Source organism: Peptostreptococcus anaerobius VPI 4330 = DSM 2949, assembly GCF_000381525.1.
GTDB classification, from domain to species: Bacteria; Bacillota; Clostridia; order Peptostreptococcales; family Peptostreptococcaceae; genus Peptostreptococcus; species Peptostreptococcus anaerobius.
This window is the reverse complement of record NZ_KB906618.1, coordinates 1-45,595: the sequence shown is the minus strand read 5'-3', so window position 1 is coordinate 45,595 and position 45,595 is coordinate 1. Positions and strand designations below refer to the sequence as shown.

The following is a 45,595-nucleotide window of genomic DNA, read 5'->3' as shown; positions in this document are numbered from 1 at the left end:
GATTAGCCATAGAAGGCTAATTAACAGAAAAAATTACACACACTCAATTATTTTAATTTTTCCTCAACGGCATCTACAGCACCTTCAACAGCTTCTTTTGCATCGTCTGCAAGTTCTTTGCCTTTAGCAATTGTTTTTTCAACAAATCCTTTTGCTTCTAGCTCTTTATCACCTGTCAACTTACCAGTACCTTCTTTTAGGACACCAGATGCTTGCTCAATTTTTGATTTTAGTTTTTCTTCTGACATGATTAGAATCCTCCTTTTTTTTATTATTATAACATGGATACCATTTCTTTGCAAGAGAAACCCGCTATTATCCATCTTTTATAATTACACGCTACATAGAATGACTTCAAAATCGCCGTAATTTGTTTTGACAAATCAGTTCTTTAACAATGAGGTCTTCTTGTGTTAAGGGTTTGTTTGTTGAAGCTTATTGATATAATAAGTTAGCAATTCATCATTTTTATTATAAAATTGGACACCTTCTGGTTGGAAAATGAGATACTTAGGATCGGTACTAGCTTTTTGTGCTAATTGGTTGATATGATCTTATAGGGTTGCTCTATCTATACCATAGTCTGGTAAACGGAACGACATGGAATAGAGGATATTGAGTAACCTAATTTGATCATGGCGTAAATTCCTCCTCTTTCATAGTTAAAATTAAGTTGATTCATTGTGGTCCTCCTGTAAAAGAATATTTTAAATAAAAAATACCGAAGATGGTTTACTCTCCATCTTCAGTATTTTACGCTATATCACTGGTATTCAATATAAAAATTCATAACTCCAATTTAATATAGAACTCTCTTATTCTCTACCCTCTTAGTAATCTTTTCCTTGTCGAAGTTTTCAAGTATAAGCATGGATATCTTTCTACTTGACCCCATCATATCCCTAAAGTCTGCTATTGCCATAGGTCCTGACTTGCCTATAAAATTCTTAACCCTATCTATAGCCTTCTTATAAAGTTCCATAGACATAAGGTATTCTTCACCCAATAGTACAAGATCTGTGCCTATCATGGAATCTATGACTTGTTTTCTTCTCTTGTCACCTTCTGCAAGTTCCTCGATAGTCAATATATCTGAGAAACCCATCTTTAGAAGCTTGCTATTAATGTTCTTTTGTATGGCAATATCATCTGAATTTTTCTCAACCTTAAAGTCCTTTAGCGAGACTAGGTTGGATACCATCTTTACAGAACCCCTAGCAACAAGACAGTCTAAAAATGCATCTATATCCTTGGCCTTAAATGTAGACTCTACCTTACTACCTGCTTCTTGCTTTGGCATACCCTCTCTTAGGGAGTTTTCCTTATGATAGACTTCTAATATCCTTATAAGTTTATTCTCCAAAAGTTCTAGATACTCAACATGAACCTTCTTTCCGTTGATGTCCACTATCTTTTTTTCTTCCTCTAAGTCTTTGATCAAGTCTTCTATAATAGACTTGTTGACTCCTACATAAGACATCATGTCCTCTATTTTAGGAAATTTGAAAGAGTTTAACCTTAAATATATATCAAGTATATCCTTAGGATTACCAGATTCTTTGATTTTTAACTCTTCTATAACCTTTGGTGTGTGCTTATTTATACCATGCTTGACATTGGCAACATCTACAATGATACCACCACCTATAGTATCCATAGGTGAGTATGTCCTTATTACAAATGGGTCTAGCTTTTTGCAGACTATCTTTTCTTCGAGTCTTAGCTGGACATAGCCCTCTTCTCCAGGCTTCATGCTTTCCTTTTCTAGAGGTACAGCTCTACACAATATCTCTCTTGTACCGTGGTATAGTTTTAACCTATCCCAATTTTCCAGTTTACAGTTATCATGTTTCAAGAGCTTGATTTTTACATCTAGCATCATAGAATCAAGCATTGAATCAGGAGCTGCTATTATATAACCCCTATCTATGTCTGTAACCTTTATATTTGACAGGTTGATAGCTGTTCTCTGACCTGCATATGCAGTATCAACATTAGATCCATGTACCTGTATAGACCTAACTGTCGCTTTTTTATTGCTAGGATATATTTGCAGGTCATCATTTACAGATATCTTACCCTCTATGATAGTTCCTGTGACAACAGTCCCAAACCCCTTTACAGAAAATACCCTATCTACATTCAACCTAGCAGGTAGACTTGTATTCTTTTCTTCTACCTCTTCAGTCATTATATCAAGTTCTTTAATAAGGTCATCTATGCCTCTTTTAGATAAGGAATCTACCTTTATGACCTTGGATCCTTCAAGGAAAGTACCAACAAGACCTTCCTTTATATCCTCCTCTGCCAGTTCCAGCATTTCATCATCTACCATATCGCACTTGGTCATTACAACCAAACCATTTTTTATATTTAAATAGGAAAGTATATCTATATGCTCTATAGTCTGTGGCATCATACCCTCATCAGCGGCAACAACCAAGACAACCATATCAAGACCAGATGCACCAGCAAGCATATTCTTTATAAATTTTTCGTGACCTGGTACGTCTACTATACCAACAGACTTACCTGATGGTAGGTCAAAATATGTAAATCCAAGATTTATGGATATGCCCCTCTTCTTCTCTTCGTCTAGGGTATCAGTTTCTCTACCAGTCAAGGCTTTTATAAGGCTAGTCTTACCATGGTCTATATGGCCTGCAGTTCCAACCACTATATGCTTCATACTAGTTACCTCCCATCAGACTCAATAATTCATCGGCAATATTTTCAAATTGGTCTTCAAATATAGTCCTAACATCTAGTATATACTTGTCATCGTATACCCTAGCTATAATATGGGACTTAGAAAGCCTTAGCCCTTCTTCAATCCTTGCCACTCCCATATTTTTTGACCTGATAGCTACCGAATAAGAATCAAGTTCTTCTGTAGGCATAGAACCTCCACCTACTTGACCCTTGCATGGTTCAACCCATAGGTCTAGACCAGAAACTCCAACCAATCTATTTTTTATCGTTTCACAAAGCCTCTCAGCATTTTCTTTTAGTTCATCAGATGTATAAGATAGCATCCTAAGAGTAGGTATCTCTCTTATAGCCCTCTCTTCGTCAAGGTACAACCTAAGACTTGCTTCAAGAGTTGCAATAGTCATCTTATCTACCCTAAGAGCCCTTGTCAGCTGGTTCTTTTTCATCTTTTCTATATACTTCTTTTTACCTACTATTATACCTGCCTGAGGTCCACCTAGCATCTTGTCTCCACTGAAGCTGACAACATCAACCCCCTTGTTGATAGAATCTAGGATAGTTGGTTCGTAAGATATTCCAAACTTTGTAAGATCGACAAATACTCCACTTCCAAGGTCTTCAACCACTGGAATATCGTACTCGTCACCTAGTTTTCTCATGTCTTCTAAAGATACCGACTCAGTAAAGCCCATAATCCTGTAGTTACTAGTATGGACCTTCATAAGGACCTTAGTGTTTTCTGTGATAGCACCCTTGTAGTCATCTAGGTGGGTCTTGTTAGTTGAACCCACCTCTACTAGGTCAGCACCAGATAGGGCCATGATTGAAGGAATCCTAAAGGAACCTCCAACCTCTACTAGCTCCCCTCTGGAAACTATAGCCTCTCCACCCTTTGCCATGGTAGAAAGCACCAACATTACAGCAGCTGCATTGTTGTTTACTACCAAGACATCTTCAGCACCAGTCAACCTTTTAATCATATTGGTAAGGTGGTCATATCTTGAACCTCTTTTACCCTTTTCGATATCATACTCCAAGTTAGAGTACCTAGATGCAACTGACCATAGTTCATCTCTTACCGCCTCACTAAGAAGAGACCTACCCAAGTTGGTATGGACTACGATACCTGTAGCATTTATAACCCCCTTGATAGATAGCTCATAAGACTTATTCGCCAAATTGATACTATCGATAATTATCATCTCTTGGCTCAATTCAAAACCGTCTAATTTATCTTCATCTAATTTGATAATCTGAGACCTATATTTATCCACACTAGACCTTATAGAATCTAGGACAATAGACCTCGGTAATATACCACATAATTCTATTATTCTTTCATCATTCAATACCTCATCAATTGATGGAAGTATCGCAAATAAATCTTTCTTTTTCTTCATACTAATATACTCCAACCCTTTTACTATTTTATATCTATTATTATATCAAAAAGCATACATAGAAAAATGTGTATATTGAAATAATTTTCTAATAAACTTCAAGATATTTTTCTTGTTTTTCTATAACTTCTCCTACTATCTCAGCAGTAAATGAGCCATTGGCCAACATATCAGCAGCAACTTCCTCAGCTATGTCTGCTGGTACAGATACCAAAAGCCCTCCTGATGTCTGTGGATCATGAAGAACGTCTGATATAGCCTCTGGTACGCTTGGGTCTATATATGAGTCATCCTGGGCATAACCCATATTCTTGTAGGCTCCCTCTGGTATTATCCCCATCTTTGCAAACTCAACAACTCCCTTTAACATAGGTATCTTCTTTGAATCCAACTTGATAGTAACTCCAGATGCCTTGGCAACCTCTATACTGTGGCCCATCATTCCAAAACCTGTAATATCTGTTGCTGCATTTATCTTGTACTTCTTGAATGACCTAGCAGCATACATATTCAAGTGGGTCATGCAGTCTACAACATAGTCAGATGATTCCTTGTCAACTAGGCCTACCTTCATAGCAGTGTTCATAATACCTGCACCTATAGGCTTTGTAAGTATCAGCTTGTCTCCAACCTTAGCAGTTGAATTGGCAAGCACCTTGTCTGGGTGGACTGTGCCTGACACAGATAGGCCATATTTAGGTTCTTGGTCGTCAACTGTGTGACCACCTACCAAAAGACAGCCCGATTCTTTTACCTTGTCAAAACCACCTCTTAATATCTCACCCAATACATTCATATCGTGGCAAGAAGGGAAACATACTATATTCATAGCTACTGTAGGTTCACCACCCATAGCGTATACATCTGATAGGGCATTGGCTGCTGCTATCTGTCCAAATGTATACGGATCATCCACCATAGGAGTGAAAAAGTCCAGTGTCTGTATCAAGGCTATATCGTCTGTTAGTTTGTATATAGCCGCATCATCTGATGTATCAAGTCCCACCAATAAATTATCCAATTTATCACTATCGTTTTTTGGAAGCTTTGCAAGTACTATAGCCAGATCCTCTGGTCCAATCTTAGCTGCTCAGCCTCCAGCCTTTGTCATTTCTGTTAATTTCTTATATTCTTTTGCCATTTTATTACCTTACCATTCATATCCTACCTTGTTTTCAAGAGCCTTGTCATATATCATCTTACCAGTTGTAATATCCTGAGTACTGATACCAACAGACTTGAAAACAATTATCTCTTCGTCATTTTCTCTACCAACTATATCTCCATTGATCAAGTCTCCTAAATCACCAGTGAAATCTTCCTCTGTGATAGTTCCCTTTTCAAGTGGTGTTATAATACAACCTGCCTCAGAAAGGACAGCATCCTTTGAGTCAAAGTATATCTTGCTCGCCCTCACTAGGGTTTCTTCATCTATTTCATGCATATTAGGCATGTATGATCCAACACCTGAAACCAAGGCACCCTTTTTTAGGAGCTTGCCATCAATAATGGCCTCTTTGGAAGTGGTAGCTAGGGCTATAATGTCTGCATCGTCTATTGCCTCCTCAGGACTAGTTGATGCCATAACCCTTACTTTTCCCTTATACTTTTCAGCCATCTTAGCTGCAAATTTTTCTCTATTTTCTCTCGTTCTTGAATATACCCTTACTTCCTCTACTGTCTCACAGGCCGTTACAATAGCGTCAAACTGAGATTCAGCCTGACCACCACTTCCTATAAGGGCTGCCTTTTTAGACCCCTTCCTAGCAAGTAAGCTTACGGCTGCACCTGTTGCTGCACCTGTCCTTATTTCAGTAACATAAGTTCCATCCAATACACAAGATACCATACCTGTCTTGTCGTCTACCAATAAAATTGTTCCAGGAGTAGATGCTAGACCAATCTTTGGATTGTCCGGAAATACAGATACTATCTTTAAACCTGATACCCCTATTTTGTCTATATAACCCGGCATATATAGTATATTTCCTTTTGCACCCTTTGATTCTATGTTAGTCCTAAGAGGTGATATAGATCCACCTTTAGAAAATATTGAAAATGCTAATTTATCTGCTTCAATTGCGTCCTTCATAGTAAATATTTTCTTTATTTCTTCTTTATTTATAAGTAACATAGTAATACCTCCGTTTACATATATTTATTTGAACTTCAACAAGGTGTAACCAAGCATTCACTTAGACTACACCCTATAATTATATCATATATATTTACTAATAACCACAAACAACCTATCTGTGTTTTCTATCATAACTATTTTTATTTAATATCTATAGAATCCTTCATATTCTCAAACTTCTTGTCCCCTATGCCTGTTACGTTTTTGATATCCTCTATACTTTTAAAGCCACCACTGGTCTGTCTGTAGTCGATAATTTTCTTGGCAGTAGCTGGTCCTACACCCGGTATCTCTTCAAGCTTGGTCTGATCAGCTGTATTTATATTTATTTTTCCTGAAGAACTAGGATTAGGGGACTGAGACTGATTATTTGGGGACATACCAGCTTGCCCTTGATTTGTTTGATTGGCTTGATTAATACCAGCACTATCGTCTTGACCAATATAGGGTATCATATAGTGCTGTGAATCCTCTAGGTTCATAGCCAAGTTTATCCTATTTAAATCTGCCTTTTCAAGTAGGCCTCCTGCCATACGTATAGCATCGTCCAACCTCTTATCCGAATCAAGACATATAACTCCCGGACTTGCCACAGCTCCTGTTATGTAGACCTTTATCTTTTTAGGCTTTGATTCCTCCTTATCAAGGGAAAATCCACCTTGATTTGCTTGGTTGCTAACTTGACTTTCCTTGTCGATAAATTCCGATTCCTGATTTGTATTTGATGATTCTAGTTCGTATTTTTGACCCAATATTCCCATACCACCTGCAAAAACCAATCTATAAATAATAGCTAAAAGTACAGCCCCTGTTATAAATAGTTTTTTCTTGTCTGCATGACTTAAAATAGATTTTATCTTTTCTGATAACATTCCTACCTCCCATTAAGTATGTCTACATCTTAATACTCTTTCTTGCTAGATTAAGTCCTTTTTAAGGACCTATCCAATCCTCTATTTTACTAGTTCACCTATCTTCCCAACTCATAATATATTAGGCAAGTATCATAAATTTTTAAACTAGAAATTAATTATCTTCTTTATTTAGCAATAATATGCTATACTAAAAGGTATGAGAATAGTAAATGACTAAAAAGGAGGAAGGATGTATTATAAAATACATCACTGCAGAATATGAAGATTAAAAAAATTAATTCAATTTTCGCTGCTCTTGTACTGTCGACGGGAATACTTACATATTTTACGTCAGGTGTACTAGCTGAAGGTAAAGAAGATTTCAACTCACTCAAGTCTAAATACATGGTACTTATGGACTATGAATCCGGGAAGATAATATATAAAAAGAATGCAGACCAAAAAATATATCCAGCTTCAACAACAAAGATATGGACTGCCTACTGCGTTCTACAAAAGTGTCAGGACCTAAACGAAAAAATTAAAATAGGTACTATGCCTGAGATAGAAGGTTCTTCTATGTACCTAGAAGAAGGAGAAGTCTTTACAACAAGACAATTATTAGAGTCTCTTTTAATACATTCATCAAATGATGTAGCGTATGTACTAGCAAGGCATTATGGTGGTGGTGATGAGAGGAAGTTCATAGACTTTATGAATTCTGAGGCCAAAAAATTTGGATTCAATCACACTCACTTCAACAATCCTCATGGTCTACCAGATACAGACCACTACACAACTGCTGAAGAAATGACAAATATGGCAAGAATAGCATATGGAAATGATATTATTAAGTCTATCGTTGCAAAAAAATCTGTAACTTTCAAAAAATCAAATGAAATAAAATTGGATAGGGAACTCTACAATAGCAACAAGTTCCTAAATTCAAATATGCAGATGAACTACAATGGCAAGGATATACCTATGAAATATGATGTTGTAGATGGTATAAAGACTGGATATACTGATGATGCTGGAAACTGTCTAGTAGCTACAGGAACAAAGAACAAAATTAGGATGATTTCTGGAGTTTTCTTTGCTCCAAGTGGCAGTCTCTACCACGATTCAAGGTTCCTGCTTGACTATGGATTTGAAAACTTCAAGAGCATAATTATCTACAAGAAATCAGATATAAGGGGCCAAAAGAAAGTAAGGTTTGCAAAACCAGGAACTATCAAGTACTCTCTAGCTAATGACTATGTTGTTACTACAAGCCAAGGCAAGAATATATCAAAGGATAATTTTACGGTTAAATACAACTTCGACTCACTTAAATTGCCTGTAAAAAAAGGTGATCTGATAGGTAGAATGAATATTTACGAAAAAGGTACTATGGTTTCAAGCATTGGCCTAGTATCTGAAACTGATGCTGTTGGATATTTTGACTTTATTTTATCTAAAATTCCTTTCCTAAAGGACAAATCTAGTCTGAATTCATCAGCCAAGGTTGAAAAGATAAAAAATGATACTAAGAACAGTATAGATGATGCCAAAAAATCTGCAAACGAAAAAATTAACTCTACTAAAAAAGAGGCCCAGAAAAAATCAAGTGGAATCATAAAATCCGTTCAAGATTTCTTTGGTGGTATATCAGATAAATTCAGATCAATTGGCAAGTTCTTCAGTGATATGGGCAAAAATATAGGAATGGCCTTTGAAGACATAAAAAAAGTTTTCTCTGATTTAGGAAAACAAGGCGGTATAAAAGGAATACAAAAGCTTGATTTCTACAAATTTCTAGAAAATGAAATAAAACAAAAGACTGATAGGGTACCACCAGCAATAATAATATTCGGTGTACCTATCCTGATAATATTAGTAGTATTGTTACTTTTGATCAACTTGATTGTAGACTCTATTAGATCTGCTTTTTCTAAAGATGAATCTGATGATGGCCAAGAATAAAAACATATAAAAATACATAAAAGAGACCCATCGACAAAAAATCGTGGGTCCTTTTTTATTACTTACAAGTACAGTTGCCTCCACATGAGCAACCACCACCTGCAAAGGCAAGGGGCATAAATTTATTAGAAGTTTTATGATATTCCTTTACCTTTAGAACATCGTACTTTTCGGCATTAAAATAAGTCTCAAGAGCAGCCTTAGACTTGTCAATCATAATAGAGTCTTGACCTACGCCATTGTATTTCAAAATCTTTATTATACTCTTCAAGAAGTCCTTGCTACCAACTATATAGAATATAGAATTGTGGTAGTCTACTATATTTCTATTGCCTAGTATATCCTTTATGTCACTTCTAGACTTGGCTACTATTGTTTCAAGATTGTTTTCTATATCGCATGAAATCTCAGACCTGTATAGGTAGTCGCCAGTCCTATCAACACATATATTCTGTATGCCATCTACCCCCCTAGTATCACCCAGGTAGGTCTTAATTATAGGCCTCATGGTTGCCATACCTACACCCATAGATATAAGTACTAGCTTCTTATTTTCCCTTCTAATTGGCATATGTGATTCACATCCATATAAGATACATTCATCACCAACGCACATATTTGACAACTTCTTCTTATAGTCAGAATCACTACTATCAAGTCTTGTAGAAAGAGCTATCTTTCCTTCATCTATTGTTGTAGCTATAGAAAACTTACGCACAAGAGTTTTATCAAACTTGCCATCTACCAAGGCTTCCTTAAGTGCTAGAGAGATATGACTTCCCTCCACCCACTTCATTTCTTCTGGTATATCGAATATATAAGTAGATCTATTTTTACCTTCATTGATTATTTCTTTAATTTTAACAAAATAAGTATCCTTCAAGTCATTTCCTCCTCCTAAAATTATATGATAATAATACCCAAAAGATATATCCTATTAAACATATATCAAGTAAATTAATCTAGAATAAGAAAAGAAATAAATCTCAAAATTAAAGATGCCCCATAAAGGAACATCTTTAAAATTATTATATAAGTATTGTTCTTGCTTTCACATCAATCATAATATCTATGTAAGCAAGAGGGTTGTCTCAATTTAATTTAGTTGAGTATAGATAATTAGTTAGCCATACCCTTACACTTACCAAGCTTTCTGCAATCTTGACAATTACCCAGACATAGGTCTACCTGTGATAGACATTCATTAAAAGCTACCTTGCTAGAATTTTTATGCCTTATAATAGGTATATCCATCTTCTTAGCCTGAGACTCAACTATCCTAGTCAGTTTATGAGATACAGTTGAAGTCAATATTACTATTGCATCAGGACTTCCTATAGAATTCTTGACCTGACTAGACATTGTTGTATATACCTTAGTCTTATATCCTCTACTCTTTGCCAACTTATAATAGTCTTTTTCCATTCTTTCATGACCACCAATTACTAATAAACTCATCTTATCCCCCCATAATATATTTATACTCTATCAATTTCCTTGTCCTTGATGATAATCGTTATCATCTTATGTGAATATAATATAACATTTGGGTAGACTTGTCAATACCTAATTGATAATTTTTATTAATTGTTTATTTATTTCATCAAATCTTCATATATAATTCATAATTGTGCTTTTGTGTGTATTTTATATAGATAGTTTATATATCTAGTCTATTTTCTGCTCTCAATTTTTTTACCTTAGAGTAACTTATAGCCTTTGCTATTTCCATAAATAGGACTGATATCAAGGCTATAAGGAATGATACTGCTAGGTTAGTCATTGAATATTCAGCTGGTATAGCAAATATTCCCCTCACTGGTGGTAACAATACCAGACCCAATAATGATAGACATATAAGTACTGCACCTACTACATATTTGTTTGAGAAGAAACCTATGGCAAATGCACTTCTAAAATCTGACCTACATGCAAATGTCTGTAGGGTCCTAGCAAGCAATAGGGTTGTAAATGCCATGGCTACACCCATATTAGGAGAGTGCTTCATACCTATATACTGGGCTACAATAGCCGCTATACCTACAAATACCCCCCTTGATAGGATAGCCTGAAGTGTTCCGCCACCTAGTAGACCTTCATTTTTTTTCCTAGGAGCCATACTCATGACACCTTCTTCTGGTTTTTCCATACCAAGAGCAATCGCTGGTATAGAGTCATTTACCATATTTATAAATATCAACTGAAGGGCTGTATAAGGATTTGTCCATCCTGCAAACACTGCAAATAAGATAGATATTATGGCACCTAAATTACCTGAAAATAGATATGTTATAGACTTTTTAATATTTGAATATACAGTCCTACCTACTTCAACTGCAGCTATAATACTTGCAAAGTTGTCGTCTACCAATACCATGGAAGCAGCTTCTTTGGCAACTTCTGTTCCAGACCCCATAGCTATACCTATGTCAGCATTTTTAAGGGCTGGAGCATCATTTACTCCATCACCTGTCATAGCAGTGACCTTGTTCTTTTTCTGCCATGCTCCTACGATTCTTATCTTGTTTTCAGGAGAAACTCTGGCATATACACTTATCTTTTCTAGCTGCTTGTCCAATTCTTCATCAGTCAGATTGTCAAGTTCTAGTCCTGTATATGATATATCACCTTCATTAAATAGGCCTATGTTTTTACCTATAGCTACTGCTGTGGTCTTGTGGTCTCCAGTGATCATTATAGGCTTGATACCTGCTGACTTTGCCTTTGCTACTGCTTCTATAACTTCATTTCTAGGCGGGTCAATCATGGCAACTAGACCTATAAAGATAAAGTTATCCTCGTCTTCGATTCCAATTTTCTTGCCCTCGTCCATTTGTCTATATCCAAAGGCCAATACCCTAAGAGCCTTATTTGAATATTTTTCATTCTGGTCTCTTACTTCATTTTTTATGTCCTCAGTCATTTCAATGACTTGACTTCCAACCAATACCTTGCTAGACCTAGATATAATAATATCTGGAGCTCCCTTGGTTATCATGATACCCTTAGAATTGATCTTGTGGTAGGTACTCATCAGCTTTCTATCTGAATCGAAAGGCAGCTCCTGGAGTCTTGGGTAAATATCCCTTACCCTGTCACTTATATAGCCCTTCTTGTCAGCAAGTACTGTAAGTGCAACCTCTGTAGGGTCTCCTATCTCCTTGCCATCTTCCTTTATAACTGAGTCATTACAGAGGGCAGCAGCTATATTTAACATATCTTCTGAATTGAAGTTTTCCAAATCTACTGAATCTTTTTTAGGTTCTTCTACAACCTCTATTGATTCTGCATCCTTTGAATACTTGTAGTACTCTACTGCTGTCATCTTGTTCATTGTAAGAGTACCTGTCTTATCTGTACATATTATAGATGTTGATCCAAGAGTTTCAACAGCGGGTAACTTTCTTATTATAGAATTCTTCTTTGACATAGTCTTAGTACCGATTGAAAGGACTATTGTAACTATAGAAGAAAGGGCTTCTGGTATAGCTGCTACAGCTATTGCAACTGCAAACATAAATGAGTTAAGTATTACTGTCTTCATCTCAACTCCAGTAGGATGTGTGTATGCTCTAAATACCTGAATACCAAATATAAGTATGCATATAAGGACTATTGCAACACCAAGCTTCTTAGAAAATACCTCTATATTTGACTGCAGTGGTGTCTGCTTAGCATCTGTATTTTCTAGTAGGTCTGCTATTTTACCTATTTCTGTATCCATACCAGTCCTTGTACAGACGTATGTTGCCCTACCATTTACTACCATTGATGTTGAGTAGACCATATTTACCCTATCACCAACTGATGACTCTTCAATCAATCTCCCTGTGCTCTTTTGTGCTGGTTCGGACTCACCTGTCAGCATACCCTCAACAATCTTCAAAGACTCTGCCTCTATTAGCCTACCATCTGCTGGCACATAGTCTCCAGCTTCTAATAGAACTATATCTCCAGGCACTACTTCTGTAGAATATACTGTGTGTTTTTGTCCATCCCTAATAACCTTGGCAGATGGAACTGACATCTGCTTTAAACTGTTTATTGATGACTCCGCCTTTTTTGTCTGGACTGTACCTAGTACAGCATTTAAAATCAAGACGACAAATATGATCAAAGACTCCATCACAGATCCTGTTACTATCTGAAGTATTGCAGCCCCAATCAATATGATAACCATAGGATCTTTAAAGGACTCCAAAAATATCTTCCAAGTAGGGTCACTTTCTTTTTCCCTAAGTTCATTTTTACCAAAGTCATTTAACCTCTTTTGAGCCTCTACCTCACTCAAACCATTTTTTGATGAATCTAGCTTTGCTATTGCATCATCAGCTTCAAGCAGGTAGTACTTTTCCTTTGTATTTCTCTCCATAAGATACCTCCAATATATAATTTATTGTAAAAAAAAACCTCAATAACAAAACTTTCAAAATAAGTACAATCTGCCCTTATTCTGAAGGTCTTGCTATCAAGGTAAACTTGTCTGTTAACCGAGTATAAAATACTGGCCTGACGACTAACAGATGTAGACCACCGGTATACTCAACCAGAGGCAACAGTGCTACTCCCCTTCTAATAGGATTATAACTGAATGGCTACTATATGTCAACCTATAAAGAAAAAATCCGTAGACCCCAGCTAAAATGCTAGGAATCTACAGATATAAATTTTATTAAATTACATATTTTTATCTGAGTTTATTATGCACTCTTGTTTATATGCTTGCTGTATAGCTTGTCTACAAATACTGCTATAGCGTTGTCACCTGATACGTTAGCTGCTGTACCGAAAGAGTCCTGAGTTAAGTATAGAGTGATCATTAGCTGCTGCATTACCTGTGATGTAATACCAACCATTGGCAAGAATGGAAGAGCTGACATTATAGCACCACCTGGAGCACCTGGAGCTGCAACCATTGCAACACCTAGCATAGCTATAAATCCAAATACAGTTGCAAAGCTAAATGGAAGACCGTTCATAAGTAAAACGGCTACAGAACAAGATGTTATAGTTATCATTGATCCTGCAAGATGTATTGTAGCGCATAGTGGTACAACGAAGTTTCTGATATCTTCTGATACACCATTTTTCTTAGCACATTCTATATTTACTGGTATAGTAGCTGCTGAAGACTGAGTACCTATAGCTGTTACATAACCATTCACCTGGTTTCTTATTAATCTTAATGGGTTCTTGCCTGCATATGTACCAGATACTATAAACATAGCACTTACATATAATAAGTGAAGGATAATTACTGTTACGAATACCTTCCAGAATATTGAAAGTACACTTGCTACAGATCCTGTATAAGCCATGTTTGCAAAGTTACCACATATGAACATTGGAAGTAATGGTATTATAACCTTGCTTAACACTCTAGATATAATTGCTTCAAAGTCATCGAATACTTCATATAATACCTTACCTCTACCCTTTGACTTTAACCAAGAGATACTTAGACCCATTATAAATGCAAATACAACTGCACTAGTTACATCTAACATAGGCTTTAAATTAATCTTAAAATAAGTCTCAAGTGCTGGCACCGTACCCTTTACCTTTTCGATTAAGTCTGGTGTTATAAATGTTGGGAAAAAGTTACTTGCTACAAAAAATGCTATTGTTCCTGCCACAAGTGTTGAACAGTATGCAGTTATGGCTGTTATACCCAATAATTTACCTGCACCATCTGATAATTCCGCAATACCCTTTACCACAAAACCTATAATCATTAGTGGTATTATGAAACTTAAAAATTCACCGAACAAGCTAGCACAAGTAATCAATACTCTTAGTAGACCTGCTGGTATGAACTTAAAACTACCCAATGCAATACCTATTGCGATTGCAATGATAAGCTTAGAAACTAAACCTAATTTAAATTTCTTGTCTTTCATTTTCTTCCTCCTATAATATTTTTATTTTCCCGTATTGCAAATCCCCCGCAACACAAATAATATATTAACACATTAAGAAAACATTATCAACATATAAATAACTTATTTTTAATTAGGTAAAACTTTCAAAACTGTGAATTTTCAGTTTATTGAATGGTTTTCTAAACTCACAATAATCTAAAACACCTTATTAATAAATATTATAATTATTTTGCTGTAAGTTTACTTAAGATAAGTATGCTCAATTTATTTTTTTATAAAAATAAAAAGGCTTAGTAGAATTTTATAATTCATTACTAAGCCCTTTATAAGTATTGTCTTATCTATATACTAATGACTCTTTTTTATTTTTTTAACAGGGAAATCAATCTGAGCTAGTAAAATTGCCACTACCAATATAAAACATCCTGAAAATTCTCTACTAGTCAAACTCTCACCCAATAGTACAATTCCTGCAAGTAAAGATACAACTGATTCAGAACTCATAAGAAGTGATGCTATTGTGGGCTGTAAATTTTTTTGAGCAACTATCTGTAAAGTAAATCCAATACCACTTGACATCAAACCTGTATATAAGATAGCTGTAGATGCAAGCATAACTGATTCCATTGTTACTGTCTCAAGAACGAGCATAGCAACAAGAGATAATATGCCCGCAGTTATAAATTCGACTAAAGATAACTTGATTGAGTCCACACCTGGTGCAAATATATCTATTACTACTATCTGTAGAGAATAAAAAATAGCGGACACAAATACAAAGAAATCCCCCCTGCTGATAGTAAAACCACTCTTGATAGACAATAGATATAGGCCTACAGCAGCTAGTGCAACACATACAATAATCTTAGGAGATACCTTTCTTCCATAGAAGACACCTAAAAGTGGAACTATAACTATATACATTGTAGTTATAAAACCTGCCTTTGAAGCAGTTGTACTCACCATACCTACCTGCTGTGAACTCATAGCCAAAAATAGTACCACACCAGCGAGTATACCCCCCTTAAATATAGCCTTGTCTTTAAATCCACCAACTTTTATATTCTTTCTCTTAAATCTCATATCCGATATATAAGATACCAACATCAAGAATATAACACACACAAGGCATCTGAAAAAATTAAATGCGTAGGGACCTATATGTTCCATACCAGTCCTCTGGAATATAAATGCAACACCCCAAACAAGTGCTGTTACTCCTAACATAAGACCACTGATTGCTTCTTTTCTCTTTTGTGCTTCCATACAAATCTCCTCTCTCTTTGTTTTTAAACTTTCGCCAAAATAAATAATACCTTAAAATTAAACAATAAAAAGGGCACTGCACTCAAGCAATAACCCTTTATAATCATATTAACATATTCTTTTCACAGCTATATATTATCATATAGTCTGTGGTTTGACAACACCTAAAAAATAAATAATTCTATTAATCGTAATTATTTAGCTACGATGTTGACAAGCTTACCAGGCACTGCAATTACTTTTACAACATTCTTGCCTTCAATAGCTTCAACAATCTTTTCATCCTTTAGGGCTATTTCTTGCATCTCCTCTCTACTTGTCTTGGCATCTATCATTATCTTTGACTTTAGCTTGCCATTTATCTGAACTACAACCTCTATCTCATCAGACTTTATAGCTTCAGCATCGTACTGAGGCCATCTTATATCGAATATGCTACCCAGCTTGCCTATCATTGACCATAACTCTTCACCTAGGTGAGGGGCAAATGGTGCTAGTATAACTACTACAGCTTCAATAGCTTCCTTGATAACAGCATCGTTTCTAGTGTCTAATTCCTTGTACTTGTATAGGTCGTTTATAAGTTCCATCAAGGCTGCTATAGCAGTATTAAATCCAAACTTGTCGCTTAGGTCCTCTGATACCTTCTTAAGTGTACTGTTAGTCTTGGCCCTCATAGCCTTGTCTTCCTTAGTCAGTTCACCGAATTCATGGTTGACCTTAGCAATATCTGCTAGTTCATCAACAACTCTGAATACCCTATTTAGGAACTTGAAGCATCCTTCAACTCCCTGTTCTGACCACTCAAGGTCTCTTTCTGGTGGCGCTGCAAATAAGATAAATAATCTAGCAGTGTCGGCACCGTATTTTTCAACCATCTCAACTGGAGATACTATATTCCCCTTAGACTTAGACATCTTTGAGCCATCCATAAGTACCATACCCTGAGTAAGTAGGTTCTTGAATGGTTCAACATGCTTTGTCATTCCCATCTTATTAAAGGCCTTTGTAAACCATCTTGCATACAATAAGTGAAGTATAGCGTGCTCTACACCACCTATATATTGGTCAACTGGCAGCCACTTGTCAATAACTTCTGAGTCAAATATATCTTCTGTGTTCTGGTTGTCTGCATATCTCATATAGTACCAAGATGAGTCTACAAATGTATCCATTGTATCTACTTCTCTTTTAGCCTTCTTGCCACACTTAGGACAAACGCAGTCGTTGAATGTTTCAGAAGTTGTAAGTGGAGATTCTCCCTTTCCAGTAAATTCTACATCTGTTGGAAGTAAAACTGGTAGGTCCTTTTCTGGGACTGGCACTATACCACAATCATCACAGTATACTACAGGTATTGGGCATCCCCAGTATCTCTGTCTAGATATCAACCAATCTCTTAGTCTATAGTTAGTTGTAGACTTACCAAGACCGTCCTTTTCTAGCTTTTCTATAATTGCCTTGAAGGCTTCATCCTTGTCCATTCCTGTAAATTCACCAGAATTTATCATCTTTCCATCTTCATCTATTACAGGCACGATTTCCATATCAAAAGTCTTAGCGAAATCTTCATCTCTATCGTCATGAGCTGGTACACCCATTACAGCACCAGTACCGTAGTCAGCTAGGACATAGTTGGCTATCCATATAGGCATTTCCTTGTTTGTTATAGGGTTGATTACATACCTACCTATAAACCTACCGTCCTTCTTTAGGTCCGCCGCTTCTCTTTCTATCTGTGTCATAGTGTGCATCTTTGTAAGGAATTCGTCCAAGTCCTTTTCGTATTCAGTACCAGCAACAAGGTCTCTTGCAAGCTGGGCCTCAGGAGCTACAACCATAAATGTTGTACCGAATATTGTATCTGGTCTAGTAGTGTAGACTGTGATAGTCTTGTCCATGTCCTTAACCTTAAAGTCAACATGGGCACCGTGACTCTTACCGATCCAGTTCTTCTGCATCAATCTTACCTTTTCTGGCCATCCGTCTAGTGTATCAAGGTCAGCTAGTAGCTCTTCTGAGAATTCAGTGGTCTTAAAGTACCACTGCTCTAGCTCCTTCTTTTCAACTAGTGTATCACATCTTTCACAGTGACCATCTACTACCTGTTCATTGGCTAGTACTGTCTCACATGATGGACACCAGTTTACAAACGACTTCTTCTTGTAGGCTAGGTCATTTTCTAAGAACTTTAAGAATATCTTCTGTGTCCACTTGTAGTACTCTGGAGTTGAAGTAGCTACTTCCTTGTCCCAGTCATAGCTTAGGCCTAGCATTGATAGCTGGTCCTTCATCTCCTCTATATTAGCCATTGTCCACTTGTGTGGGTGAACTCCATGCTTGATCGCTGCATTTTCAGCTGGTAGACCAAATGAGTCCCATCCCATTGGATGTAGGACATTGTAGCCTTCCATCTTCTTAAACCTAGCTACCACGTCACCTATTGAGTAGTTTCTAACATGCCCCATATGGATCTTACCTGATGGGTAAGGGAACATTTCTAGACAATAGTACTTAGGCTTTGAATCATCCCTTGTATCCATCTTGTACTGGTTATTGTCTTTCCAGACTTTTTGCCATTTCTTTTCGATTTTTGAAAAATCATAAACGCTCATAAAATTACCTCCTAATAATTGCTCTTTGACCTCTTAGGCCTTATATTTATTATCGTTTGAAATTCTTAGTTTAGGAGCGGTTGTAAATAGCTTAAAAATTTACAATCTCTTTGAGTATATTCCATATACCAGCCTGTAGATGCTAGCTGGCATTTTCATAATCATATTAGCCAATATCCTATCCTTCTTATTTACGGATGGATGGTCTAAGCCCTTGCTATACTTCTTAATAGTATCCTTGTAGATATTTTCAATATAATCGTCTTTTACACCTGCCTTGATCATCCTAGAATAATGGCTGACTGTCACCTGGCACATGACCCTTGCCATCTCTTTTTGAACATCTGCATCACCCTTATAGAGGGCAGCTATCATCTCTAGGGCCTCTAACTGCGTAAACAACTTCTTAGAGTATTTGCCACTTGTAATACCATTTACATTATCAAAATAATAATACAGGTCTTGGTCATAAAATGCAACCTTACCGGCCTTTTTCATCAAGACACTGCAAAAATAGAGGTCCTCACACATATGTAGCTTCTTTTCAAAGCCTACCTTCAAGCCACTTGAATCCTTTACAAGGCTGGTCTTGAATATCTTGTTCCATGTGTAGCCTGAATACTTAGCGTCTTTTAGCATGGCTATAAGGGCTTCCTTGTCGCTCTTTATACTTGTCTTGGCTAATAGGTCACATGGCTTGTTGTCTACTATCTCAGACTTGTCCTTGAATACCTTATAAGTAGAAACACCTATATCAAGTCCTGATTCAACCACCTTTTCATGATGAACCCTGACCATATCACAATGGAGTATATCGTCTGAATCTGCAAAACACAAATACTGGCCCGTAGCCTTTTTTAGACCTGTATTTCTAGCCACTGATACACCTGAATTTTCCTGCAATATGTAGATAAACCTACTGTCGCTTGATGCATACCTCCTAGCTATACCAGCAGACCCATCCTTGGAACCATCATCTACCATTATAACCTCTATATTCTTGTATGTCTGGTTTTTGATTGATTCTAGGCAGTCTTTTAAATATTTTTCTGCATTATAGATAGGCACTATTATGGATACTAGTGGCCCATATTCATTTGTATATTTTTTAATATCCTTAGTCATGTCCACTCCTATTATAATCCTTTAAGCTAGTTCGTCTCTTTCTACGTATGGTGCATCCTTCCATAGCTTTTCTAGGTTGTAGAAACCTCTGTTTTCTTCGTCAAATATATGTACCATGATATCGCCGTAGTCAAGTAGGACCCAAGACTGGCTTGTAATCCCTTCCTTACCCCTTGGCTCTATATCAATCTTTGTCATTTCATCCTCTACGCTATCTGCTATAGCCTTTACCTGCCTTGAAGAAGATCCTGTTGCAATTACAAAATAATCACATAGGCTTGATACCTTACCGATGTTTAAGATAACTATATCCTGACCTATCTTGTCATCTATTGCATCATAAATCTTTGCTAATATACTTTCAACTGTTTCCATAAATCCCCTTTCTTTTTTAAAGGTCATAGCCTATACAGACTATAACCTCCTATACTCTCTTATTATTAAACTGCTAATCTACCAATTATACTATTTTGTAGATATATTGTCCATTATTTTTTTTAATTTTTCTTTTTCCTTTACCAAACTAAGGTAGTAGTTTCTAGCCTCTACTGTCCTAAGATGCATAGGTGCCTTCTTTTTTAGGACTACTCCTATTGTATTGTCCATAGACCTTAGTACAGCTTCATCAACTTTGCCTGAATAAGCCAGTTCTCTAAGTTCATCAACCATCGGATAATTTCTTCCAACCTCTATCAAATCTGCAAGGTAGACAGATTTTTCAAGATCTGTCATGCCTGGTCTTCCGGTGGTATGGTACCTAATTGCACTAAGTATCTCCTCATCCTCTATGCCAAACTCATGTCTAGCTATATATGAACCAACAACACTATGGGATAGGGCTGTTGATTTTTGTTCCATATCATCTAAAACTATCGAATACTTTGCGCAATATTTAGGAACGTCTTCGTACTTTACATACTTAGCTGTATCATGCAGGATACCTGCTATCTCAGCTTTTTTCTCATCACACCCCAAGATTTTAGCCAGTCTAACCGCAGACTTGGACACGTTTATAGAATGGATCTTTCTCTTTTCTGGTAGATATTCATCTAATTTATCTATCATATTTGCTATATCCATCTAGTCTATTGCACCTCCGTATATTCCTCTATCATAAATGTATTCTTCAACCCTAGTAGGCATCAGGTACTTGATTGTATGGTTACTCTTTAACCTAGACCTGATGTAGGTTGAAGAAATCTCAAGGGCGGGCACATATAACATATCTATACTGGCTCCATATTCCCTTCTATATCTTCCTATGTTTTCCTGTGTTTCTAAAAGATTAATCCCAGGTCTTGCAGCAGCTATAAACTTGGCAAGAGCGAAGTTTTCTCTAAAATCCTTCCAAGTCTCTATCTGGTTTATAGTGTCAGACCCTGTAATAAAATATAAGTCTTCAAAATCATATATAGACCTCAAATACTTGAGAGTATCCACCGTATATGACATATGGCCCTGTCTCATCTCATAGTCCAAAACGAAAAAATCATCATTCTTCCTAGTTGCAAGTACTACCATATCAAACCTGTGCTTCTTGTCGACTATATGATTCTTATGTGGTGGATTACCTGTAGGAATAAATATAATCTTATCCAAACAATACTTGTCCCTTATAAATTCAGCTATAACCAAGTGGGCATTGTGAATGGGATTGAACGTTCCCCCCATTATACCTACCTTGTAGCCTCCCTTGGAGGACAAAAAATCTTTAATTTTACTTTCGTTTTTATCTATCGCATATTCCAATAGTTCATCTAATTCTTTCATCGTCTTTTCCCTTCAACCATGATAATTATATTTTATCACAGCGAGGATTATAAGTCCAATCTAATAATTGTTTCTATCATTTAAGTAGAGTCTTATTATATTTATCACACCTACTAACAAACTTAAAATAACCAATACTAAATTCTTCATTCTAAAAAATCATCCTCTTCATCTAATACTCTCCTAAGAGCAGAATTAATCGTATTATAATCAAATCCCTTATAGGCCAGATGTTGATATATTTTTGATCTTTTTTTCCTAGGCTCTTCATTCTTCAACTTTGACATCCTCTTTTTAGCTAGGATAATTGCATTTTCTAGCTCTACGTCCCTATCTACATTAGATATTGCCCTGTCTATATCAGAGCTTGATATACCCTTTGAGTAGAGGTTTTGTTTAATCCTATTCTTACCCAATTTCTTGAAATTCAGATCATTGTTGACAATCCTGTCAGCATACCTCTCATCATCTATAAAGGAATATTTTTTCATAAATTCAACTACTTTATCTATGATTTCAGGTGCAAACTCTCCAGCTAGTTTTTCCCTTAGTCTTTTTTCGGATTTTTCTGCCTTGGAAATAGAATTGAGGGCCTTGTTTTTAGCCTTCTCAAAATCATCGTTTTTGATGACCTCTGTTAGGTCCTCTATATTTATATCCTGCCCCTTTTCAAGCTTAAACTTATAGATTAACTCAGCATACAAAGACATAAAGTACTGCCCATCAAGATATAAGTTAACCCTATCCTTATTCTTCTTTTGAAATTCAATAGCTGTTATCTTAGCCAAGTAAATCGCCTCCAATAAAATATAGTGGGTAAGCCGACCTGAGTCAAGCCTGCCCACTATATTTCATTTTAACTCATTGTTATAGTTTTTTCTAGTAACAAATAGTTTCGTTGTATAATTTAGTATTGAGGGTTATATATTACTCTTACTCTTAGGCAAATATCTCATTTTTCAAGCTAATATTCATCATAAAAGTCATCCTCTACCATAGTCAACCTAGGTGATAGGGCCATATCCCACATCTCGTGGTCAGTGTGTAGGAGTTTGTGGGCAAGTTTGGAGTTTGGTACTCCAAGATAGTCATCATAGACCTTTATTATGGACGGATTTTCATGTGAATACCTAAGAGCCATCTTCTTATCTATGTCATATAGCTTTTTGGCTCTTTTTTCAGCAAGTTCCTGACCATCCTTTATAGGTTGGCCACCACCACCCGAACATCCTCCTGGACAGGCCATTATCTCTACAAAATCATAGGATACTTCCTTTCTAAGCAGCGCCTCTATAAGCCTTCTAGCGTTCTTTAAACCACTTGCCACAGCCACTCTTACAGTATTACCTTCTATATCAAAGGTAGACTCTCTCCAGCCCTTTTGGCCCCTTACAGACTTGAAAGCATCCGGTTCTGGATCCTTGCCTGTCACAAAGTAGTAGGCGGATCTTAGGGCAGCTTCCATCACTCCACCAGTAGCACCAAATATAGCTCCTGCTCCACTTCCTATACCAAGGGGCATATCAAAGGCTTCTTCTTCTAGCATATCAAATTTAATATTTTCTGACCTTATCATCTTTTCAAGCCCCCTTGTGGTTATGACTACATCTACATCCTTAGGTGCCTCTGAGTCGTTTATACTAGGTATATCAGCTTCGTGCTTTTTGGCAGTACAAGGCATTATAGATACGCAAAATATTTTTTTTGGATTAATATTTAATAGTTTTGCATAATAAGTCTTGGCTATTGTACCGAACATCTGCTGTGGAGATTTAGCTGTAGACAAGTACTTAACTAGGTCAGGGTACTGAGACTTTATAAACCTAACCCAACCCGGACAACATGAAGTAAACATAGGAAATTCCATAGGTCCAGCTGTAAACTTATTTAAAAACTCTGTAGCTTCTTCCATTATAGTGAGGTCAGCTGAAAAATTAGTATCGAATACATAGTCAAAGCCAATCTTCTTAAGGGCTGCCACCATCAGATTTGTGCTGGCATCTTTTTCGTCTATATTAAGTCTTTCTGCCCAGGCTGTCCTAACCGCTGGAGCAACCTGAACTACTGTTACTATACTAGGGTCTTCCATAGCCCTATAGACCTTGTCTATATCATTTCTAACGGTAAGTGCCCCCACTGGACAATGGGTTATACACTGGCCACACAATGAGCAATCCGTCTGTTCTATAGTCCTATTCCACGAAACATCTACACTTGTCCTGTAGCCCGAATTTACTACATCCCATATACCCAAACTCTGGACCTTGTTGCAGACCTGGATACACCTCATACACTTTATACATTTCTCAAAAGACTTTTGAAGTGGGAAGTCCTTGTTCCATGCCTTTTTTTCATACTTTACTTCAAAAGGCATATTGAAAATACTCATACTGTTGGCCATATCTTGCAAAGAGCAATTTCCACTTCTTACGCAAGTAGCACACTTAAAATCATGGTTTGCTAGGATAAACTCTATATTTGTCCTTCTTGCCTTCCTAACCCTAGGGCTGTTGGTCCTGATGACCATGCCATCTTCCACCTTGTTGTTACAAGATGTTATCAGCTTGTTGGTGCCTTCTAGCTCCACTATACATATTCTGCAGGCACCTATTTCGTTAAGGTCTTTTAAAAAGCATAGCCTAGGTATATCAACTCCAGCAAACTTGGCTGCATCCATAATAGATGTGCCTTCTTTTACTTCTACTTCAACATTATCTATTATTAAATTTACCATTTTAAAGTCCTACCCCCTCTAAAGTTACCCCAACCAAAATGGTCGCACCTAAGGCATCTTGAAACCTCTTGCTCTGTCTCTTCCCTAGTAAGCCCCAACTCAATTTCTTCAAAATTATTCTTTCTTATTTCAATAGGGACTTCCCTCATGTTTGACCTTGCACAGGCTTTTTTGTCCTTGAAATCCACTTTTGGTATCTCTACATCAACACTAATCATGTGGTTAAATCCTAAGTATTCATCTATATTTGCAGCAGCTACCTTGCCAGCTCCTATAGCCTTTATAACTGTAGCCGGTCCTGTAACACAGTCACCACCAGCAAATACACCCGGTATATTTTTTACTTCACTTGAATTAAGAGCCTCAATTATTCCCTTTTTAACAGGCATACCGAACTCCTTAAAGTAGTTGGATCCTATATTTTGTCCTATTGCCACTATTATCTGGTCACACTCTATCCTCTCCTCTTTCTTAGAAGAATTAATCGGCTTGGCACGACCGTTTGTTATTGTAGATATCATCTGTGGTTGAACCCATATAGCTTTTGTATTGTTGTCCTTGTCAGCCTCTATCCTTATTGGAGCCATAAGAGTTACCAACTGGCATCCTTCTGCTATAGCACCCTCTACCTCTTCTGGTAGGCAAGTCATGTCCTCTTGTCTCCTCCTGTATACTATAGACACCTTGTCTGCCTTACACCTTATAGCAGTTCTTGCAACGTCCATTGCAACATTACCACCACCTATTACAACAACTTTCTTACCTGTAAAGTCTGGATACTTTTCATCGCCTATATTTTTTAACATCTCTACTGCTGATGTGACACCCTTAGAATTTTCACCATCTAGGCCAAGTTTCTTATCGTCATGGGCACCTATGGCTATATAGACTGCATCAAATTTTTTGGATAGGTCCTCAACACTAAAATCCTTGCCTATTTCTACATTTGTATGGACCTCTATACCAGTTGCTAGTATGGCATCTATATCTTCCTGTAGTCTCTTTCTAGGTAGCCTATAGTTAGGTATACCATATCTTAACATACCACCCAACTTGTCCTTAGCCTCGTATACGCTCACCTTGTGGCCCATCAAGGACAAGTAATAGGCAGCCGATAGACCACTTGGTCCACCGCCGACTACAGCGACCTTTTTATTTGTTGATTTTGCTGGTTTTGGAGGTGGCACCTCTTTAGCATGGTCAGCAGCATATAACTTGATACCCCTGATATTCATAGGAGCATCTACCATAGTCCTCCTGCACCTCGCCTCACATGGGTGTTCGCATACTAGGGCACAGGCAGTAGTGAATGGATTGTCCTTTCTTACCAGCCTGACAGCATCCTTGTACCTGCCCTCTCCTACCAAGGCCATATAGCCTGGTATGTCAACACCTGCTGGGCATAGGGCAACGCATGGTACAGATATATTCCTGTCCATAGAACAATTGCCAGTCCTTATATGTGATAGGTAGTCATCCCTAAATCCCATCACTCCCTTTAGAACCATTTCAGCAGCCTCTGTTCCTATAGCGCAGTCAGCTGTTTCCATTATCACCCTTGAAGTTTCTTCAATCAGGTCTATAGTTGATTCGTCTGCTTCTGATGATAAAACCTTTTCCATCAACTCCTTTAATTTGCCTAAGCCTATCCTGCATGGTACACATTTTCCGCAGGTCTGAGCATGACATAGGCTCAAAAAAGAAAGTGATATATCTATCGGACATATACCTGGAGGGCTAGACATAATCCTCCTCTCCATATCCTTATACAGACCTTCTACAACTACCTGGGCAGTATTAGGTGTATTAATGTATAATCTACTCATATTTCCCCACTCCCTTCATAATACAAACATATTTCTCAATAGAACATTGACCCTAAAAATATCCAAGACAGACCTATTGCTTTTTTCTATTATTTTTTAATGTCATATTTTTATTTGCTATATTAATAACAAGTGCCTTAAAATAAAAAACACCCCCTGCAGGAGTTTTTGACAAAATTTTCTGATAATTAATTATACCATTTTTATCTTATAATTAAAAGGTTTTTAATAAAAAAACAAGTAATAAACTTTTATATTTTTAGTAAATACAGTCTATTACTTGTTATATTAAAATCAATCTTAATCTTTGTAAGATAAGTCTTGCCTTATGCCATCATGAGCTATCACAGTGTTCTTAAATACACTTGTAGCATTTGCCATGTAGTCCTTAGGCTCCTCTAGAGATGGAGAAAAATGTGTAATCAATAGCTTGTCTACCTTACCACTCTTGGCAAGGCCAGCAGCCTCCCTAAAGGTCATATGCTTATTCTTAACAGCCTTGGCTATATCCATATCATCTCCATAGGTACCCTCACATATAAATAAGTCGCTTCCATATATAAAATCAGGTATAGACTCTACAGGTCTTGTATCAGTTACATAAGACAGCTTTATTCCCCTTCTCTCACGACCTAAAACCATGTCAGGGACATATGACCTGTCATCAATATAATAGGTCCTGCCTGACTGTAGACCCTTCCAAAGTTTCTTAGGTACATCATTTGATTTTGCCTTTTCTATATCGAATAACCTATTTCTTCTAAAGTAGAGACTATAGGCCAGGCACTCAGTAGAATGGCTAACTTCCAAAGTTGATATCTCTATTTCTTTAAATACATCATCAATTAGGGAAAAGCTCCCAGCTGGATTTTCTATTACCCTCAAACTAAATGGTAGACCCTCCCATAGGACCATCATAGCCCTTATTGCATTTTTTATTCCCCTAGGACCAACTATAGTAAGTGGGTTTCTCTTTTCTGAATTGCCCATTGTAGCCAAAAGACCCAACATTCCATTTATATGGTCTCCATGAAGGTGGGTAATCAACAAAAGATCTACATCCTTAAAACCACACCCATACCTTTTCATGGCTATCTGTGTACCCTCACCGCAATCTATCAATATCTTCTTTCCCTTATAATTGATAAAGAGGCAGGAGCAAAATCTATTATATGATGGTACATTACCACCTGTTCCCAACATCAATAAATTTACCAAACCTACACCTCCTTTTTCTTAACAAAATTTATTATTTATTCTTGCTAACTTGTCGCCTAGGATTGACCCCAAGATGGCCATTATATAGCCCCCAAACAAGCTAAGCAATAGATAGACCATTCCCTTTGCCATAGACTCTTGACTAAACAATACAAGGTCTTTTGTAAGGCTGGAAAAACTTGTAAATGCTCCCAAAAAACCAGTAGTAAGACCTATGTAACAAGGTGAAGACCTATCTATTTTTTTCTTTTTTATAGCATAGTAGTTTATCGTGGAAAGCAAAAAAGCCCCAACTAAGTTGACTGTTAAAATGGAATAATCCCCTGTACCAAATAGAGATTTTTCAAATATGCCAACTAGGTACCTCATCAGTCCTCCAAGAAAACCTCCAAAAAATATATATAATGACTTGTTCATATTTTTCTCCCTTATAATGCTAGTCCTATAGGTCAGCTACAGTAGCCACTATTAAGAACAAGAGAGCCCCCAAGAATATACTCGAAAGTACATATATAATGGACCATAACTTAGAGCCATTATTGGATATATCAAGAGCTTCATAAAACATGGTCGAATATGTAGTAAAACCACCACAAAAGCCTAGCTGTACTAGGTCAACTAGCTTATCATTTTTCATATAGTAATATGAAAGAGCCAACAAAAAAGCCCCGACCGCATTAATTATAAATGTATGTAGTGAAAATTTGGTCTTCCATTTTTTCTTATTCTTGTTCTTAATACACTCTCCTAGCTTGTAACGTGCCAAAGCACCTACACCAGCTCCCAAGCATATAAGAAAGATCTTTAGTAGCATATATAACCTCCAAGTATCTAAAAATACAACTATTTTTCAATATTCACATTGTACCTAACTTCCATTTTTTTGATCATGCCCTGACATGATTTAAATATTTCTTCTATTTCAACCAACCTGTATTCATATAGGATATCACATAACTTGATATCATAATTTTGCTTATGGTATACCTCTATTTGTACCCTCCTCTCAATCTCGTCAATGACAGAATCAAGTGACTTGATTCTAGAAAGGTTCTTTGGGTCAATATCTTCGTAATAGTCAAGTATAGACTTGGACTTTCTAGACCTGGATATCTCTAGCAGGCCCAGTCTTGTATAACCATGGACTTTAAATTTTCTCTCATCTACAGAAAGACCTTGATTTATAATATCTATTAGGCTGTCTCTTACTGACTTGTCCTTCATATCTATAAAATCAACAAGTATTATGCCACTTAAATCTCTCATCAGTATCTGCCTTACTATTTCCTTGGCAGCTATCTTGTTGGCCATTGTAACAGTAGTTTCATAGTCACTATAGCCTACAAAACTACCTGTATTGACATCTATTATATTAAGGGCCTCTGTCCTATCAATTATGATATAGGGTCCTTGCTCTGTATCCACCCTCTTAGACAATAATCTCCCTATCCGTGTGTTGATACCATAGGCTTCAAATATATCCGTATTTTTTTTCTTGTCTAGTTTCAACAATAGGTCGCTAGAAATAGTCTTTAAGTATGCCCTCAGGTCCTTATTAAAGTCCTCTTCTATACCATACACACTGTATACTATCCTGTCTATCTCATCAGAAGATCCTTCATCTTGATCTGCACCTATATTATCACCTACATATTCCAGTACCATAGATTGGGCTGGTCTTAATAGGCCAATCCTCCTATTTTTCTTAAAAGAATCCAAAACATCTTGATAGTCTCTCTCCAATATACCAGCCTCTTTTATCAAATCTTGGTCTAGCATATACTGTGCCCTAGTCCTTACAAGATACTCAGGTGATGGAAGTATAGACCTTATCCTGGACCTTTGGCTTGAATCTTTTATGGACTTTGAAAACACTGGTTTTTTAAGACCACCAATATAAACAAGTCCCCTTCCAGTCAAGGATATCTCGAGGTCTAGGCTAAGTCTCTTGTTTTCCTTGTCAGACTTTTTGACTTGGACCAAGACCCTGTCACCAACCTTTAGTGTGCTACTTTGTCCAAGCTTTAGGTAGCCAGATATATCTGAACCTATATCTACAAAGCAGGCCTCCATGCCCGGAAGCACCCTTTCTACCCTTCCAGCATATATGTCCTTGATCCTGACAAAAGCATCATTTTTCTCTATTACTAGGTCTACTAGGTCACCATCATCCATAACTGCCAACTTCCTAGAATTGACGAAATCCTCTATATAGTATCTCTTCATGGCCTACTCCATAGGCTTGACTAAGCTTGAGCCAATATACATATACAGGTCATTTCTTATGATATCTACGTCCAAATAATCGAGCTCAATGTCCAAGTAAGCCAAAATACATGGTAAAAACACATTTGTATTTAAATTTTGCTTAGAACCCGTTGCAAGTAGGGCCCCTATATGGAGTCTCCCCTCTATTATATCTATTGGATATAACTTTTGAATCATTGGTCTTATATCCACCTCGACTAGTTGCTTCTTCTTATTTTTCTTTGTAACTAGGATCTCTTCTTGGTTTAAGAAGTAATCAAGCTTATCTTTTAAACATTCGAGACTATAGTCTCTTAAGTTATCCACATAGAACTCATAGTCACCATACTCTATATTTGATGCCAATGCCCTCTCAGACCCGTCTCTTCTCAGGCATTTGACAAACTTTATCCCCTCTGGTAACTGAGCATTTATACTAGTCATCAATTCTTCTTCTGATATGTCGTTTTCTATATCTATATCCACATATTCTCCGTAACTTTCAACACCTAGGGCCAAGGCATTACCATAGCTCATCTTTGGATGTGGATTATAACCCTGTGAGTATGATAAACTTATTCCAGCCCTTCTAAAAGCCCTCTGAAACAAGGACTGAACATCTAGGTGGGATATGTAGATCATGTCTTTTATCTTTATATATTTTACTCTCATTGTGATTGACATTAACATAGCCCCCTTCCTATATCATTTGTATTTACTCCACAACCCCTACAGCCATGCCTGCAGTCAGCTGTAATCGTGTTCTTTTTAGCAAGTTCATTTTCTCTTATCAAAAATTCCTTACTTACACCTACATCTATGTGGTCCCATGGGAATATCTCATCGTAGTCCCTATCCCTATAAGCATAAAAATATGGGTCTAATCCTGCTACCTCCATGGACTCTAGCCACCTATCAAGGCTAAAGTGCTGGCCCCATCCGTCAAACTTGGCCCCCCTCTTGAAGACTTCATATAATACCTGAGATAATCTCCTATCACCCCTGGCAAATACTGCCTCCATAAGGCTAGTTGGCGAATCGTGGTAGTTGTATTTTATATTGCCGTGTCTTAGGACTGATACAAGGTGTTTTTGCTTATCCCTTATCATCTGCTGGTTGTCCTGTGGGTGCCACTGGAATGGTGTAAATGGTTTAGGTACAAAGGTAGATGTAGATACTGTAACATTGAATTTACCCCTGATTCCACCATTAATTTCCTTGTATATATTTATTACCTCATAGGCAAGGTCTCTTATACCGTCAAGATCTTCGTATGTTTCTGTAGGAAGTCCTATCATAAAGTATAGTTTTACAGACTTCCAACCCATTTCAAAGGCACGTGATACAGCATTTCTTAGGTCTTGTTCCGTTACTCCCTTGTTTATTACATCTCTCATCCTCTGGCTACCTGCCTCTGGTGCAAAGGTGAGACCAGTCTTTCTAACCTGCTGGACCTTATCAGCAAGATCCATAGAGAAATTGTCTAACCTAAGAGAAGGCAGGGAAACTCCTATATTTTGGTCAGCGTACTCTTCTACCAAGTATTCTGCAATCTCACTTATATGCGAGTAGTCACTTGTGCTAAGAGAAGACAGGGATATTTCATCATAGCCGGTATTCTTGACCATATTATCCACTATTGACTTTAGTCTATCTAGAGACTTTTCTCTGATAGGCCTGTAAATCATACCCGCCTGACAGAACCTACACCCCCTAGTGCAGCCCCTAAATAGTTCTAGGACTATCCTATCGTGTATTGTCTCAATAAAGGGAACTATGACCTTTTCAGGATATTCCACAAGATCCATATTCTCAATTATCCTCTTTCTAGGTCTGTCAGGAGCCTTGTCGTACAACTTTTTTAGTTCTCTTACCCTACCATCTTCATAGTAGTCAAACTCGTAAAATGAAGGTATATAGACACCATCAATTTCTACGATTTCCTTAAAAAAGTCCTCTCTTGTAAGCCCTCTCTCATAAGGGTCTGTAAGCATCCATTTTTTATAGGCTCTGACTACCTCCCTATTTAACTCTTCTCCTTCTCCAAGGACTACTATGTCTACAAAATCAGCTATAGGTTCTACATTGTAGGCACATGAACCACCAACCATTATAAAGGGGTCTTCCTTTGATCTGTCCTTCCTAAAGATAGGAATTCCAGCAAGGTCCATCATATTTAGTATATTTGTATAGCACATCTCATACTGTAGGGAAAATGTCACAAAGTCAAAATACCTTATAGACTGCCTAGACTCTAGGGCAAAAAGTTTTATCTTATTTTCTCTCATCATCTCTTCCATGTCTATAGCAGGTGCGTAGACCCTCTCGCAATAGACATCATCATCCAAATTCAAAGAATTATAGAGAATATGACTACCCAAGTGGCTCATACCAACCTCATATATATCTGGAAAGCAATGAGCATACCTTATCATGCCCTCTACATCTGTATTCTTGTGTATGGTATTAAATTCATTACCTAGGTATCTGGCAGGTTTTTCAACCTTTTTAAGTATTTTTTTTATATCGACCTTTTCGTGCTTTAAATAATTATACAAAGTTCTTCTCCTTTTTGAACAAGGGCTAGTATTTTATGAATACAAGCCCATTCTCTTTCTTCTAAGACATATATTTAAGACAATGCCTATATTGGCCATAGATGTAAGCAGAGAACTGCCCCCGTAACTTACAAATGGTAGGGTAACCCCTGTTACTGGCATCAAACCTACTGTCATACCTATATTTTGTATTATCTGGTAGGTAAACATACCTGTTATACCAGCTATAACCAAACTTCCATAGGTATTTTTTGATTTTTTTGCTATCATTAAGAGTCTAGTGATTAGAAGTACAAATAGGACTATAAAAAATAGCATTCCTATCAGGCCAAACTCCTCTCCCACAACTGCAAATATAAAGTCACTGTCCCTAACAGGTAGAAATGACTCTTGGTTTTGAGACCCATTGTAAAGTCCTTTTCCAAATATTCCTCCTGAACCAATAGCTATCATAGACTGCAACACTTGATAGTTACTCATAGCCTCTGGGTTAAAGAAGTTAACTATCCTAATCCTCTGGTGTGGTGCCATCAAAAAATACATAATAGGCGCCAATATAACCATTACTATTACAACATTTCTAAGTATTTTATTGTTAAGTCCTGCCGCATACAGCATGAAGAATATCATAACAGAAAATACTATTGCAGTTCCTAAATCAGGCTGGCTAAGCAGTAGTCCTATAAAGGGAAATGCATAGACGACCAATAGAAACAAAGTCTTTAAATCGTTTATATTTTTCTTATTCTTATCAATTATATAGGCATAGCTCAATATAAAGGTAGTCTTTACTATCTCGGAAGTCTGTAAGTTAAAGCTACCTATACGGATCCATGACCTAGCACCAAACTGGACATCGCCTATACCTGGTATCAAAACTAGTACCAAAAGTGCCAAGCTTATTACATAGAGCTCCTTGTAGTGTTTACCTATGCTGTTATAATCTATCATCATAAAGACAGCTATTATAAGTGTACCCATCACAAAGGCCAGCAACTGCTTATATATTTGGGTAAAGTTCCCCGTCAGATTTGCGTGAGTGGCACTGCTCAGAACTATAAGACCTGAGAAGAAAATCACCAAAACTATTGATATAAGCTTCCAGTCAATATTTCTTAATATTTTAAGTTTTTTCCTGTATTCAAGTTTTTTCATAATTCCCTTCTCTCTTTTAGTCTACACCCTCAAGACCATAGCCATTTGTCCTATCTTCATTATTAGATGAGCCTATATGGTCATTTTCATTTGTCTCTTCTTGATCGTTTTTATTTGACCTATTCTTGTCATTATCGGATTTTTTGTCTGCTTCTTTTTTATCAAGATTAGGTTTTAACTTAAAGTATGATCCTAAGACCTCCCTGATAGGTAGCACTGCATATGAGGAGGATTCTCCCTGTGGTATCATACACGCAACTGCTATTTTAGGATTATCTGCTGGAGCAAATGCAACACACCAAGCGAATGAACCATAGTTTTCCTTAAAACTATCAATATCTTCATTTGTAAGCTTGTGGTTAAGTAGCTTTATAGCCTTTCTTAGATAAAAAGAATTAATCTTGTCTGTATTATCTAATTTGACCCTTACTCCATTTTTAAGCTCTTTTTCATACTTTTCTTTGTCATCTTTACTAGTTTGTGGACTAGCTATCTTTTTCTTTAATTCCTCTATTTTGTTCTTAGTTAATTCCTGTTCTTTCTCTGTCTTAAGTTCTTCATACTTGGCTATTACCTTGTCCTTTTCAACCTTATAAGAAGCCAAATGAGACATCAAGTATGCAAACTCATTGTCAGTTGGAATCTTACCAGTTTTCTCAGCTGTACCTGTCTTAGACGCAACCTTTATAGGGAAGTTTTCAAAAGCCTTCTTGGCTAGACCTTGCTGAGAAACCCTGACCATACCTATTTTCAAGTCTTCTAGATTCTTATCGTTTTTAAAGCTTATCTTGTCTAACCTTCTATTTGCCTCTTCGCCTATCTTGCCATTTGGAGATTCCGACTTATTTACTACATTTACATTTACCAGATATCCACCATTGGCTATTGCAGATACATATCTTGCAATCTGTACGGGATTGTATGCATTCTCACCCTGCCCTATAGACAAGTTAAAGGTATCACCAACACCCCATTTTGCATAATTTATATAAGAGAATACTAGATAATCTGCATCATCTGTTACATATTGAGACTTTACACCTAGTTTTTTTAGCCTGGTTATAGCCTCAGATCTTCCTACAGGTTTGTCTTCATCTATCCAAGATACTATCTCTTCTACCTTGTTCTCAAAAAGGTCATTATTTTTGGTGTAGTCTATTCCTTCAAAATGATCCTTCATTGTCTTTTCTATAGCAAGTTTCATCTGAATTTTTGTCTTTTCTATCTTTTGCTCTTCACTAGGAACCTTACCATTTCTCTGTTCCAACTGGCCTTCAAGCCCCGTCTCTTGGTCTAGACCAAACTTTTTAGCATAGTCTAATATCTTTTTAGCACCCATGCCTAGGTTTAGGTCCTGACCTGTGAGCCAGTTTTTGTCACTACCGATTATATAAAAATACACGTTACAAGACTCTTGTATTGCCTTATACAGGTTTTCAATACCATGGCCTTTTCTGGACTTATGCCATATATAATCGGCAAAGTTCCTATTACCCATTCTTATAACACCCGGATCATTTATAGTATATTCTGGGTTTAGACCTGACTCAAGAGCTGCCATAGCTGTTATCAGCTTAAATGTTGAACCCGGCTGGAAGGCCCCCTGTGTAGCCAAGTTTAATAATGGATTCGGAGCCAACAAGTCATTTTGGTTCTTAGGCAGGTAGTTGTTGTAGTCACTAGCACTTATGCCTTCTGCAAACTTATTAGGATCGTAATTTGGAAAACTTGACATAGCAAGCACATCTCCACTAGAAACATCCATTGCTACTATAGCACCTGATTTAGCTTTTGGCCCTACGTCACCTATACTTATATCTCCGAACTGACTTTTAAATGTTGAACCAGTTCTAGCAGAATTTATAGCTCTTTCTAATGACTCTTCTGCAACTGTTTGTAGCTTTGAATCTATAGTAAGGTAAAGACTGGACCCAGAAACAGGGCTTACAGACTTCATCTCATTGATCACCCTACCTACGCTATCAACCTTTACTTCCTTATATCCATCTTTTCCTTTTAGCTTTTCTTCAAAACTATGCTCTACACCAGAAAGCCCTATATTGCTATCACTGGAGTAACCTTTTGTCAAAAGTTCTTGCTGCTTTGAAGAAGGTATCTTCCCTACATAACCCAATACGTGTGAGGCTAGGTTTTTGTTTGGATATACCCTCTTTTGTTTGACTGCAACAGAAACACCTGACAAGTTCATTGAATTTTCTTCAATCTGGGCAACTGTTTCTTTCTTTATACCTTTTGCCAAGGTCACAGGATTATACTGTGTATATATATTGGACTTTAGTAGGTTTCTTACTATCATTATCTTTCTAGCTTCTCTATCTGATATGGACTTGTCTATCTTGTAATAGGAGTCCCTAATCTTCTTAAAGGCATCTCCAGCCTCTGTCTTTGAGTCTAACTTGTAGCTTTCCAACCAGTCTATCTTGTTCTTATCCTCTGTAAATTGCCATGTAGACACCAATATAGGCGGGTAGTAGCCAAGTGAATTCATCTTGGACTGGAGGTCTACTGGATTTTTTTCCCTATCAGCAAGGGAAAGCAGCCCATTTTTTATCAAAGAGTCCGTAATATAGTAGAAACACTGCTTTGGACTGTAGTTTTTTGGAATTCCATTTTCACTCTTGAATTCCTCTATTTTTTTGTCATAAGTGTACCTATACCTACCAGCCTCTATAAATATAGGAAAGTCATCTTCATACTTTTCCTCGTTTTTTTCCAGTATCCTAACCAGTGAATAGGCTGTCTTGTTTTGGTACTCGTCATTGTCAACACCCTTTTGGTTAAATGAATCGCCTACAATCTGCACGGTAAACTCTGGAGTGTTCCCAGCAAGTACGATACCGTTCCTATCCTTAATCTCACCCCTGGGTGCCTGAACCATTATCCTCTTGTAGGTCTTCTGATTGGCTAGGTCTACATACTGGTCCCCCTCTATTGTAGTCATATAGACTATCTTCACTAATATCAGGGCTAGAATAACAAAAATCACCTTGTTTAAGGTCTTAAGCCTAGACTTTAATAATGTATCTTTGTTCATTTTACCCCCCTAATCTTCTCTCAATTTCTTCAGCCTATCTTCAAATAAAGTATAGGCTACAAAAGCTATTAAAGAATTTAATATTGGAAATACTATAATCATCTTAAGTAGAGCTACAAACAAGGATGGTGGAACAAAAAATATAGCAGACACTACACCATTTAGCAAGGAGTAGCCCGCACTAACTATATACACCAAAAGGCATATGATTTTTTTGTCATCCTTGAATATAGACTTCTCTATGCTGGAAATAAAGTATGATGTCGCAAGGAAAAGAACTCCTGTAACACCTATTATCCCCCCTGAAACCAAATCGCTTATTAAACCTAAAATTCCTCCTAAAACAAGCGAATAGTTCTTATCATAATAAAGTGAAATCAAAATTATGAATACGAGTAGAAAATTTATACTTACACTAGCATTTAAAAAGTTAGTAAGGAAGGTCTCCAATAAAAGGATAACCACTCCTATAATAAATAGCATAATATTTTTCATACTGGCCTCCTATTCTGTCCTTCTTGGAGGAATTATACTTACGTCATTTAGTTTTTTAAAATCAACATTAGGCCTTACCTTTATTATCTTCATGGACTTATTTTTATCATAATTCACACTAGTTATCTTTCCAATAGGTATGTTCTCAGGATAAAGACCAACTCCAGATGTAACTATCAAGTCTCCTGTCTTGATTTTTGATTTTGAATCGAACATATATCCCCTCAAAAGCTTGTCAACATCCGTAAAATCTGCATTACCAACCATTGAAGATGTTGTGATAACACCATTTTTGTCACTTTCTCCAGGTACCTTAAAGCTAACAGATGCCCTGGAATCAACCAGACTTATAGACTTAGAATACCTATTACTCACACTATAGACAATGCCCACTACACCCTTGTCATTTATAACAATACTATTTTTTGAAACACCTGCATCCGAACCAGCATCTATTATAAAAGACTTGTACCAGTCTCCATCATTCTTACCTATAATACTTGCAGATACCAATTCATTTCTAGAGTCACTACTGACATAGTTAAGGGATTTTTTGAGTCTATCTAGAGATTCCATCTTTTCTCCATCTCCCTTTAGATCAATAATCTCCTTCTTTAGCTTGTCGTTTTGGGCCTCTACTTCCTTCAACTTGCGTGAATTATGCCTAAAGTATATAATATCGCTAACAAATCCCTGACCAAAATCAAGGACCCTATTAATGTGCTTGCCAAATCCATAGAAAAATTGGTGTATTCCACTATTTTCTATCTGATCAACTCTTCCGCCATTTGAAAATGAAATGGCTGTAACACCAAGAACTACTACTATGACAATAGTAGACAATAGTCCCTTAGTTGTTAGCTTCCTTCTTTCATTTTTACTTAACTTCAACTATACCACCAACTAACTCTCTTGATTCATCATTACTATGCTATGGAATATGTCTTCATTTTCCACTGCTGCCCCTGCTCCAAGTGCAACCGCCATAAGTGGATTTTCAGCTACCTTGACATCAAGCGAGGTCTCAACATTTATCAGCTTATCAAGACCCCTAAGAAGAGATCCTCCACCTGTTAAAAATATACCCTTGTCCAATATATCAGACGCCAATTCTGGAGGTGTCTGTTCAAGAGTAGTCCTTATAGCTTCTATTACCTCTTCAATCTGAGTTCTCAAGGCTTCCCTAACTTCTGTAGAGCCTATTGTTATAGTTCTAGGCAGGCCTGTCATAATATCCCTACCACTTACGTTCATTTCCATTTCCTTGTCACCTGGATAGGCTGAACCTATTTCAAGCTTAATTATCTCTGCAGTTCTAGTACCTATTACAATGTTATATTCTCTTCTAACATAATTTTCTATTGCTGAATTGAACTCGTCCCCACCTATTCTTATTGAATTGGCTGCAACTACCCCACCAAGTGATATAACTGCAATTTCAGAAGTTCCACCACCAATATCCACTATCATATTGCCTTCTGGGTCGTTGACATTTAGTTTTGCTCCTATAGCTGCTGCCATAGGTTCATCTAATATAAATATCTCTCTACCGCCAGACTGCATAGCTGCCTCCTCGATAGCCTTTCTCTCAACCTTTGTTATGCCATAAGGAACACACACTATAATCCTAGGACTTACTAGTCCCTTTGATCCCTTCTGTATAAAATAACTCATCATAGCCTGAGTTGCTTCAAAATCTGATATAACACCCTCTTTAACTGGCTGAATTGCTAAGATGTTCTCTGGCGTCCTTCCCATCATCTCTCTAGCCTCGTTACCTACAGCTAGTATTTCATTATTGTCCTCTCTTATAGCTACTACTGATGGTTCATCCACCACTATTCCCTGACCCTTGATATATACAAGCGTGTTGGCAGTACCAAGATCTATAGCCATATCATTTGTTATAATGTTGTTTACCTTTGTACCGAATAATTTACTAAAGAAACCCATAACATCCTCCTATTTTATAGTTAAGTACTATTTGAATGTGCCTATCTATATATTTTTATCGGTTTCGCTCCAAAATACTTGTCTACTTATAAAATATTGCTATTTTACAAGACCAAAAACTTATATAGATAATACATTTTCTCATACTTGAATTTTATTCTAACATACTATACTAATTTATATTATACGTCAGACATATAGGCGTGTCAACATAAGTAAACCACTTAAAAACTTCCATTTCCTTAGATATCGTCCTCTTCCTTAAGGCTGTAGTAAACCCCTTCTCCTATAATGACGTGATCGAGTACCTCTATGCCCAGTATTTCACCAGATTCTCTCAGCCTCTTGGTCACGTTTATATCCTCTAGTGAAGGATTAGGATTGCCTGATGGATGGTTGTGCATAAGTATTATAGAGTTTGCGCTCTTTTTTATAGCTTCTGTAAATACCTCTCTAGGATGCACAATAGAATAATTAAGACTGCCAATAGATATGTTAATGTCGCTTATTATTTCATTTTTGGTGTTGAGTAATACTACCTTGAATACTTCTTTCTTTAGGTACCTCATCTCTTCCATATAAAAAGAATATATGTCCCATGGGTTTTTGATTTTGTAGTTTTTAGGAATATATCCAGACACCCTAGACCCAAGTTCAAGGGCAGCCTTTATTATGGTAGCCTTTGTAGGTCCTATACCCTCTATCATACACAGGTCTTCTATAGTCATATCTACCAAGCCCCTGATACCCTTATCAGTTTTAGCTAGTATCTTTGTAGATAGACTAATAGCACTGTCATTTCTACTTCCAGTCCTTATCAGTATAGCCAGTAACTCAGAGTTATTTAGGTATTTGACTCCTTTTTTTATCATTTTCTCCACAGGTCTTTCATCATCGTTCATTTCTCTTATCCTTATATTTTTCACAGCGTGTCCTCCAACTTATATATTTTGTAGTTATATAGACACTAAGGATAATTTTTTAAACCAAAATAAGGTCTTATAGGCCATGTGGCTTACACAAGCCATATATACAAGAATCACATATACACGGTTGCATACACAAAATTTTAAAAGCATATAAAAAAGACCCTTAGGAAATCCCAAGGATCTTTTTATTTTATATTAGTTAAGACTAGTTACCCTGTTTTTCATCAGTTGCTTCAACTGTCTTAGCCTCTTCCTTAACCTCTGCTGGCTTAGCTTCTGTCTTAGGAGCTACTGCTTCAGCTGGCTTTGGAGCTGGCTTTGGAGCTGGTTTTTTTCTTTCCTTTGGCTTAATAACCTTAGTAGGACACTTCATTGCACACTTGTTACATTGCTTACACTTGTCATAATCGATCTGTGCTAGCTTGTTTTCAAAGATTATAGCATCGAAAGGACATTCCTTGAAACAGATACCACAACCTATACAACCAACTGAACAATTTTCCTTTACTGCCTTACCAAAGTCATTTGACTTACACTGAACTGTAACAGCCTTGTTAGCTGGCTTACGTTCAATAAGCCCCTTAGGACATATATCGATACACTTACCACAGTTAACGCACTTTTCTTCGTCAACTACAGCAACTCCATCTATAACGTGGATAGCATCGAACTTACAAACCTGTACACAAGTTCCAAGACCTAAACATCCATAAGAACATCCCTTAGGACCTCCTATAAGAGATGCTGCAGCCCTACAATCCTGTATACCACTATATTCATATTTATTCTTAGTAGCTTCACATGTGCCCTTACATCTTACATTAGCAACTAACTTTTCTCCTGAACCGGCATCAACACCCATTATTGCTGCAACTTTTTCTGCAACGCCTGCTCCACCAACTGGACAGCCATTAACTGGTGCTTCTCCCTTAGCTATAGCAGCTGCAAGACCTCCACAACCTGGGAATCCACAACCACCACAGTTTGCTCCTGGCAATACTTCTAATACTTCAGCTTCTTTTGGGTCTACTTCTACAGCAAACTTCTTTGAAGCGAAATCAAGGATCATACCAAAGATCAAACCAAGTACACCTAGTACTACTACCGCATATACAATTAGCATTCTCTAGTACCCCCCTTATAATTTAATTAAACCTGTGAATCCTAGAAAGGCTATTGACATTAGACTCGCAGAAATCAATGTTATTGGGAATCCCTCAAAAGCTTCCTGTATGTCTGCCAATTCAAGTCTTTCTCTGATACCTGCAAATATTACTATTGAAAGTGTGAAGCCAATACCAGCTCCCACACCGTTTATTAGAGTTTCAATTAGATTGTAACCCTTTGTTATATTAACAATAGCAATACCTAACACGGCACAGTTTGTTGTGATAAGAGGAAGGTAAACACCAAGCGCCTGGTAAAGCGATGGAGATGACTTCTTTATTACCATTTCAACGAACTGAACTATAGAAGCAATAACAAGTATAAATGCTATTGTCTGTAGGTATCCAATACCAAATTTATCTAAAACCATCTGTATGAAATAAGTTATAACTGATGCAAGCGCTATAACGAATGTAACTGCTACACCCATACCGATAGCTGTATCAGTCTTCTTAGATACACCCAAGAATGGACATATACCCAAGAACTGAGAAGTTATAACATTATTAACAAGTACTATATATAAGAATAATAATATTAATTTCAATCTCTACACCCCTTTACGCTTTTTTCTTTGTCACTTTGTTAAATATCGCCATCAAGAATCCTAGAGTTAAGAAAGCTCCTGGAGGTAATATGAATAACAATGTGTTAAACTGAGCTGGAAGGAATACGAATCCGAAGATGCTTCCTGCTCCTAATATTTCTCTAACTGCACCTAGAGCTGTAAGACCAAGTGTAAAACCAAGACCCATTCCTATACCGTCTACGAATGAATCAACTGGCTTATTCTTACAAGCATAAGCTTCTGCTCTTGCAAGTATCAAACAGTTAACAACTATAAGCGGAATGTAAAGACCAAGTGCGGCATCAAGTGCTGGCATATAAGCCTTTAACATCATCTGTACTATTGTAACGAATGTAGCTATAACTACTACGAAACATGGTATTCTTATCTTATCTGGTACTATCTTTCTAAGAAGTGATATCGCCAAGTTTGAACAAGAAAGTACCACTGCTGTAGACAACCCCATACCTATACCATTTATTGCTGAACTTGTAACGGCTAGTGTTGGACACATACCTATTACCTGAACAAATGTAGGGTTCTCATCGATTATACCGTTTTTTAATATCTTTATTAAATTACTCATCTTATCTCCCCCTATTTGTTTAATGTATCAAATACCTTGATTGCATCGTTAACACCGCTAGTTACTGCCTTAGATGTTATTGTTGCACCAGATATTGCTTTTATTTGGTTATCAGCTGGGTTACCAGCTTTTATAACTTCGATTGGCTTGGCTGCCTTACCCTTGTACTGACCATTGAAAGCTGGATCAGCTGACTTGGCACCTAGACCAGGAGTTTCTGAGTTGTTACCTATTGAAACACCGGAAATCTTTCCATCTTTTGATATACCGATTGTTATTTCGACTTCACCACCGTAACCTGATGGAGCAGCCTTTATTGTATAACCAGCCTTTTCAGAACCGTTACTACCTTCGAATACTTCTCTTACAGTAGCAGCACCTGCTGACTTGTACTGGCCTTCTTCTACCTTTTTGAATTCTTTAGCTTCTGGAAGAACCTGCATTCTTGCTTCGTTGTTGGCCTTCTCATTAAGCTCTGCTATCTTCGGAGCTGTCATCTGGTTTGTACCAGCTAGTAGACCAGCTGCTATTGCTGAGAATGCAAATAATGTTGTTCCTATTTTAACCATACTATTCATTATTTACGCACCTCCCCGAATACTCTGTTGTGTACATACTTGTCTATTAGTGGAACTAGACAGTTTGCAAATAAGATTGAGTAAGATACACCTTCTGGATATCCACCCCATAGTCTGATACAAGTAGCTATCACTGCTGCAATTGCTGCATATATTATCTGACCCTTTTTAGTCATTGGAGATGTAGTGTAGTCTGTCAACATGAAGAAACCACCAAGTAACAAACCACCTGCAAATGCCTGATAGATTGCAAATTCTGCATTGAATCCGCCAAATATAAATGTAAGTACAACTACTAGACAGATATATGTAGCAGGCATAACATATGATATTATTCCCTTATAGATTAGGTATACTCCACCTAATATTAAAAGCAATGAGCATGTTTCACCTATTGTACCACCTATGTTACCCATGAACATATCAGCTATACTTATGTTTGCTCCATGTATCCTAGTAAGTGCATCTGTTGCACTTCCCATTCCCTCTGCACCTGCTAGCTTTAAGAAGCTTAGAGGAGTTGCAGTAGTAACCGCATCTGGGTTAGCACCTGGCTTTAACCATGTAGTCATAGCTACTGGGAAAGAAGCCAATAAGAAGGCTCTACCTGCAAGAGCTGGGTTAAGGAAGTTGAATCCTATACCACCGAATACCATTTTTACAACTATTATTGAGAATATTGCACCAAATATGCACATCCATATAGGAAGACCTGCAGGCACGTTAAAAGCTAACAATAAACCTGTAACCACTGCTGAATAGTCACCTATTGTTGAAGGCTTCTTTGTTATTTTGCAATATAACCACTCAGAACATACTGCTCCGATTACACAAGCTAATATTGTCACTATACCCTGTACTCTAAAGTAGTATACACCTGCTAGAGTAGCTGGAAGTAATGCAAGTAAAACTTGTTTCATTATGTATGAAGTATCTTGATTTGTCCTAATATGAGGTGAAGAAGATACTATCAATTTATTATTCATCATTTTTCCCCCTAACTATTATTTCTTCTGTGCTGCTTGAGCTTTTCTTCTCTTTGCGCCTATTTCTCTCTTTGCCTGTCTTATAGAAGGAAGTAATAACCTTCTAGCTGGGCAAATGTATGAACATGAACCGCACTCTATACAATCCATAGCCCTATGCTTTTCCGCTTCGTCAAAATTATTCTTTAACGAATATGCACTTATAAATAATGGTTGAAGGAATGCTGGACATACGTCTGTACATCTACCACACTTGATACAGTTCATCTGTTCTGGTGCTACAGCCATTTCTTCTGGCAATATTAGGATACCTGAAGAACCCTTGTTAGTAGATATGTCAGAAGTATACTGTGCAAGACCCATCATAGGACCACCGGCGATTAGCTTAGATGCTGTTACGCCTTCCTTGATTCCACCGCACTGCTCAATTATTTCACTGAACTTTGTTCCAACCTTTGTCATTAAATTCTTAGGTTCCTTTATACAAGGACCTGTTACTGTTGTTATTCTCTCTACTAGAGGCATACCTTCTCTAATAGCGTTTGATATTGCTGCAGCTGTAGCGACGTTACTTACCACTGCTCCAACAGCTATTGGAAGTGCTCCTGATGGAACTTCTCTTCCTGTACATGCATATATAAGCTGTTTTTCAGCACCTTCTGGATACTTAACCTGCATTCCAACTACTTCAATTTCTGGATAAGGTTTAGCAGCTTCAGTCACGTTCTTTAAGGCTTCTGGTTTGTTTGCTTCAATACCTATGAATCCTTTATTGACATCTAATGCCTTTAAAAGCGCTCTTAGACCGTAAACAACTTTTTCTGGATACTCAACCATCAACCTATCATCTGCTGTAAGATAAGGCTCACACTCAGCACCGTTAAGTATAACAAATTCTGCTTTTGAGTCTGGTGGAGGAGATATCTTTACGTGGTTAGGGAATGTTGCACCACCCATACCAACTATACCGGCCTCTTTAATAATTCCTACAATTTCTTCTTTGCTCAATTCTTCAACGTCTTTATTTGGCTTAACGCTCTCATGAAGAGTTTCTTGAAAATCGTTTTCAATTATGACGCACATAGCTGTCCCACCAGGAACACCACATGGCTCAATTGCCTTTACAACTCCAGAAACTGAAGAGTGAATGTTAGAAGATACAAAGCCTTGGGCTTCACCAATTTTCTGTCCAAGTTTAACTTCATCACCAACTGCTACAATACACTTTGCAGGTGCACCGATATGCTGTTGAAGAGGGATATAAACTTTAGCAGGCGCTGCTGCTTTCTCAATTGGTTTTTTGTTAGCGTACTCTTTTCCATACGGAGGATGTATACCTCCCTTAAAAGTTAAGAGCTTCATTTTGTTACCCCCTATTCTTAACTAATACTAAATTTATACAATACTAGTATACAACATTTGTATCAATAAATCTATAAAATTTTTATCATATTTGTTTATCAGAATATATATTTTTCACTTTATGTTTAATAGTATAATCGAGTAGGGAGGACTTTCTCCTCCCTCTCACACCACCGTACGTGCCGTTCGGCATACGGCGGTTCAATTCATGTAATAATCTAAACAACTAATGAGTCCTCGCTTTGCGAGGATTTCTTTTGTTATCTTGCGAAGTCCGGCTGTTTTTGCTACCGCCTGATAATGGTCTGCAAATCCTACGGATTGTCTTGCCATCCATTCGGGTACGCCAAGTTTCTTTAACCCCCACATCCTTTTCTCACTGGTTTTCCACTGTTTCCAGATGACTATTCTCATACGGTTTCGAAGATGTTCGTCTATTTTTGTCATATTTT

At 37.1% G+C, this 45,595-nt stretch carries 39 protein-coding genes; 1 reads left to right on the top strand and 38 read right to left on the bottom strand.

Going from position 1 to position 45,595, the window contains the following annotated elements:
- Positions 1 to 47: 47 nt before the first annotated feature.
- The 6 genes from F823_RS0105490 to F823_RS0105460 all read right to left on the bottom strand — a co-directional run bounded on the left by F823_RS0105490 (position 48) and on the right by F823_RS0105460 (position 7,121).
- Positions 48 to 248, bottom strand: a complete 201-nt coding sequence (locus F823_RS0105490; RefSeq protein WP_019595467.1) for a CsbD family protein — start codon at positions 246 to 248, stop codon at positions 48 to 50.
- A 551-nt stretch (positions 249 to 799) separates the two neighbouring features.
- Entirely contained in the window at positions 800 to 2,689 is a 1,890-nt protein-coding gene (gene selB / locus F823_RS0105480; RefSeq protein WP_002843328.1) for a selenocysteine-specific translation elongation factor, read from the bottom strand.
- Position 2,690: 1 nt separating this feature from the next.
- Positions 2,691 to 4,112, bottom strand: a complete 1,422-nt coding sequence (gene selA, locus F823_RS0105475; protein ID WP_002843332.1) for an L-seryl-tRNA(Sec) selenium transferase — start codon at positions 4,110 to 4,112, stop codon at positions 2,691 to 2,693.
- Positions 4,113 to 4,200: 88 nt separating this feature from the next.
- Positions 4,201 to 5,253 carry a selenide, water dikinase SelD gene (gene selD / locus F823_RS0105470; RefSeq protein WP_080608525.1) on the bottom strand — a complete coding sequence of 351 codons (1,053 nt, stop codon included), beginning with the start codon at positions 5,251 to 5,253 and terminating at the stop codon, positions 4,201 to 4,203.
- A 9-nt stretch (positions 5,254 to 5,262) separates the two neighbouring features.
- Positions 5,263 to 6,246: an NAD(P)-binding domain-containing protein gene (locus tag F823_RS0105465; protein WP_002846110.1), complete on the bottom strand. Its 984-nt coding sequence runs from the start codon at positions 6,244 to 6,246 to the stop codon at positions 5,263 to 5,265.
- Positions 6,247 to 6,389: 143 nt separating this feature from the next.
- A complete protein-coding gene (locus F823_RS0105460) occupies positions 6,390 to 7,121 on the bottom strand; it encodes a ComEA family DNA-binding protein (protein ID WP_002843330.1) in 732 nt (243 codons plus the stop codon).
- Positions 7,122 to 7,382: 261 nt separating this feature from the next.
- On the opposite strand from F823_RS0105460, the gene F823_RS0105455 reads away from it, so the two are divergent.
- Positions 7,383 to 9,068 (top strand): D-alanyl-D-alanine carboxypeptidase family protein, encoded by a 1,686-nt coding sequence (locus tag F823_RS0105455; RefSeq protein ID WP_002846111.1) that lies wholly within the window; start codon positions 7,383 to 7,385, stop codon positions 9,066 to 9,068.
- A gap of 58 nt (positions 9,069 to 9,126) precedes the next feature.
- Here F823_RS0105455 and F823_RS0105450 read toward each other — a convergent pair whose 3' ends face one another.
- The 32 genes from F823_RS0105450 to F823_RS0105295 all read right to left on the bottom strand — a co-directional run.
- Positions 9,127 to 9,951: a ferredoxin reductase domain-containing protein gene (locus F823_RS0105450; protein ID WP_019595465.1), complete on the bottom strand. Its 825-nt coding sequence runs from the start codon at positions 9,949 to 9,951 to the stop codon at positions 9,127 to 9,129.
- Between the two features lie 236 nt (positions 9,952 to 10,187).
- A complete protein-coding gene (locus tag F823_RS0105445; RefSeq protein WP_002844595.1) occupies positions 10,188 to 10,526 on the bottom strand; it encodes a DUF2325 domain-containing protein in 339 nt (112 codons plus the stop codon).
- Between the two features lie 202 nt (positions 10,527 to 10,728).
- A complete protein-coding gene (locus F823_RS0105440) occupies positions 10,729 to 13,440 on the bottom strand; it encodes a cation-translocating P-type ATPase (protein ID WP_002846114.1) in 2,712 nt (903 codons plus the stop codon).
- 328 nt (positions 13,441 to 13,768) lie between these two features.
- Positions 13,769 to 14,968 carry a dicarboxylate/amino acid:cation symporter gene (locus F823_RS0105435; RefSeq protein ID WP_002846115.1) on the bottom strand — a complete coding sequence of 400 codons (1,200 nt, stop codon included), beginning with the start codon at positions 14,966 to 14,968 and terminating at the stop codon, positions 13,769 to 13,771.
- Between the two features lie 330 nt (positions 14,969 to 15,298).
- Positions 15,299 to 16,216, bottom strand: a complete 918-nt coding sequence (locus F823_RS0105430; RefSeq protein ID WP_002846116.1) for a DMT family transporter — start codon at positions 16,214 to 16,216, stop codon at positions 15,299 to 15,301.
- A 194-nt stretch (positions 16,217 to 16,410) separates the two neighbouring features.
- The gene (leuS, locus tag F823_RS0105425) at positions 16,411 to 18,831 is read right to left on the bottom strand and encodes a leucine--tRNA ligase (protein WP_002844582.1); all 2,421 of its coding nucleotides are present in this window, start codon (positions 18,829 to 18,831) and stop codon (positions 16,411 to 16,413) included.
- 99 nt (positions 18,832 to 18,930) lie between these two features.
- Positions 18,931 to 19,956, bottom strand: coding sequence for a glycosyltransferase (locus F823_RS0105420; protein ID WP_002846118.1), 1,026 nt, complete (start codon positions 19,954 to 19,956; stop codon positions 18,931 to 18,933).
- Between the two features lie 21 nt (positions 19,957 to 19,977).
- Entirely contained in the window at positions 19,978 to 20,331 is a 354-nt protein-coding gene (gene rsfS / locus F823_RS0105415; protein WP_002844626.1) for a ribosome silencing factor, read from the bottom strand.
- Positions 20,332 to 20,421: 90 nt separating this feature from the next.
- Complete coding sequence (yqeK, locus tag F823_RS0105410; RefSeq protein ID WP_002846122.1) at positions 20,422 to 21,036, bottom strand: bis(5'-nucleosyl)-tetraphosphatase (symmetrical) YqeK; 615 nt, start codon at positions 21,034 to 21,036, stop codon at positions 20,422 to 20,424.
- A complete protein-coding gene (gene nadD, locus F823_RS0105405) occupies positions 21,037 to 21,726 on the bottom strand; it encodes a nicotinate-nucleotide adenylyltransferase (RefSeq protein WP_002846123.1) in 690 nt (229 codons plus the stop codon).
- Between the two features lie 146 nt (positions 21,727 to 21,872).
- Positions 21,873 to 22,514, bottom strand: coding sequence for a recombination regulator RecX (recX, locus tag F823_RS0105400; RefSeq protein ID WP_002844631.1), 642 nt, complete (start codon positions 22,512 to 22,514; stop codon positions 21,873 to 21,875).
- Positions 22,515 to 22,690: 176 nt separating this feature from the next.
- Positions 22,691 to 24,460: an NADH-dependent [FeFe] hydrogenase, group A6 gene (locus tag F823_RS0105395; protein WP_002846126.1), complete on the bottom strand. Its 1,770-nt coding sequence runs from the start codon at positions 24,458 to 24,460 to the stop codon at positions 22,691 to 22,693.
- Positions 24,454 to 26,286, bottom strand: a complete 1,833-nt coding sequence (locus F823_RS0105390) for an NAD(P)-binding protein (RefSeq protein WP_019595464.1) — start codon at positions 26,284 to 26,286, stop codon at positions 24,454 to 24,456. The genes F823_RS0105395 and F823_RS0105390 overlap by 7 nt, the downstream gene beginning before the upstream one ends.
- A gap of 300 nt (positions 26,287 to 26,586) precedes the next feature.
- Complete coding sequence (locus F823_RS0105385) at positions 26,587 to 27,504, bottom strand: ribonuclease Z (protein WP_002844588.1); 918 nt, start codon at positions 27,502 to 27,504, stop codon at positions 26,587 to 26,589.
- An 18-nt stretch (positions 27,505 to 27,522) separates the two neighbouring features.
- Entirely contained in the window at positions 27,523 to 27,921 is a 399-nt protein-coding gene (locus tag F823_RS0105380) for a fluoride efflux transporter FluC (RefSeq protein ID WP_002844591.1), read from the bottom strand.
- Between the two features lie 25 nt (positions 27,922 to 27,946).
- Positions 27,947 to 28,318, bottom strand: a complete 372-nt coding sequence (locus tag F823_RS0105375) for a FluC/FEX family fluoride channel (protein WP_002846129.1) — start codon at positions 28,316 to 28,318, stop codon at positions 27,947 to 27,949.
- Between the two features lie 29 nt (positions 28,319 to 28,347).
- Positions 28,348 to 29,730: a ribonuclease E/G gene (locus F823_RS0105370; protein ID WP_002846130.1), complete on the bottom strand. Its 1,383-nt coding sequence runs from the start codon at positions 29,728 to 29,730 to the stop codon at positions 28,348 to 28,350.
- 3 nt (positions 29,731 to 29,733) lie between these two features.
- Positions 29,734 to 30,435, bottom strand: coding sequence for a TIGR03936 family radical SAM-associated protein (locus F823_RS0105365; RefSeq protein WP_002844589.1), 702 nt, complete (start codon positions 30,433 to 30,435; stop codon positions 29,734 to 29,736).
- The gene (locus F823_RS0105360; RefSeq protein WP_002844592.1) at positions 30,435 to 32,309 is read right to left on the bottom strand and encodes a TIGR03960 family B12-binding radical SAM protein; all 1,875 of its coding nucleotides are present in this window, start codon (positions 32,307 to 32,309) and stop codon (positions 30,435 to 30,437) included. The genes F823_RS0105365 and F823_RS0105360 overlap by 1 nt, the downstream gene beginning before the upstream one ends.
- A 33-nt stretch (positions 32,310 to 32,342) precedes the next feature.
- Positions 32,343 to 33,464: a rod shape-determining protein RodA gene (gene rodA, locus F823_RS0105355; protein ID WP_002846132.1), complete on the bottom strand. Its 1,122-nt coding sequence runs from the start codon at positions 33,462 to 33,464 to the stop codon at positions 32,343 to 32,345.
- Between the two features lie 16 nt (positions 33,465 to 33,480).
- The gene (locus F823_RS0105350) at positions 33,481 to 36,519 is read right to left on the bottom strand and encodes a penicillin-binding transpeptidase domain-containing protein (RefSeq protein ID WP_002844613.1); all 3,039 of its coding nucleotides are present in this window, start codon (positions 36,517 to 36,519) and stop codon (positions 33,481 to 33,483) included.
- Between the two features lie 9 nt (positions 36,520 to 36,528).
- On the bottom strand, positions 36,529 to 37,014 hold the full coding sequence (mreD, locus tag F823_RS0105345; protein ID WP_002844586.1) for a rod shape-determining protein MreD: 486 nt from the start codon (positions 37,012 to 37,014) through the stop codon (positions 36,529 to 36,531).
- Between the two features lie 9 nt (positions 37,015 to 37,023).
- Positions 37,024 to 37,905, bottom strand: coding sequence for a rod shape-determining protein MreC (mreC, locus tag F823_RS0105340; protein ID WP_002846135.1), 882 nt, complete (start codon positions 37,903 to 37,905; stop codon positions 37,024 to 37,026).
- Positions 37,906 to 37,917: 12 nt separating this feature from the next.
- Positions 37,918 to 38,967: a rod shape-determining protein gene (locus tag F823_RS0105335; RefSeq protein WP_002844587.1), complete on the bottom strand. Its 1,050-nt coding sequence runs from the start codon at positions 38,965 to 38,967 to the stop codon at positions 37,918 to 37,920.
- Positions 38,968 to 39,209: 242 nt separating this feature from the next.
- Positions 39,210 to 39,869: a RadC family protein gene (gene radC, locus F823_RS0105330; protein ID WP_002846136.1), complete on the bottom strand. Its 660-nt coding sequence runs from the start codon at positions 39,867 to 39,869 to the stop codon at positions 39,210 to 39,212.
- A gap of 232 nt (positions 39,870 to 40,101) precedes the next feature.
- Positions 40,102 to 41,019 (bottom strand): RnfABCDGE type electron transport complex subunit B, encoded by a 918-nt coding sequence (gene rnfB / locus F823_RS0105325; protein WP_019595463.1) that lies wholly within the window; start codon positions 41,017 to 41,019, stop codon positions 40,102 to 40,104.
- Positions 41,020 to 41,034: 15 nt separating this feature from the next.
- Entirely contained in the window at positions 41,035 to 41,610 is a 576-nt protein-coding gene (gene rsxA / locus F823_RS0105320; protein WP_002844590.1) for an electron transport complex subunit RsxA, read from the bottom strand.
- Between the two features lie 13 nt (positions 41,611 to 41,623).
- On the bottom strand, positions 41,624 to 42,217 hold the full coding sequence (rsxE, locus tag F823_RS0105315; protein WP_002844610.1) for an electron transport complex subunit RsxE: 594 nt from the start codon (positions 42,215 to 42,217) through the stop codon (positions 41,624 to 41,626).
- Positions 42,218 to 42,228: 11 nt separating this feature from the next.
- A complete protein-coding gene (locus tag F823_RS0105310) occupies positions 42,229 to 42,795 on the bottom strand; it encodes an RnfABCDGE type electron transport complex subunit G (protein ID WP_002846141.1) in 567 nt (188 codons plus the stop codon).
- On the bottom strand, positions 42,795 to 43,781 hold the full coding sequence (locus F823_RS0105305; protein ID WP_019595462.1) for an RnfABCDGE type electron transport complex subunit D: 987 nt from the start codon (positions 43,779 to 43,781) through the stop codon (positions 42,795 to 42,797). The genes F823_RS0105310 and F823_RS0105305 overlap by 1 nt, the downstream gene beginning before the upstream one ends.
- 18 nt (positions 43,782 to 43,799) lie before the next feature.
- The gene (gene rsxC, locus F823_RS0105300; protein WP_002846142.1) at positions 43,800 to 45,143 is read right to left on the bottom strand and encodes an electron transport complex subunit RsxC; all 1,344 of its coding nucleotides are present in this window, start codon (positions 45,141 to 45,143) and stop codon (positions 43,800 to 43,802) included.
- Between the two features lie 201 nt (positions 45,144 to 45,344).
- Positions 45,345 to 45,595 (bottom strand): hypothetical protein (locus F823_RS0105295; RefSeq protein ID WP_019595461.1); only part of this gene is annotated, 251 nt, incomplete at its 5' end.

What these genes read in the sequence shown, in the direction of transcription:
- F823_RS0105490 (WP_019595467.1), bottom strand. Translation starts at nt 248, where the DNA reads ATGTCAGAAGAAAAACTAAAATCAAAAATTGAGCAAGCATCTGGTGTC.
- selB (WP_002843328.1), bottom strand. Translation starts at nt 2,689, where the DNA reads ATGAAGCATATAGTGGTTGGAACTGCAGGCCATATAGACCATGGTAAG.
- selA (WP_002843332.1), bottom strand. Translation starts at nt 4,112, where the DNA reads ATGAAGAAAAAGAAAGATTTATTTGCGATACTTCCATCAATTGATGAG.
- F823_RS0105465 (WP_002846110.1), bottom strand. Translation starts at nt 6,246, where the DNA reads ATGTTACTTATAAATAAAGAAGAAATAAAGAAAATATTTACTATGAAG.
- F823_RS0105460 (WP_002843330.1), bottom strand. Translation starts at nt 7,121, where the DNA reads ATGTTATCAGAAAAGATAAAATCTATTTTAAGTCATGCAGACAAGAAA.
- F823_RS0105455 (WP_002846111.1), top strand. Translation starts at nt 7,383, where the DNA reads ATGAAGATTAAAAAAATTAATTCAATTTTCGCTGCTCTTGTACTGTCG.
- F823_RS0105445 (WP_002844595.1), bottom strand. Translation starts at nt 10,526, where the DNA reads ATGAGTTTATTAGTAATTGGTGGTCATGAAAGAATGGAAAAAGACTAT.
- F823_RS0105440 (WP_002846114.1), bottom strand. Translation starts at nt 13,440, where the DNA reads ATGGAGAGAAATACAAAGGAAAAGTACTACCTGCTTGAAGCTGATGAT.
- F823_RS0105435 (WP_002846115.1), bottom strand. Translation starts at nt 14,968, where the DNA reads ATGAAAGACAAGAAATTTAAATTAGGTTTAGTTTCTAAGCTTATCATT.
- F823_RS0105430 (WP_002846116.1), bottom strand. Translation starts at nt 16,216, where the DNA reads ATGGAAGCACAAAAGAGAAAAGAAGCAATCAGTGGTCTTATGTTAGGA.
- leuS (WP_002844582.1), bottom strand. Translation starts at nt 18,831, where the DNA reads ATGAGCGTTTATGATTTTTCAAAAATCGAAAAGAAATGGCAAAAAGTC.
- F823_RS0105420 (WP_002846118.1), bottom strand. Translation starts at nt 19,956, where the DNA reads ATGACTAAGGATATTAAAAAATATACAAATGAATATGGGCCACTAGTA.
- rsfS (WP_002844626.1), bottom strand. Translation starts at nt 20,331, where the DNA reads ATGGAAACAGTTGAAAGTATATTAGCAAAGATTTATGATGCAATAGAT.
- yqeK (WP_002846122.1), bottom strand. Translation starts at nt 21,036, where the DNA reads ATGGATATAGCAAATATGATAGATAAATTAGATGAATATCTACCAGAA.
- nadD (WP_002846123.1), bottom strand. Translation starts at nt 21,726, where the DNA reads ATGAAAGAATTAGATGAACTATTGGAATATGCGATAGATAAAAACGAA.
- F823_RS0105395 (WP_002846126.1), bottom strand. Translation starts at nt 24,460, where the DNA reads ATGGTAAATTTAATAATAGATAATGTTGAAGTAGAAGTAAAAGAAGGC.
- F823_RS0105390 (WP_019595464.1), bottom strand. Translation starts at nt 26,286, where the DNA reads ATGAGTAGATTATACATTAATACACCTAATACTGCCCAGGTAGTTGTA.
- F823_RS0105380 (WP_002844591.1), bottom strand. Translation starts at nt 27,921, where the DNA reads ATGAACAAGTCATTATATATATTTTTTGGAGGTTTTCTTGGAGGACTG.
- F823_RS0105375 (WP_002846129.1), bottom strand. Translation starts at nt 28,318, where the DNA reads ATGCTACTAAAGATCTTTCTTATATGCTTGGGAGCTGGTGTAGGTGCT.
- F823_RS0105370 (WP_002846130.1), bottom strand. Translation starts at nt 29,730, where the DNA reads ATGAAGAGATACTATATAGAGGATTTCGTCAATTCTAGGAAGTTGGCA.
- F823_RS0105365 (WP_002844589.1), bottom strand. Translation starts at nt 30,435, where the DNA reads ATGTCAATCACAATGAGAGTAAAATATATAAAGATAAAAGACATGATC.
- rodA (WP_002846132.1), bottom strand. Translation starts at nt 33,464, where the DNA reads ATGAAAAAACTTGAATACAGGAAAAAACTTAAAATATTAAGAAATATT.
- F823_RS0105350 (WP_002844613.1), bottom strand. Translation starts at nt 36,519, where the DNA reads ATGAACAAAGATACATTATTAAAGTCTAGGCTTAAGACCTTAAACAAG.
- mreD (WP_002844586.1), bottom strand. Translation starts at nt 37,014, where the DNA reads ATGAAAAATATTATGCTATTTATTATAGGAGTGGTTATCCTTTTATTG.
- F823_RS0105335 (WP_002844587.1), bottom strand. Translation starts at nt 38,967, where the DNA reads ATGGGTTTCTTTAGTAAATTATTCGGTACAAAGGTAAACAACATTATA.
- radC (WP_002846136.1), bottom strand. Translation starts at nt 39,869, where the DNA reads ATGAACGATGATGAAAGACCTGTGGAGAAAATGATAAAAAAAGGAGTC.
- rnfB (WP_019595463.1), bottom strand. Translation starts at nt 41,019, where the DNA reads ATGCTAATTGTATATGCGGTAGTAGTACTAGGTGTACTTGGTTTGATC.
- rsxE (WP_002844610.1), bottom strand. Translation starts at nt 42,217, where the DNA reads ATGAGTAATTTAATAAAGATATTAAAAAACGGTATAATCGATGAGAAC.
- F823_RS0105310 (WP_002846141.1), bottom strand. Translation starts at nt 42,795, where the DNA reads ATGAATAGTATGGTTAAAATAGGAACAACATTATTTGCATTCTCAGCA.
- F823_RS0105305 (WP_019595462.1), bottom strand. Translation starts at nt 43,781, where the DNA reads ATGAATAATAAATTGATAGTATCTTCTTCACCTCATATTAGGACAAAT.
- rsxC (WP_002846142.1), bottom strand. Translation starts at nt 45,143, where the DNA reads ATGAAGCTCTTAACTTTTAAGGGAGGTATACATCCTCCGTATGGAAAA.